The 57671-nt window shown below is 63.2% G+C and carries 50 protein-coding genes (1 of these 50 running past the window's edge); 3 read left to right on the top strand and 47 right to left on the bottom strand.

Annotated features, from left to right (window positions below):
- The 6 genes from Q7S20_09240 to Q7S20_09215 form a co-directional block, all read right to left on the bottom strand.
- A protein-coding gene (locus Q7S20_09240; protein MDO8502018.1) for a copper-translocating P-type ATPase crosses the window boundary here: on the bottom strand, positions 1–1460 show its 5' portion. Its footprint begins 643 nt before the window's first position; only the first 1460 of its 2103 coding nucleotides appear in the window; it begins with the start codon at positions 1458–1460; the stop codon falls past the left edge of the window.
- A 389-nt stretch (positions 1461–1849) separates the two neighbouring features.
- Entirely contained in the window at positions 1850–2278 is a 429-nt protein-coding gene (locus Q7S20_09235; protein ID MDO8502017.1) for a CBS domain-containing protein, read from the bottom strand.
- A gap of 64 nt (positions 2279–2342) precedes the next feature.
- Positions 2343–3584 (bottom strand): MFS transporter, encoded by a 1242-nt coding sequence (locus Q7S20_09230; protein MDO8502016.1) that lies wholly within the window; start codon positions 3582–3584, stop codon positions 2343–2345.
- Positions 3585–3691: 107 nt separating this feature from the next.
- Positions 3692–4081 carry a hypothetical protein gene (locus Q7S20_09225; GenBank protein ID MDO8502015.1) on the bottom strand — a complete coding sequence of 130 codons (390 nt, stop codon included), beginning with the start codon at positions 4079–4081 and terminating at the stop codon, positions 3692–3694.
- A 211-nt stretch (positions 4082–4292) separates the two neighbouring features.
- A complete protein-coding gene (locus Q7S20_09220) occupies positions 4293–4565 on the bottom strand; it encodes a DUF5676 family membrane protein (GenBank protein ID MDO8502014.1) in 273 nt (90 codons plus the stop codon).
- 94 nt (positions 4566–4659) lie between these two features.
- Complete coding sequence (locus tag Q7S20_09215) at positions 4660–4857, bottom strand: DUF2933 domain-containing protein (GenBank protein ID MDO8502013.1); 198 nt, start codon at positions 4855–4857, stop codon at positions 4660–4662.
- A gap of 340 nt (positions 4858–5197) precedes the next feature.
- On the opposite strand from Q7S20_09215, the gene Q7S20_09210 reads away from it, so the two are divergent.
- Positions 5198–5899, top strand: a complete 702-nt coding sequence (locus tag Q7S20_09210; protein MDO8502012.1) for a lycopene cyclase domain-containing protein — start codon at positions 5198–5200, stop codon at positions 5897–5899.
- 268 nt (positions 5900–6167) lie between these two features.
- Here Q7S20_09210 and Q7S20_09205 read toward each other — a convergent pair whose 3' ends face one another.
- From Q7S20_09205 to Q7S20_09115, 19 genes are all read right to left on the bottom strand, one after another.
- Entirely contained in the window at positions 6168–7466 is a 1299-nt protein-coding gene (locus Q7S20_09205; protein ID MDO8502011.1) for a glucoamylase family protein, read from the bottom strand.
- Positions 7463–8512, bottom strand: a complete 1050-nt coding sequence (locus tag Q7S20_09200) for a class I fructose-bisphosphate aldolase (GenBank protein ID MDO8502010.1) — start codon at positions 8510–8512, stop codon at positions 7463–7465. The genes Q7S20_09205 and Q7S20_09200 overlap by 4 nt, the downstream gene beginning before the upstream one ends.
- Before the next feature lie 138 nt (positions 8513–8650).
- Complete coding sequence (locus Q7S20_09195) at positions 8651–11269, bottom strand: heavy metal translocating P-type ATPase (protein ID MDO8502009.1); 2619 nt, start codon at positions 11267–11269, stop codon at positions 8651–8653.
- Positions 11270–11321: 52 nt separating this feature from the next.
- On the bottom strand, positions 11322–11570 hold the full coding sequence (locus tag Q7S20_09190) for a hypothetical protein (protein ID MDO8502008.1): 249 nt from the start codon (positions 11568–11570) through the stop codon (positions 11322–11324).
- A 70-nt stretch (positions 11571–11640) separates the two neighbouring features.
- Positions 11641–12021 carry a heavy-metal-associated domain-containing protein gene (locus Q7S20_09185; GenBank protein ID MDO8502007.1) on the bottom strand — a complete coding sequence of 127 codons (381 nt, stop codon included), beginning with the start codon at positions 12019–12021 and terminating at the stop codon, positions 11641–11643.
- Between the two features lie 51 nt (positions 12022–12072).
- Positions 12073–14457 carry a phosphoketolase family protein gene (locus Q7S20_09180; protein MDO8502006.1) on the bottom strand — a complete coding sequence of 795 codons (2385 nt, stop codon included), beginning with the start codon at positions 14455–14457 and terminating at the stop codon, positions 12073–12075.
- A complete protein-coding gene (locus tag Q7S20_09175) occupies positions 14454–14888 on the bottom strand; it encodes a hypothetical protein (protein MDO8502005.1) in 435 nt (144 codons plus the stop codon). The genes Q7S20_09180 and Q7S20_09175 overlap by 4 nt, the downstream gene beginning before the upstream one ends.
- 249 nt (positions 14889–15137) lie before the next feature.
- The gene (locus Q7S20_09170; GenBank protein ID MDO8502004.1) at positions 15138–16340 is read right to left on the bottom strand and encodes an acetate/propionate family kinase; all 1203 of its coding nucleotides are present in this window, start codon (positions 16338–16340) and stop codon (positions 15138–15140) included.
- 229 nt (positions 16341–16569) lie between these two features.
- Positions 16570–18144, bottom strand: coding sequence for a glucose-6-phosphate dehydrogenase (gene zwf, locus Q7S20_09165; GenBank protein MDO8502003.1), 1575 nt, complete (start codon positions 18142–18144; stop codon positions 16570–16572).
- Positions 18141–19613: an NADP-dependent phosphogluconate dehydrogenase gene (gndA, locus tag Q7S20_09160; protein ID MDO8502002.1), complete on the bottom strand. Its 1473-nt coding sequence runs from the start codon at positions 19611–19613 to the stop codon at positions 18141–18143. Before gndA ends, zwf begins: the two co-directional genes overlap by 4 nt.
- A 627-nt stretch (positions 19614–20240) precedes the next feature.
- Positions 20241–22685 carry a vitamin K epoxide reductase family protein gene (locus Q7S20_09155; GenBank protein MDO8502001.1) on the bottom strand — a complete coding sequence of 815 codons (2445 nt, stop codon included), beginning with the start codon at positions 22683–22685 and terminating at the stop codon, positions 20241–20243.
- Positions 22686–22889: 204 nt separating this feature from the next.
- On the bottom strand, positions 22890–23159 hold the full coding sequence (locus Q7S20_09150; GenBank protein MDO8502000.1) for a hypothetical protein: 270 nt from the start codon (positions 23157–23159) through the stop codon (positions 22890–22892).
- Positions 23160–24032: 873 nt separating this feature from the next.
- A complete protein-coding gene (locus tag Q7S20_09145; GenBank protein ID MDO8501999.1) occupies positions 24033–25010 on the bottom strand; it encodes a c-type cytochrome in 978 nt (325 codons plus the stop codon).
- Positions 25007–26491: a 4Fe-4S binding protein gene (locus Q7S20_09140; protein MDO8501998.1), complete on the bottom strand. Its 1485-nt coding sequence runs from the start codon at positions 26489–26491 to the stop codon at positions 25007–25009. Before Q7S20_09140 ends, Q7S20_09145 begins: the two co-directional genes overlap by 4 nt.
- Positions 26488–26919, bottom strand: a complete 432-nt coding sequence (locus tag Q7S20_09135) for a cupredoxin domain-containing protein (GenBank protein ID MDO8501997.1) — start codon at positions 26917–26919, stop codon at positions 26488–26490. Before Q7S20_09135 ends, Q7S20_09140 begins: the two co-directional genes overlap by 4 nt.
- 106 nt (positions 26920–27025) lie before the next feature.
- Complete coding sequence (locus Q7S20_09130) at positions 27026–27463, bottom strand: PCYCGC motif-containing (lipo)protein (GenBank protein ID MDO8501996.1); 438 nt, start codon at positions 27461–27463, stop codon at positions 27026–27028.
- Positions 27464–27712: 249 nt separating this feature from the next.
- A complete protein-coding gene (locus Q7S20_09125; protein MDO8501995.1) occupies positions 27713–28375 on the bottom strand; it encodes a hypothetical protein in 663 nt (220 codons plus the stop codon).
- Between the two features lie 86 nt (positions 28376–28461).
- A complete protein-coding gene (locus Q7S20_09120; protein MDO8501994.1) occupies positions 28462–29340 on the bottom strand; it encodes a hypothetical protein in 879 nt (292 codons plus the stop codon).
- Positions 29341–29354: 14 nt separating this feature from the next.
- A complete protein-coding gene (locus tag Q7S20_09115; protein ID MDO8501993.1) occupies positions 29355–29834 on the bottom strand; it encodes a hypothetical protein in 480 nt (159 codons plus the stop codon).
- A 699-nt stretch (positions 29835–30533) separates the two neighbouring features.
- Here Q7S20_09115 and Q7S20_09110 point away from each other — a divergent pair.
- Positions 30534–30878 (top strand): methyltransferase, encoded by a 345-nt coding sequence (locus Q7S20_09110; GenBank protein MDO8501992.1) that lies wholly within the window; start codon positions 30534–30536, stop codon positions 30876–30878.
- 19 nt (positions 30879–30897) lie between these two features.
- Here Q7S20_09110 and Q7S20_09105 read toward each other — a convergent pair whose 3' ends face one another.
- The 19 genes from Q7S20_09105 to Q7S20_09015 all read right to left on the bottom strand — a co-directional run bounded on the left by Q7S20_09105 (position 30898) and on the right by Q7S20_09015 (position 51813).
- Complete coding sequence (locus tag Q7S20_09105; protein ID MDO8501991.1) at positions 30898–32169, bottom strand: acetate kinase; 1272 nt, start codon at positions 32167–32169, stop codon at positions 30898–30900.
- Entirely contained in the window at positions 32144–35434 is a 3291-nt protein-coding gene (locus Q7S20_09100) for a CusA/CzcA family heavy metal efflux RND transporter (GenBank protein MDO8501990.1), read from the bottom strand. Before Q7S20_09100 ends, Q7S20_09105 begins: the two co-directional genes overlap by 26 nt.
- 4 nt (positions 35435–35438) lie before the next feature.
- A complete protein-coding gene (locus Q7S20_09095; GenBank protein ID MDO8501989.1) occupies positions 35439–36704 on the bottom strand; it encodes an efflux RND transporter periplasmic adaptor subunit in 1266 nt (421 codons plus the stop codon).
- Entirely contained in the window at positions 36701–38131 is a 1431-nt protein-coding gene (locus tag Q7S20_09090) for a TolC family protein (GenBank protein MDO8501988.1), read from the bottom strand. Before Q7S20_09090 ends, Q7S20_09095 begins: the two co-directional genes overlap by 4 nt.
- Positions 38132–38763: 632 nt before the next feature.
- Entirely contained in the window at positions 38764–39852 is a 1089-nt protein-coding gene (locus tag Q7S20_09085; protein MDO8501987.1) for a M56 family metallopeptidase, read from the bottom strand.
- Positions 39849–40322 (bottom strand): BlaI/MecI/CopY family transcriptional regulator, encoded by a 474-nt coding sequence (locus Q7S20_09080; GenBank protein MDO8501986.1) that lies wholly within the window; start codon positions 40320–40322, stop codon positions 39849–39851. Before Q7S20_09080 ends, Q7S20_09085 begins: the two co-directional genes overlap by 4 nt.
- Positions 40323–40413: 91 nt before the next feature.
- Positions 40414–41247 (bottom strand): metal ABC transporter permease, encoded by an 834-nt coding sequence (locus Q7S20_09075; protein ID MDO8501985.1) that lies wholly within the window; start codon positions 41245–41247, stop codon positions 40414–40416.
- Complete coding sequence (locus tag Q7S20_09070) at positions 41244–42161, bottom strand: metal ABC transporter substrate-binding protein (GenBank protein MDO8501984.1); 918 nt, start codon at positions 42159–42161, stop codon at positions 41244–41246. The genes Q7S20_09075 and Q7S20_09070 overlap by 4 nt, the downstream gene beginning before the upstream one ends.
- Before the next feature lie 27 nt (positions 42162–42188).
- On the bottom strand, positions 42189–43505 hold the full coding sequence (locus Q7S20_09065; protein ID MDO8501983.1) for a hypothetical protein: 1317 nt from the start codon (positions 43503–43505) through the stop codon (positions 42189–42191).
- Between the two features lie 107 nt (positions 43506–43612).
- Positions 43613–43969, bottom strand: a complete 357-nt coding sequence (locus tag Q7S20_09060; GenBank protein MDO8501982.1) for a hypothetical protein — start codon at positions 43967–43969, stop codon at positions 43613–43615.
- 47 nt (positions 43970–44016) lie between these two features.
- Positions 44017–44883 carry a deoxyribonuclease IV gene (locus Q7S20_09055; protein ID MDO8501981.1) on the bottom strand — a complete coding sequence of 289 codons (867 nt, stop codon included), beginning with the start codon at positions 44881–44883 and terminating at the stop codon, positions 44017–44019.
- Positions 44870–46054 (bottom strand): peptidoglycan DD-metalloendopeptidase family protein, encoded by a 1185-nt coding sequence (locus Q7S20_09050; protein MDO8501980.1) that lies wholly within the window; start codon positions 46052–46054, stop codon positions 44870–44872. Before Q7S20_09050 ends, Q7S20_09055 begins: the two co-directional genes overlap by 14 nt.
- 95 nt (positions 46055–46149) lie before the next feature.
- On the bottom strand, positions 46150–46995 hold the full coding sequence (locus Q7S20_09045) for a permease-like cell division protein FtsX (GenBank protein ID MDO8501979.1): 846 nt from the start codon (positions 46993–46995) through the stop codon (positions 46150–46152).
- Position 46996: 1 nt separating this feature from the next.
- On the bottom strand, positions 46997–47764 hold the full coding sequence (gene ftsE / locus Q7S20_09040; GenBank protein MDO8501978.1) for a cell division ATP-binding protein FtsE: 768 nt from the start codon (positions 47762–47764) through the stop codon (positions 46997–46999).
- A 6-nt stretch (positions 47765–47770) separates the two neighbouring features.
- The gene (locus Q7S20_09035) at positions 47771–48940 is read right to left on the bottom strand and encodes an aminotransferase class I/II-fold pyridoxal phosphate-dependent enzyme (protein ID MDO8501977.1); all 1170 of its coding nucleotides are present in this window, start codon (positions 48938–48940) and stop codon (positions 47771–47773) included.
- The gene (locus Q7S20_09030; protein MDO8501976.1) at positions 48940–49281 is read right to left on the bottom strand and encodes a hypothetical protein; all 342 of its coding nucleotides are present in this window, start codon (positions 49279–49281) and stop codon (positions 48940–48942) included. The genes Q7S20_09035 and Q7S20_09030 overlap by 1 nt, the downstream gene beginning before the upstream one ends.
- On the bottom strand, positions 49278–49907 hold the full coding sequence (locus Q7S20_09025) for a hypothetical protein (GenBank protein MDO8501975.1): 630 nt from the start codon (positions 49905–49907) through the stop codon (positions 49278–49280). The genes Q7S20_09030 and Q7S20_09025 overlap by 4 nt, the downstream gene beginning before the upstream one ends.
- On the bottom strand, positions 49904–50794 hold the full coding sequence (locus Q7S20_09020) for an ATP-binding protein (GenBank protein MDO8501974.1): 891 nt from the start codon (positions 50792–50794) through the stop codon (positions 49904–49906). Before Q7S20_09020 ends, Q7S20_09025 begins: the two co-directional genes overlap by 4 nt.
- A complete protein-coding gene (locus Q7S20_09015; GenBank protein MDO8501973.1) occupies positions 50791–51813 on the bottom strand; it encodes a carbohydrate kinase family protein in 1023 nt (340 codons plus the stop codon). The genes Q7S20_09020 and Q7S20_09015 overlap by 4 nt, the downstream gene beginning before the upstream one ends.
- A 67-nt stretch (positions 51814–51880) precedes the next feature.
- On the opposite strand from Q7S20_09015, the gene Q7S20_09010 reads away from it, so the two are divergent.
- Positions 51881–53452, top strand: a complete 1572-nt coding sequence (locus Q7S20_09010; protein ID MDO8501972.1) for an alkaline phosphatase family protein — start codon at positions 51881–51883, stop codon at positions 53450–53452.
- Between the two features lie 121 nt (positions 53453–53573).
- On the opposite strand, the gene Q7S20_09005 is transcribed toward Q7S20_09010, so the two are convergent.
- From Q7S20_09005 to lepA, 3 genes are read right to left on the bottom strand one after another with little or no spacing between them, the layout of a single operon-like run.
- On the bottom strand, positions 53574–54569 hold the full coding sequence (locus Q7S20_09005) for an ROK family glucokinase (GenBank protein MDO8501971.1): 996 nt from the start codon (positions 54567–54569) through the stop codon (positions 53574–53576).
- A gap of 12 nt (positions 54570–54581) precedes the next feature.
- Positions 54582–55646 carry a glycosyltransferase family 9 protein gene (locus tag Q7S20_09000; GenBank protein ID MDO8501970.1) on the bottom strand — a complete coding sequence of 355 codons (1065 nt, stop codon included), beginning with the start codon at positions 55644–55646 and terminating at the stop codon, positions 54582–54584.
- 3 nt (positions 55647–55649) lie between these two features.
- A complete protein-coding gene (lepA, locus tag Q7S20_08995) occupies positions 55650–57446 on the bottom strand; it encodes a translation elongation factor 4 (GenBank protein MDO8501969.1) in 1797 nt (598 codons plus the stop codon).
- Between the last annotated feature and the right edge of the window lie 225 nt (positions 57447–57671).

Raw genomic sequence — 57671 nt, 5'->3', positions numbered from 1 at the left:
AGCGGACCGAGCGCGACCCCCAGCTGGTCAATGAGCGCACGATTCCCCAGGGCGACGGCGCGACCGTCCACAGTTCCGCGCACGCCCTTGCCAGTGATGCTCTCGAATTGCGATGCCTCGCCAAGCTTCACACCACGAGCCTCGCTCCCTGAAACGATGGCGTCCGCAAGCGGGTGCTCACTTCCTCGTTCGAGAGTCGCGGCGAGACGAAGAAGCGCCTCCTCGTCGATCGCCGGAACGGGCAGCACGGACATCAGCCTCGGCTTGCCCTCAGTGAGGGTTCCGGTCTTGTCCACGACCAGTGTATCCACCTTGCGCATCACCTCGATCGCCTCGGCGTTGCGAAAGAGGACGCCCATGGTCGCACCCTGGCCAGTCGCGACCATGATCGACATCGGAGTCGCGAGCCCGAGGGCACAGGGGCAGGCGATGATGACGACGGCGACCGCGTTGATGAGCGCGTGCGCCATTCGTGGCTCAGGACCAACGAGGCTCCACACCACGAACGTGACGACGGCGATGCCAACGACGACTGGGACGAAGTAACCTGCGACAGCGTCTGCAAGCTTCTGGATGGGTGCACGGCTTCGTTGGGCGTCCGCCACCAGGGCGACTATGCGTGAGAGGAGCGTGTCCGCGCCCACTTTCTCGGCTTGCATGACGAGGGCGCCCGTCCCATTGACGGTCGCTCCAACGACGCGATCGTTGGCATGCTTCTCAACTGGTATCGACTCGCCAGTGACCATCGACTCGTCGATCGAGCTCGCGCCATCGAGCACGATGCCATCAACCGGGACCTTCTCTCCGGGCCTGATCCGAAGCCGGTCGCCAACCTGCACGACCGCCAGCGGAACGTCTTCCTCGCTTCCATCTGCCCGAATGCGGCGCGCCGTGGTCGGAGCGAGGCCAAGGAGCTTGCGAATGGCCGCGCCGGTCGCAGTGCGAGCCCGAAGCTCGAGGACCTGCCCCAGCAGGATCAACGTCACGATGACGCCGGCCGCCTCGAAGTATACCGCGACCTCGCCTGACCGGTCACGGAATGATCCCGGAAAGATCCCCGGAATCAGGGTCGCCACCACGCTGTAGACGTATGCAACGGAGACGCCGAGCCCGATGAGAGTGAACATGTTCAGGCTGCGGTTCCTCACCGAATGCACGGCGCGCTCATAGAACGGCCATGCGGCCCAGATGCACACGGGCGTCGCCAGCAGGAGCTCCATGACCGTCCAGGCCCGGATCGACATGAGCGACGCGCGCAGACTCTGGAGCGGAGGAACGTACTCGCTCATCGCGAGCAGGAGCAGCGGTATGGTGAAGAGCGTCGCAAGCCAGAACCGTCGAGTCATGTCGTGAAGCTCGGGATTCTCTTCCTCCTCGGCGGTCAGCGCCGAGCGCGGCTCGAGCGCCATGCCGCAGATCGGGCAGGCACCCGGCGCATCGCGGACAATCTCCGGGTGCATCGGGCATACCCACTCGGTCTTCGACGCAGGTGGGCGCGGGGAGGACGCTTCAAGCGCCATTCCACACTTTTGACAGGAACCCGGCCGATCGGCGCGCACGTCTGGGTGCATTGGGCAGGTGTAGCGGCCGGCGCTCGGCGCTGTGGCGGGCGCCGAAGGTATTCGATCATGTGCGTGCGCGTACTTCATCGGGTCGCTCACAAACCGATCATGACAGCTCGCACCGCAGAAGATCACATTGACTCCCCCTGCCTCGTATCGGTAAGGGCTCGTGACGGGCACGCTCATGCCGCAGACCGGGTCGATTGCGGTGGCGCCGGGAGATTCGCGGTGTTCAGTGTGCTCGTCCATGGGTACGAAAAAAGTTGAGTTTGCGTCCGTAGCGTCTGTCAGAGGAAATGCGGCCCGCAACGCGCGTTCAGCACGGCCAGAATGTCGATGACTTCCTGGGTGATGGCCCCGCGTTTTCTACGACCTCTCCAAACTGTGCATGCTGACTGTGCCGCAGCAACCGCCCGCCTTGTCCACAACGAGCGTCGCATGATCTCTTCGACACGAACTTCGGAAGCATGACGGTCATCAGCCACCAGGCTGCAACACACGTCGCGCTCGGTGACGACGCCGACAAGCTTGAGGTTTTCTGTATCCTCAACCACGGGCGCGCAGCCGCAGCCTGAATCGCGTATCGCTCGCGCAGCATGTGCCGCTGTGTCTTGCAGCGTACAGCACGAAGACGCTTCGATTGGTTTCATCACATCACTACAACAACTCATTTTCTTTTCGTCCTCCAGTTTTTGAGATCGCAATTCAATCAACAAGGTACTGTGCGCAACAGAGCATCAACTCCCAAGTCGATTGCTGTTGTCGTCGTGGCCTCCTTCATCAAGCGAGTCTGGCCTCGGGCTGCCTATCCATCGCTTTCCACCCGATAACCAAGGCGAGCGCCAGCAATACTGCTCCGCTAAACAAATACGGTGCGTTTATCTGCCAGATGAAAAGCACTCCCGCCAACAGCGGTCCGCTCGCTTGACCGAGACTGTTGGCGGCATTCTGAATGCCGAGCGACGCGCCCGCCTGCCGCTCTCCGCCGCGCTTTGAAATAAGCGCCGCGAGATTGGGAGCGATTAAAGCCATCCCTAATGCAAGCAACGCGACAAAGGCAAAGACAAAGATCTTCGTGCGCGCCGTCGCCAGCAACGCAATACCCGTCCCCATCAAGCCGAAGCCCGCGCCGATCTGGTGAATCTCGCTAATTCTTCCCGCCAGGAAGCCGACCGCGCCTGCTTGAAAGACCGTCATCACCAGCCCGCACACGACGAAGACCGCTCCCACTTCAACGGGACCATAGTTGAACTTCGCCTGGGCGTACAGCGCGAACGTCGCCTCGAAGATCGTCAGCGCGAATTGTCCGGCGAGTGCGAGAACGAGCAACGGAGACAGACTTTTTATCAATGTTCGCCAATCCGTCCTCGTTTCCTTGTTCATATCTTGTACTGAAGTTTTGGGTAGCGATTCCCGCAGCCAGCGCAATGCCGCGAACAGCGTCAACAGTCCTAAAAACGCCGCCGTGAAGAACGGAATCGAGAAACTATCAACCATGAAGTGTCCAACACGCCAATTAAAATGCCAATCCTGGCGCGACAGCAATCCGCCGAGCGCGGGTCCGACAACGACGCCGAGACTCACCGCCGTGCCGAGCCACGCCATCCCGCGACTGCGCTCTTTTTCGGTCGTCAAGTCGGCAAGATAAGCTGCCGAGACCGGCAGTGTTGCCGAGGACAAAATGCCGCCGAGAATGCGTGCCGAATAGAGCAGCCACAGCGACGTTGCAAGACCGAAGAGCACTTGCGCTATGACGTAGCCAGCGATGCCGATTAAGATGAGCGGCCTTCTGCCGATGCGATCCGACCAGCATCCCCACAAGGGCGCGAAGATGAGCTGCATCAGCGCATAGACACCGGTCAGCAGTGTAACGTGCAGCACGATTGATTGGCGCGACGCCCCTCCCGCCAGCGCAAGTCGCTCGACGTAGAAGGGCAGCACCGGCAAGGTGATGCCGAAACCGATCATCACCACAAAGAAACAGGCGAGCAGCACGTACAAGTGTTTCTTCATTGCATCCATTCAGTGTCCCCGTTGCCCAGCGCACTTGCCGTTGCCTTCACGGGTTTGCCGGCTATTGTCGGGTTGAATCGACACCAGAATCGACAGCGAAAAGCACCACACGCTGCTTACTTGGCGAAGGAGTGCTGGGCGTCCCGCACCATTTGCCGCGTGCACCACTTCGCGTACGATCGCCCGAAGAGTCGACCGAGCAACTGCGAGATCCCCTTCGTCGGCAGCTCGTAGTCGATCGCGACACGAAGCTGCGAGGTGGTGTCGTCCGGGATCAGGTTGAAACCCATGCGGTAAGGACCAATGACGAGCAGCCGTGGCTCGCCTACGGTCTCCCATGTCTTTGTCAGCGGCGGCTCGCGCATGGTCACGACCTCATCAAGATACAGCCTAATCCCGAATACTCGGCCACGAAGGACGATGTGTGACCCGACCGAGCGTCCATGCTGCGCGTCGAGCACCGTTGCCATCCTTCCCCACCCCATTTTCCAAGAGCGTTTGCTCATGTGTTCTGTTAGGCGCGTCTGATCGTCGAGCTGATCGAAGACCCGCTCGGCTGAGGCATTGATAGGTGCGCTATGTTCCTCATGCCGACTGTACATAGCTATTCTCCTTCACCGTACCTGCCGGAAGCAGGCGTTCTTCAGAGCCTGTGTTTGAATCGGTCCGACGTAGCCGGTCATAGCTTGGCAATGGCTGAATTTTCGCTCTTCATCGCTATTGATGCGCTGCTGCAACCCCCCACCGGCGGGCGAGAAAGTTGTAGATGGGGACGAACACGAGTCCGGCGTAAGCGCCGTAGAGAAAGCTCTCAATCAACCCCAGGCAGAAGCCCCAAAAGGTCAGCCACTTGAAAGCCGGTAAAACCATCTCCAAGAATGGAGCCATGTGTAAGCTCGGCGGCACGATCAAGCCGTAGATGACGCACAGGACGAAGCTGATGGCGGTAAAGAGTCCCAGCGACCAGCTCACGACTTTGATATTCAGCATTGCTCTTACTCCTTTACGCTTCGCGGTTGTTCAGTCCTATGTCACGGGTGACAGTTCTTTCCTTCAACTCCCGAGTGTGACTGAGTTCAGCCTTTCAGTGCTGATGCCCGCCTGAACTCGTGTTCACGACGCGACCTTGTGCTTCGTCTTTGTCTCCTTCATCCTTGCTTAGTTGACGATCACCTCCAGCATGACGGCGATGACCACCGTGCCCGCCGTGACCGAACATGTGCATCGCGATAAAGGCGATGAAGATCAACACCCAGAACCAGTTTGCCGTAATCCATGCCATGACTTGTCTCCTTCCGGTTTGTCGTCGAGCTATTCTCGAAAGTGTGGAAATAGGCGGAAGGCGGTGACACCGTCTCGGGTGAGCCAATCACCCCCGGGAGAATCCCGGAAACGAAAAGGAGCCACCGGCCATGGAGAAGATGAGTGTGGAGCAGGCAACGTCAAGCGCAAACGCTGCACGTCGGCCTCGCCGGAACGGGCTAGGCCCTTCTTGTGCCGCGGCGGCATGACGACCACGAGTCGGGCGTCCCCGTCTCCTCGAAGATGGATGGACTCGATGTCATACCCGGCAATCCGTCTTCCTCGATCATGCCGGAGCTCACCTGCCATGAGAGATATCCATGAGGTATCACTACGTGTGGTTGATTTGGTCGAGCGCGTTTCTCCTCCCGTGGATCGCGCTGTACCTGTCCAACCCGCTCTTGCGCACAGTCATGTGGCGTGCGAGCCTCGCGACGGCTGTGCTCGGGCTGACCGAGCCGATCTTCGTTCCGGGGTACTGGAATCCGCCCAGTCTCTTCGACCTGGTGCAGCGCACGGGGTTTGATATTGAAAGCGTGATCTTCTCGTTCGCGATCGGCGGCGTTGGCGTCGTTCTGTACAATGCGCTGACCCGGACGCATCTGGTTCCTGTCCCGACCGAGCAGCGGACCACGCCGCTACATCGATTCCATACGATCGCCTTGCTCGTTCCCTTTGCCGCGTTCGTCCCGCTCGCTCTCCTGCCATGGAACTCGATCTATCCAGCGATCACAGCGCTGGTGCTCGGCAGCACGGCGTCAGTAATCTGTCGTCCGCGCCTCGCGAAGAAGACGCTCGTCTGTGGAGCGCTCTTTCTCGGGTTCTACGCCGTCTTCATGTTGGGGCTCAAATGGTTTGCGCCGGGATACATCGAGCAGGTTTGGAATCTGCAAGCGCTGAGCGGCGTTCTGTTTGGTGGTATTCCGCTCGAGGAGCTCCTGTTCGGCACGGCGTTCGGGCTCTACTGGAGCGGTGTCTATGAGCACTTCGCCTGGACTGAAAGCGTGGCGCAGACGCGTTGAACGTCGTAGCTACGTTGAGAGTCACGGACTTCTATCCTGGCGGCGGGGTCAATCCGGCCTCAGCGCGTGATTCTCACCCGCGATCTGGACTTGACCCTTCACTCGGTGGTTGACCACGGAGTGGGGCGGCCCGCCTTGCCGTCGCCCACCGCGCTGCCGACGCTACGGGGCACGAGCCAGTAAGGCAGCCCGAGGCTGGAGTGCCGTTGAACAACGTCTTCACCACCTACATTGAGAACGCCGAACGTATCGCATCGGAACCTGAGAGTCAGAGCCAGCCCCCGGCAAACCCCGCTCGCCGCAAGCCACTGGCGAGATACGGGCAGTGTCGCGTCAATCGCCACAATAAGCCCGTGCGATGGTTTTCGATCATCAGAACGATCGGACCCTGGTTGAGCCCGAAATGCCACGGCGATACCCAGGCGTGGGGATTGCCCGATTTCTCCGGAAAGGTATGATTAAAGGACGCCTTGAATCCGTACAGATTCGACTCTGTCAGTTTGGCCTCGTGGATACAATAGCCGAGCGTGGGCAACACAATTTCGGGCGCGAACGGTAACGACGCCACCACGGCCCACGGTGCGATGGTGCCGTCGTCCGGTCCGTATGGTACGCCTCGCCCCACGTAATCGAAGAACTGCCGCTCGATGCCGTTGACACGCATGGTCTTTGGACCCGGACCTTCGCTGGCGCTGATTCCCCAGCAATCGCGGCCGTATCCCTCGAACTTCAGCGGGTTGTCGATCGCGTATCCTTGCTGCACATACGTGGCACGGCGGCTGTTTTCGAAATAATCGATGCCCTGCTCATGCATAAAGGCGTCCTGAATCCCGCGAAAGTCGATCCAGATATGCGAGAGCTGATGGATGAACAATGACCCGGCGTAAAGATATTCCTGTCCGTAAATACCTTTCCACTCATACGTGGAACACCACGCTGAGTAGCTGGTCTCCGGCAGCGGATGAGTGGGCGAGCCGAGGCCCAGCACATACAGCAGCATCGCCTCATCGTAGCCTTCCCATCGGTATTTGAGAAAGCCGTTTTCGGGCGTCCAGCCGTGCGTGACGGTCGAGCCTCCATCTTGCGCCCATTGCCAATCGGCACGGCGATAAAGTGCGTCGGCCAGGGAGCGGATCTCTCGCTCGTCGGACGTATCCGCGGCAAAATAAAGCCCCGCCGTCAAGGCGCCCGCCAGCAGAAACGTGCTGTCCACCGTTGACAGCTCGCATTGCGAGGCGCGCCGGCCGGTCTGCATGTCGAGAAAATGATAGTAAAAGCCTTTGTAGCCGGTGGCGTCAGGCTCCGGGCCTTGCGGGCTGTTCCAGAAGAACCTGAGCGTCGTGAGCGTTCGTTCGACTGCGGCGGCACGCGACATATACCCGCGCTCGACCCCAACGGGATATGCCGCCAGCGCGAGGCCGATAGCGGCGATGCTCGCGGGCCAGTCCGGCGCTGTCTTGTCGATCACCAGCCCGTTGGCGGCGTTCGCCTCATACAGGAAATAGTTGAACGATTCGTGCTGGAGCTTTTCCAGGTCGACATTGGTGGTTGGCTTTCTGTGGCTCATATCGATTTCTCCGTGGCCGGCGCGTCCACCATCTGCTCCAACTCGGCGGTGTACCGTCCCTCGCGGGCCGCGCTGTTGCAGCGGGCGCGATGAAGGAAGGCCCGCTGCGCCGCCGGGACATTGCTCGGCTCTCCCCGCCAGGCATCCAGCGCGGGCGCCTGGAGCGCCCGCGCAAAGGAGAAACTGAGCGGCCACGGGTGGGCTGTCGGCATCGCATTCATGGCATTCAAGTGCGCCGTCGCAGCCTGCGCGTCCTGCCCGCCGGAGAGGAAGACGATTCCCGGCACCGCCGCCGGCACTGTCCGGCGCAGGCACCGCACGGTCGCCTCCGCGACCTCGCGCACGCTGGCCTGCCGCGGGGAGTCGGTCCCGGGCAGGACCATGTTGGGCTTGAGCAGGATGTGCTCGAGGACGACGCGCTGGGCCCGGAGCGCGATGAAGACGCGCTCGAGCGTCGCCTCCGTCGCCTCGAAGGCGCGATCGACCGAATGCGCCCCGTCCATGAGAACCTCGGGCTCCACGATCGGGACCAGCCCCGCCTCCTGACACAGCGCCGCGTACCGCGCGAGCGCGTGGGCGTTCGTGTCGAGGCAGTAGCCGCTGGGCCGGCCGTCACCAATGTCGATCACGGCGCGCCACTTGGCGAAGCGGGCGCCCAGCGTCCGGTATTCCTCCAGCCGCTCCCGCAGGCCATCGAGGCCCTCGGTGACGCGCTCGCCCGGCGCTCCCGCCAACGGCTTCGCGCCCCGGTCGACCTTGATCCCCGGAGTGATACCGCTTCCGACCAGGACCTCCACGAACCGCCGGCCGTCGTCGGCAGATTGACGCAGCGTCTCGTCGAACAGGATCACGCCACTGATGAACTCATTCAGACCTGGCGCAGTGAACAACAGCTGCCGGTAGCGCCGCCGGTTCTCCTCACTGGGCTCGATGGCCAACGCCTCGAAGCGTTTGGCGATCGTCGCCTGGCTCTCGTCGGCGGCGAGGATACCCCGGCCGGTCGCCATGAGCACCCCGATCGTGCTTTCCAGATCGTTCGTCTTCATCGCCGACCTTCCTTTTCATAGGCACCGCGAGCGCCCGTCCTTGCGATCCATCTAGCCGGAACGGCGGCGAGCAAGATGCCTGTGGTCCTCATTGAGAGATACTCCACATCACGCGATGAGTCGATGACGCCGCCGCATTCACTTTGCGGCAGCTCCTGGACCGAAGACGCTCGGCTCACTGGCTGCCGCGTCGGGCGCCCCGGGTGCCGCTGTCTTGCCAGGCTGACGAATACTTGCCAGCTCGGTGCGCTTCAGCATCAGCGCATTGCTCGCCACCAAGAGGGTACTGCCGGACATTGACAGCGCCGCGACCTCCGGACTCAGTACGAATGGGTACAAGACGCCCGCAGCGAGCGGGAACGCGATCACGTTGTAGCCCACCGCCCACCAAAGATTCTGGTGCATCTTTCGCAACGTTGCGCGCGACAGCTCGATCGCGGCGACGATGTCATATGGGTCGCTCTTCATCAGCACTACATCGGCGCTTTCCATCGCGACGTCGGTGCCGGCGCCAATGGCAAACCCCACGTTGGCCTGGGTTAGCGCTGGCGCGTCGTTGACACCATCGCCCACCACCCCGACCTTCTTCCCCGTGGCCTGCAGCTCCTTCACCTTCTCGGCCTTCTGGCCCGGTAGCACGTCGGCCAACACGCTGTCGATGCCGAGATCCGCGGCGATGCGCTTGGCCGTGGCCGCGTTGTCGCCGGTCAACATCACCACCTCGATGCTGCGTTCGCGCAGCTTTGCCACCGCTGCCTTGGAAGTTGGCCTGATCGCATCGGCGATGGCGATGAGGCCAATCACGCGAGCCGCCTGAGATACATGGACGACGGTGCGGCCGTCCCCCTGCAGGCGGGAGGCTTCGGCTTCCAGGCGACCGAGCGCGAGTTTTTGCGTATCCATCAGCAGCCGGTTGCCGAGGAACACCGTGCCCCCAGCGGTCTCGGCGCGCGCGCCCATGCCGTCGAGGCTTTCGAATCCTGTCGGTGCCGCGACGGTGAGGTTAGTCGCCCGACGCAGGATTGCCTGGGCCAGCGGATGGGCGGACCCCTGCTCGACGGCCGCGGCCGCAGTCAGCACCACGTCCTCGGTGACCCCGTCCGCCGTCACGATCTCCACGACCTCCGGCTGGCCGACGGTGAGCGTACCGGTCTTGTCGAAGACGATGACGTTGAGCTTCGTGGCGTCTTCGAGCGCAGAGGCGTTTTTGAACAGGATGCCGTTCACGGCGCCGAGGCCCGTTCCCACCATCACCGCCATAGGCGTCGCGAGTCCCAACGCATCCGGACACGCGATCACGAAGACCGTGATGGTCAGTGTCACCGCGAACAGCAGCGGCTGTCCGATCCACCAGAACCACACCGCAAAGGTCACAAGACCGATGACGATCGCGGCAATCACTAGCCATTGCGCGGCCTTGTCCGCCAGGAGTTGCGCCGGCGCCTTTGAGTTCTGCGCCTCCTGCACCAGTTTTACGATCTGCGCCAGCGCCGAGTCGGCCCCGACCTTCGTCGCCTTGTAGCGAAAGCTGCCGCTCTTGTTGATGGTCGCACCGATCACCGTGGCGCCCGGCCCCTTCTGGACCGGCATCGACTCGCCGGTGAGCATCGACTCGTCGACCAGTGATTCACCGGTCTCCACCGTGCCGTCGACCGGAATCTTGCTGCCCGGCCGGATCACGACGATCTCGCCGGCCAACACCTCCGCCGTCGGAACTTCAATCTCGGCGCCGTTGCGAATAACAGAGGCCTTCGCCGGAGTGAGATTCATCAGCGCCTTGATGGCGGACGACGCACCGGCACGGGCCCGCATTTCCAGCCCGTGGCCGAGCAGGATGAACACCAGCAAAACGGCTGCGGCTTCGAAGAACTGCCCGCCCTCCTTGAAGAAGAAAGTGGTGCCGATACTGAAGAGATACCCGGTACCGACGCTCAACACGACCAGCACCGCCATGCTCAGGGTGCCCGTCCTGAGCGCACGCCAGGCGGAGACGAAGAACGGCCAGCTTGGATAGAGAATCGCGGCACTTGCGAAGAAGAACAGCCACAGGTTGAGCTCCAGCCCGAACGGCGGCGCCGGCGGCTTGAAGAAGCCTCCCATTGGGGCGTAGACAAAGATTGGCACGGTGAAGATCAGGCAGATCCAGAAACGGTTGCGCGTGTCGCGGACCATGGCCGGCAGGTCCTCGCCGCCATGGCCCATCTCATGAGCCATGTCTGCCGGCATCGCGGCCAGCGCTCCAGGCGCCGCGTGGCCCTTGTGGCTGTCGGCTGCGGGGACGGTCGGCGTGGGTGCGGCGGCGGTCGCGTCCGGGGAAGCGTGTGGCCCAGCGGGTGCGGGGGTTGAAGGCGGCGCGCCGGACGCCGCTCTTTCGTGTTGTTCGTCGACTGCCGGAGCGGTCGGCGCGGGGATGGCACCCGGCGCGAGAGGGGCCGTTTGAGGCTCAGCGGCCGCGGGCGTCATAGCGGAGGCTCGCGCAGCATCCGGCGTTGGCACTACAGCGCGCTCGAGAGCGGGCTCGTCTTCGCTCGCATCCTTGGGTAGGGATTCGCCCGCGGTGTAATGCCCGCGTTGGTGCACGATCACCTTGATATCGGTGACGTTGAGTCGGGTTTCGTCGTAGCGCACTGTGGCGTTTCCCGCAGCGTAATTCACTGTAGCGCTTTCGACACCCGGCACATCGACAAGCCGCTTTTCCACTTCGTCCACGGTCAATACCGATAGCATGTCGTGCACTTCAATGACGCTCGTTTTCATCGTACCTCCTTAACTGTCTTCGCACCCTTCACAACCATATTGGCCGTCGCTTTCACCCTCCACGCCCAGTCGACTTCTTCGCCAGCGGTGTCTTCGCCGTGTCGGCGGGCATTTTCATCCCAGGCATCTTGCTGTGATCCATTCCCGCCATTGAATCCTTCTTGGCAGCAGGCTTGGACGGTGCTTTCGGCGTAGATTTGGTCATGGGTTTCTTCGCTGGTGTGAGGGTTGAGGGAACTCCGGTCTTGGCAGAAACTGGCGGCAACATCGCGCGCATAATTTCGCGATGCTCGGTCGGCATGAAGTCGATTATGTCGAGAACGAACTGGCGCAGTGACGTGTCGACGGCAAGCCGCGAACGAATGGTTGAATCATCCGCCGCCTGCGGAAGCGGCGGGCGCGGGTACGGCGGCGGGTGCGACCGTGGAAGCTTGGGGTACAGTGGCTGCTGGGATTGAAGCGGAGGCCGGCGCAGCGTCCGGCGTTGGCACTACAGCACGCTCGCGTGTGGGCTCGTGTTCGCTCACATGATTGGGTAGGGATTCGTCTGCGGACTGATGCCCGCGTTGGTGCACGATCACCTTGATATCGGCGACTCTGAGTCGGGTTTCGTCGTAGCGCACGGTGGCGTTTCCCGCAGCGAAATTCACGGTGGCGCTTTCGACACCCGGCACCTCGCCAAGCCGCTTTTCCACTTCGTCGACGCTCAATACAGATAGCATGTCGTGCACTTCAATAACGCTCGTTTTCATCGCGTCTCCTTAATTGTCTTCAGATGGCCCACGCACTGGCGCCTGCCCGGTTTACGCCGGGATGCCTGCGTTGGTCGCGCCCCACTTCCAATTGCGGATGTCCGGCATGTCCTGTCCGAATGTGTTGATGTATTGCTTGTGCTCGATCAGCTTGTCCTTGAGCTGCTGCTTCAAGTAGATGCCCGTGTCGCCGGTCTGCGGCAGGCGGTCGATGGTGTCCATCACGAGGTGGAAGCGGTCCAGATCGTTGAGCACCGTCATGTCGAAGGGCGTGGTGATGGTGCCCTCTTCCTTGTAACCGCGGACGTGAATGTTATCGTGGTTGGTGCGGCGGTATGTCAGCCGGTGGATCAACCATGGGTAGCCATGAAAGGCGAAGATGACCGGCGTGTCCCTGGTGAACAGTTCGTCGAAATCCATGTCGCTCAACCCGTGCGGATGCTCGATTTGCGGCTGTAGCTTCATGAGGTCGATGACATTGACCACACGGATTTTCAGGTTGGGCAGATGCTCGCGCAGAATGGACACGGCGGCAAGCGTCTCCAGCGTGGGCACGTCGCCACAGCAGGCCATGACCACGTCGGGCGCAACGCCCTGGTCGTTGCTGGCCCACTGCCAGATGCCGATGCCCGCAGTGCAGTGCTTGACGGCGGCGTCCATCGTCAGCCATTGCGGCGCGGGATGTTTGCCCGCGATCACGACATTCACGTAATGTCGACTGCGCAGGCAGTGGTCCATCACCGACAACAGGCAGTTTGCATCCGGCGGCAGGTACACACGCACGACCTCGGCCTTCTTGTTCATGACGAGGTCGATGAAACCGGGATCCTGATGCGTGAAGCCGTTGTGATCCTGGCGCCAGACGTGCGAGGCCAGCAGGTAGTTCAGCGAGGCGATCTTCCGCCGCCACGGCAGATGTGATGTGACCTTCAGCCACTTTGCGTGCTGGTTGAACATCGAATCGACGATGTGGATGAACGCTTCGTAGCAGTTGAAGAGTCCATGCCGCCCGGTGAGCAGGTAGCCCTCGAGCCAGCCCTCGCATTGGTGCTCGCTGAGCATTTCCATCACGCGACCACTGGGCGCGAGAAATTCGTCGTTCGGCGCGATCGCGGCGTCCCATTGGCGGTTGGTCTGCTCAAACACGGCTTCCAAGCCGTTAGAGAGCGTTTCGTCGGGACCAAAAATGCGGAAATTGCGCTGCTCCCCGTTCAGTCTTATCACGTCACGCAGAAAACGCCCGAGCACATGCGTGTCGCCGATGCCGAGCACCCCCGGCGAGGGTACGTCCACCGCGTAGTCGCGGAAATCCGGCATCCGCAGGTCGCGGAGCAGCAGGCCGCCGTTGGCGTGGGGATTCGCCCCCATGCGTCGGTCGCCCTTGGGTGCAAGGTCCGCCAGTTCCGGTCTTAGACGTCCCTGCTCATCGAAGAGCTGTTCCGGCTTGTAGCTCTTCAGCCAATCCTGCAACAGCTCGAGGTGTTCGGGATGCGTGGCCGGATCAGAGAGCGGCACCTGGTGCGAACGGAACGTGCCTTCGATCTGCTGGCCATCAACCATCTTCGGCCCCGTCCAGCCCTTGGGCGAATTGAGGACGATCATCGGCCAGCGCGGACGCACGGTATTGCCGTTCACGCGCGCGTCCTGCTGGATCTGCCTGATCTGCTCCACCGCCGTGTCGAGCGTCACGGCCATGGCCTCGTGCATCAACGCGGGCTCATGCCCCTCGACGAAATACGGCGTCCACCCGTAGCCGCGCAGCAGCTGTTCCAATTCCTCGTGGGTGATGCGCGCGAGGATCGTCGGGTTGGCAATCTTGTAGCCGTTGAGATGCAGGATCGGCAGCACCGCGCCATCGGTGGCCGGATCGAGAAACTTGTTGGCGTGCCACGCCGTGGCCAGCGGTCCGGTTTCCGCTTCGCCATCGCCGACGACGCAGGCGACGACGAGATCGGGATTGTCGAACACGGCCCCGAACGAATGGCTGAGCGAATAGCCCAACTCGCCGCCCTCGTGAATGGAGCCAGGCGTCTCCGGTGAAGCATGACTGGGAATGCCGCCGGGAAACGAAAACTGAAGAAAGAGCTTCCGCAGCCCGGCCTCATCCTGACTGATGTCGGGATAGACCTCGCTGTACGTGCCCTCGAGGTACGTGTTGCCCACCACGGCCGGGCCACCATGCCCGGGGCCCGACACGTAAATCATATCGAGGTCGTATTTCTTGATGACCCGGTTCAAGTGCACATAAATGAAGTTCTGCCCGGGGGTCGTGCCCCAATGTCCGAGCAGCATGTGCTTCACATCCGCAAGCGTCAGCGGCCGCTTCAGCAGCGGATTGTCGTACAGATAGATCTGGCCGACCGACAGATAGTTGGCGGCGCGCCAGTAGGCGTCCATCTGGTGGAGCAGTTCCGGCGTGAGTGTGTTGGGTTTCACGACGCAGGGCCACGCAGATTTTCGGGGTCGTTCTGCGCATTCCTGACTTCAGTGCGTTCTCTCGACTCCGCTGCTGCGATTTCCATCCGATCTTCCCGAATCTCCAGGCGCAAGCTGCCAAAGAAGCTCATGTAGACGTTGGCCAGCCCTACCAGCGAGAAACCTGCGACGAGATAGCCTCGCCAGTCATCGAACAGCAGCTTGTAACGGGTGATGAACAGGAAGAGGGCGGTGACGTAGTGACTGAAGCAATACTCGCACGTGAACAGGTAGAAGAACTTGCGCAAGTATAGGCGCCGGCACGTTTTGCTTTTCGCGGCGCACCACTCGCGAGGCTCGCGAAACATTTCTTCGTGCGTCACGGTCCACGCGATGGACGCAATCGGAATCGGGAGAACAAGCAGCAACACGAGCTGACGGTCCAACGTCATACATCCACCGCGTCGTTCCATTTCGACGTGCGCGCCGCGTCAAAGGGATGTGGGGTCTGGATCGAGGTACCGTCAGAAATCATGAATCACTCTTGGAGGAAAGGCGGCCCGCGGCGCGTGCAGAACAGCTGGAACGTCGATGACTTCCGGGGTGATGGCGCCGCTCAGCGAGTGGACGTTTCAGGGTGGTCTTCATAGGGGCGGTTCAGGCCGCTGGCCGTCGGGCCGCTTATCCTTGGTTCTCATGCTTCATGTTCCCCGAATTGAGCCGAGCTTGCGGACGCGGATGACCGACCGCGCGATCATGAGCTCCTCGTCCGTGCGGATGACCCGTACAATGACGCGACCGGCGTCCGGCGAAATCACCGGTGCGTTCTTCGCATTGCGCTTCTGGTGTAGTTCGATGCCGAGAAAGCCGAGTCCATCGCAGATCCGCTCCCGGATAAGCGGCGCGTTTTCGCCGATGCCGCCTGCGAAGACGAGCGTGTCCAATCCACCGAGCGCGGCAGCGAAGGAGCCGATCCACTTTTTGGCCTGATAACAAAACAGCGCCACGGCTTCCGCCGCCCGCCCGTCACCGGCTTCGTGCGCAAGCAAGTCGTGCAGGTCCGAGCTGGTCCCGGAAACTCCAAGCAACCCGGATTCGTGGTTCGCCATCTGCTGAAATCGCGCCGCGCTCATGCGCTCGGTGCGTGCCAGGTAGTATACCAGGCCGGGATCCAGGTCTCCCGTGCGCGTGCTCATCACCAATCCTGCCGTGGGCGTGAAGCCCATGCTGGTGTCGATGCTCTTGCCGTGGCGCACGGCGGCCAGGCTGGCGCCATTGCCGAGATGCGCGAGGATCACACGACCCTTCGTGGCCGCGGGATCGAGGCGGCCGAGTTCCTCCATCAAAGAGGCGTAGGACAGGCCGTGGAAGCCGTAGCGCTCGACGCCCTCGGCCGCATAGCGCCGCGGGATCGGCAGTAACTTGGCGACCCGCGGCATGGTGCGGTGAAACGCGGTGTCAAAGCACGCCACTTGGGGCAGTTTTGGATGCCGCCGCCTGAACGCCTCGATCAGTGTGATCTCGCGCGGCAGGTGATCGGGGGCATACGGCGTGATGCGGTGCAGTTCCGCGAGTAGCGTCGGCGTGACCCGCTCCGGTTCGGAATGCTTCATGCCATGCACCACGCGATGTCCCACCGCTTTCACCGACGCGAAGACCGGCTGCGCCTCCAGCCAGTCCAGCAGAAAACCTACCGCCGTTCGGTGGTCGGCTGCGGCAAGGCGGCGGGAGACCTGCGGTGTTCCAGCCGGATCGTTGACGATCAAATTCGTGCCGCTCAAACCGATGCGATCGATCTTCCCATCGAGCCGCCGCCGCGGCGTGTCGCCTGCCTCATACACCGCGAATCGGATGCTCGACGAGCCGCCGTTGATCGTCAGGACGCAGGGCAACGCAGATTTCATGGGTCGACTCCCGTGATAAGACCGCCCGTCCGTGGTTCCTGTTGGGAGTCGTTGGGTCGGGTGCATGCGTCCCTCCTGCGCGTCGCGGCCACGCCGGTGGCCGCGTCGAGCAACGTAGGCAGATCGTAGGCCAGCAGGTCGCCGATGCCGGCGATGGCCAGGTCGGCCGGCGGGGAGCCGGAGAGTACGTCGGGGTCGAGTGCGTAACGTCCCTGCCGCCGGGGCGCGCTCATGAGCCGGGCGATCCCGGACAAGCCGTCGGTTCGATTGCGCACCACGCGTGACAGGCGCGGCCGTGCATCAGCGCCTGGACCTCCGCAGGCCCGTCGCTCCCGGCGGCGTAATTCGGGAAGGGTGGAGGAGGGAGGCGCGCCCAGGCCTCTTCGATCGGAGTGATGATGCGCCACGCGGCCTCCACCTCGTCGCGGCGCGTGAAGAGCGTCCCATCGCCGCGCATCGCGTCGAGCAGGAGCGTCGCGTACGCGTCCGGCAGCTCCGACGGGAAGCTCTTCGCGTAGGCGAACTCCGCCTCGACGGGGAGCGGCCGCATCTCCGAGCCGGGCTGCTTGGCCGCGAAGGTGATGGTGATACCTTCGCCTGGCTGGATCCGGAGCGTGATCAGATTCGGCTCCCTGCCCGCCGCGAGCGTGCTCGCGAAAAGCGTCTGCGGTGTCCGCCGGAAGTGGACCATGATCTCCGTCATCTTGCGCCCAAGCCGCTTCCCGGCGCGCACGTAGAAGGGCACCCCCGCCCAGCGCCAGTTATCGACGTGAAACTCGATGGCGGCGAAGGTCTCCACGAGAGAGGTCCTGCTCACGCCGGGCTCGTCGCGGTAGCCCGGGACTGGTATCCCCCCGACCGTCCCCGCTCTGTACTGGCCGCGCACTGTCCGCCGCAGCACCTCCTCGACGGTCATCGGCGGCATCGCCCGCAGCACCTCCACCTTCTGGCCGCGCACCGCGTCGGCGTCGAAGGCTGCGGGCGGCTCCATCGCGGTAAGGGTCAGGAGCTGCAGCAGGTGGTTCGCGACCATGTCGCGCAGTGCACCCGTCTCCTCGTAGAACGCAGCCCGGTGCTCGACGCCGAGCTCCTCGGCGGCCGTGATCTCGACGTACTCGACGTAGTTGCGGTTCCACACCGGCTCGAAGATCGAGTTGCCGAAGCGGAACACGAGGAGGTTCTGAACGGTCTCCTTCCCGAGGTAGTGGTCGATGCGGAAGACCGCGTCCTCGGGGAACACATCGTTGACGACGAGGTTCAGCTCGCGCGCCGACTCGAGGTCGCGGCCAAACGGCTTCTCGAGAACGATGCGCGACCAGCCGTGAGCGTTGCGCGCCAGGCCGGCGGTGCCGAGCCCCTCGATGATCGGCCGCGCCAACGAGGCCGGGGTCGCGACGTAGAACAGGTAGTTCGGGCTCGCGCCGTCCTGCCGCCGGGCCTCGAGCTCGGCCGCGAGCTCCGGATAGAAGGCGGGGTCGTTTGGGTCGCCGGCGAGGTAACGCAGCCGTTGCTCGAACTCCCGCCAGCGGGGGTCGTCCGCGTCGCTCCCGTCCCGCGACGCCGCGGCGGCCTCGCGCATGCGGGCGCGGAATTCCTCCCCGGACAGCGGCGTCCGCCCCGTGCCGATCACCTCGCACCGGTTGCTCAATTCGCCGACGCACTGCAGACCGTAGAGCGCGAGCATGAGCTTCCGCTGCGTCAGGTCTCCCGTCGCGCCGAAGATGATCACCGTGCACGACTCGGCACGCGGAGACGGCGCATCCTCGGCGGTCTCGCGAGTGACAGCCCGCACGGTCACGCTCATCGCGGTTCCCCTTGTGCGGACTGCTCGATCACACTTCGCCAGTCGGTGTGCACGAACCCGGCGTCCGGCCGATCCACGCGCTCGTACGTGTGCGCGCCGAAGAAGTCACGCTGGGCCTGCGTGAGGTTCTGCGGCAGCCGCGCGCTGCGATAGCTGTCGAAGTACGCGAGGGCGGCCGACATCGCCGGCACGGGAACGCCCGCCGCGACCGCCGCCGCCACCGTGCACCGCCACCCGCTCTCCGCCTCCGACAGCAACGGACGGACGTCGATGTCGAGCAGCAGGTTCGGCAGATCGGGCGCGCGCTCGAATGCGTGCATGAGCGTGTCGAGCAACCGCGCGCGGATGATGCAGCCGCCCTTCCAGATGCGCGCGATCTCTTGCAGGTCGACGCCCCAGCCGTACCCGGTGGAGGCCACACGGAGCAGGCTCATCCCCTGCGCGTAGGCGCAGACCATCGCACCGCGGAGGGCGTCGTGGACGGCGGCGACCATTTCGCTCGCGTCGCCCGTAATGCGGCCCGTGGTCGCGCTCGCGAGCAAGGTGCTGGCGGTCACGCGCTCGCCCTTCATGCCTGACATCATCCGCGCATCGATCGCCGCCGCGATCGTCGGGATCGGAACGCCGAGGTCGAGCGCCGACTGCGCCGTCCACTTCCCGGTGCCCTTCTGTCCGGCTTGGTCGAGGATCATCTCGACCAACGGGTTCCCCGTCTCGGGATCCCGCGCGCCGAGCACCTGCGCCGCGACCTCGATCAAGTAGGACTCGAGGGGCCCGCGGTTCCACCCGGCGAAGATGCCGGCCACTTCCTCCGCCGGGAGGCCCATCCCCCGGCGGAGCAGGTCGTACGCCTCGGCGATTGCCTGCATGAGGCCGTACTCGATGCCGTTGTGCACCATCTTCACGAAGTGGCCGGCGCCGTCCGGCCCGACGTAGGTCACGCACGGACCGGACTCCGTCTTCGCGGCGATCGACTCGAGCACCGGGCGCAGCAGATCGTACGCCGCGCGCGCGCCGCCCGGCATCAGCGACGGACCGTAGCGCGCGCCCTCCTCGCCGCCGGAAACGCCCATCCCGACGAGGTAGATCCCGCGTGCGCGCATGGCGGCCTCGCGCCGCTGCGTGTCACGGAAGAATGAGTTGCCACCGTCAATCACCACATCGCCGCGAGAGAGGAGCGGCGCCAGCCGATCGAGCATCTCGTCCACGGGCTCGCCGGCCTTGACCATCAGCAGGATGCGGCGGGGCGGAACGAGCGCCGCCGTGAACTCCTCGAGCGTCCGCGTGCCGACCCACTGCCGGCTCGCGCCGCTGTTCTCGAGGAAGCGCTCGACCTTCCCCTCAGTGTGGGTCCAGAGCGCCACGCGGTAGCCATGGTCCTCCATGTTGAGCGCAAGGTTCTCGCCCATCACGCCGAGGCCGATCACTCCGAACTGCGCCGTCTGGGGTGTCACGCTCATGGCTGACATGCCTGGCCTCCTCCACATGGTCTTCTCAAACTTATTTCCACGCCCCAGGCGCAAGCTCGCCGCGTGCCCGACAAACGTGGCGACACATCGGCGTCATCCCGTGCTTTATGATCTCTCAAGACTGTGAATGCTGACTGTGCCGCAGCAACAGCCCGCTTTGTCCACAACGGGCAAGCTCGTCGTGCGATGCTCGTGGAGTTTCCGGCGCGTTTCTTCAACCGGCTCATCTGCGGCACAACAAGCAGACGAGGGTCGCATAATCTCTTCGACGCGAACTTCGGAAGCACGGCGGTCCTCAGCCGCCACGCCGCAACACACGTCGCGCTCGGTGACGACGCCGGCCAGCTTGAGGTTTTCTGTATCCTCAACCACGGGCGCGCAGCCGCAACCTGAATCGCGCATCGCTCGCGCAGCGTGTGCCGCCGTGTCTTGCGGGGTACAGCACGAAGACGCTTCGATTGGTTTCATCACATCGCTACAACAGCCCATTGTCTTTTCCTCCTTAAGTGTTTGAGATCGAATTCAATCAACGAGGCGCTGTGCGCAACAGAGACTCAACTCCGACCAGGAAGCCGATCATGGCCGGGGTGGGCTTTCCTCGGAGCGCGTCGTGATTCTCGCGTCGCGTCATCGGATGAAGCGCTCCCACGTGCCATAGCGCTCGCCCACGCGGCCTCGCGGGAAGCTGAGCAGGATCACGACCGCGCCCGCGATCGCGTCGCTCCACGTGGACGCAGAGCTGGCACCGGCCAGCAGCCATGGTGCAGCGATGATCCACGCACCGAGAAACAAGTTGACGAACCGTGCCGCGCGCCCCACGTCGGCCAGGGCGATAACGGCAATGGTCACGATCAGCGCACCGAAAAGATGGTCGCTGTGCGCGGCCGTGCCCGCGCTTCCGAGCACCGAGGGCGTGAACATCAGCCACACGCCGAGTCCCGCGCACAGAAGCAGATTCCATGGCAGCGCGACCCCCCAGACCATCGCCTTGGCGCTCACCACGTCCGCGCGCGTCGGTCCGACTTCCGGCAGGTCGCGCAACGTGCCGCCCAGCCAGAACACGCGCCAGAACGGCTGGCCCTCGCGCCGCGCCTGCACGAGGAACTGGCCCATGGCCACGACCTCGTCGAGGGTAAGCGCGATCATGATCAGCATCGCGACCGCGGCGATGAGGCACGGCGTGCACCATGCCCCCACCGCGAGCGGCTGCAGGATGATCAACGTGATGCTGACGATGCCGAGTGGAACGACGAGGATTCCGAAGAACGTGACCATCCACGGCATCGTCCGCCACCGTCGCTTGTCGCCCATGAAGCCCATCAGGAACTCAACCATGTAGGCGATGGCGCCGAGTCCCGCATCGGGAATAGGGAAGGCGCGCGAGACGTCGGAGGTCAGCACGCGCTCCGTGCCCATCCTGAAGAACGGGTCGGTGAGCGTGGTGACGTGGCCGAGCTCAAACGCGGCCATCTGCCGCGAGAGGAAAAAGCCGACGAGCGCGAGCGCGATGATCGGCGCCCGCTGCGGCCAGCTTGAAGGGTTGTAGGACCAGCCCGGCGGCACGTCCGGGCCGGGCTCCATGCTCATCCCCGGTGGCATCGGCATCCCCGGCGCCAGGATGGCGAACACCACGACCAGCGCACCGACGAGCGTGTCGTTGGAGTAGGCGGCGGCCGTGGGCGCCCAGAAGACCAGGGGGGCGAAGAGCAACCACAGGCCGACCAGCGAGTTCGCCCACGGAGCCCACAGCTTCCAGAAGGGACGGCGCGAGAGCGAGAGCGCTGCGAGCATAATGACGAGCGCCCCGCTCACGACGTCGCTCAGCTGGAGCGCCGTGCTGCGGTACCCGAGGGCGAATGCGCTGGTGATGAGCCACAGGCCCAACGTCATGTTGGCAAAATGCGCCCAGGGCGCACCCTGGCCGTGCGCCATCGCCATCGGCGCGTGGCCGGCGTGGTCGGCCTGGTGCGGCGCCTCGGACTTTCCGGCTGTCTTCTCGAGCTCGGACGGAGGCTCCAGCTTGTTCTCGCGGTACCAGCCGAGCGGATCGGCCTTCAGCGCTGCCACCATCTTCGGCAGCGTCTCGCGCAGCGAACGCTTCGGCTCCCATCCGAGCAGTGTACGGGCCCGCGTAATGTCGAGGTCGTAGTGGTCGTTCGCGCGATCGATCATCCACGGCTTGATGAACCCTTCCTGACCGGGGACGTGGTCGAGCACCCATGCACCCGCCTTGGCTACCGGCGCCAGCGCGCCGGGAATCTCGATGGTTTCCTTGCTCGTTTCGCGGATCAGGCGTTCGATTGTGTGCTGCAGCTCATCGTAACTGAGCGCCTCGGGTTCACCGAGCAAGATCGGGACTTCCGGCGGCAACGCGGTGCGGCGCTCCACAACCAGCTCGATAGCGTCGATCAGGTCGTCCATGTGCATGAACGACTGTCCATGCGCGGTTGAGCCGGAGTAGACCCGGCTGGTCAGGTCCCGCTGGTAGATCCGTTGGATCTGGTGCGCGAGCGGGATCGAATGAGTGAGGTCATCGTACACGCCGGAGATGCGCAGCAGCACGGTGCGGATGTCGCCGCGCCCATCATGGATGATCTGTTCGGTCCGGACTTTGGACTCGGGGTACGCCCACGTGGGCTCGAGTGGCCAATCCTCAGTGATGAATTCGCCCGGCTCGCCGGGACGGTGGACGAGCATCGTGCTCGAGAAGACGAACTGCTCGATCTGAAAGCCCTGCGCGCGGAGCTCCCGCAGCAGACGACCGGTCCCCTGCACGGTGATTTCCTCGTACTTGGGGCTCGGCTCGCCGAAGAAATCGTAATAGGCGGCGAGATGGATCACGGACGCGATGCGCTCCCCATGATGCGCGCGAATCATGCGGAGGCCCTCTCGCACGCTTTCGTCGGACGTGATCTCGACAGCGACGTGCACACAACCGGGTGGTGGCGGCGCAGGCGCCTTGCGGTCGAAGCCCACGACGTCCGTGAAGCGGCCGACGAATCGCCGCATTACGGCTTGGCCGATCAATCCGTTTGACCCCGTGACCAGGATGATTCCCTTCTCTGGTGTCATGGCTGTTGTTCCCGCTTCGGGCGTGTACAGTAGACGCGGCGGCTGTGACTCGTCGGCGACACGCAGCGAATGGCACAACGTATGCCGCCCATACTGAGAATCGCCTGAACGTGCGCTGAAGGTCCACGAATGCTTCAGCGCTTTCTCGTCTCTCAGTCCGGCACCTCGCTGCGCCTCAGCCGAGCGAACGTGACGTCTGGGCGCTCATCGCTCCTCTATGTCCCGCTCTCCCATGACGTGACGCGAATCCCGGCCTTCGCCCGGGTGGGTGACTGCGTCGTAAAAGCGTTCGCCCTTGAGGCGGAGCTCGACCATCAGCCCCTCGAAGTCACGTGGCGTCATCTCTCTCGCTATGCCAGGCACGAGCGCCTTGAGCAGCGTGATCCGGTCGGCAAGAGGCATGGCGTTCGCCGCGCCGACGAGTTCGCGCAGCATGGAATGATTCAGATTGTTGGTCTCCCGACTCGTTGTCATCTGGTGCTCCAATTCGCCACGGGTAGAAGAGGGTCGAGAGGTTACTATAGCACTTTCGCCAGCGCCTCGATCGGTCGCATTCCTTGCCTAAACCTCGCCATCGCGTCGCGGTGACGCTCCAGCTCGCCGTACGGAAGGAATCGCACGCGAAGGTCGGCGACATGGCTGAACGCCGGCCGCGGGAGCTGCGCTCCAGCCAGAGGATGTCAATCAGCCGCACCGCCTCTGCTCCCGGAGCGTTGTCGATCGTCGCCGGCAGCGCGCTCATACATCCGTCGCCAAGCCGCCCACCCGCATACGGGCGGCCGACGTCGTTACTCGCCACCCAGACCTCGAACCCCAACGCGTGGCCAAGGTCGCGAAGCCAGCCCTGTATCTCGGTGTGCGTTCGGTCGCCTTCGCGCGCGGCGGCGAGCGCCTTGTCAGACTTCGCCGCCTCTTCGCGCACTCGTGCGAGGTCCGCTTCCCACGAGCGCCGCGCTTCCGCGTCATCCGCTCGTGGTGGCGGTGCGTAACGCTTCGATCCGACGTCGAACAGCAACCCCGCTATCGCTCCGAGGTCGTTCGACAGGAGATCCCGGTGCTTCGCGTTCAGCGCCAGTATGCCCTCACGCATGGCCAGATACTCATTCCACTTCCCGGGCTTCACTCGCGCGTCCGGACGTCTCGGACTAGCTCCACCAGCTGTTCTTTGAACTCGTTTGGATACGATCTGCGTGTCGGCATTGGGACTCCTCCTCCCCCAAAGGGTGAAGTGTCCACCAACCCGGTCAACTCCATCCCTGTGCTGCAGGAGCCTGCGAATACCGATCGCCCTCGCATGCAGGCTGCTTGCTGCAGTTTGCGACGAATCGCCGACGGTGTGTTCCTGTATCATGGATCAGCAAACTGAAACGTCCACAGATAATTGACTATCGACCAGATCTGCGATTCGGTGAAGATCGGTCCCCAGTAGGGCATGCCAGTACCCATGCCGCCGCGAATGATCTTGCCTTGCAAAATCGTTGAACTCGCGCCCAGCATGTTCCGAGCATTGGTGAAATCGACGGGTGATATTGTACCATGCCCCAACATCCCGGGCATATCAGACGGCGCGGACTTCTGCAATGAGGTCGCCATGACCCCATCGCCCCGCCCGGTTTCACCGTGACAGGCGGCGCAGTTCTCTTCATACAACTTGCGGCCTTCCGCCAGTTGCTTGGCGGTTGTATTGGAGCGCCACACGGCGGCCACGAGATCCCATACTTGCTGATCGCTCAACGATTGGCTCGTCGCGCGCTCGCGCAATGTACGCCAGACGTGCGCGGGACTCTGCGTCCGATAGGTGTCGGCGGCGAGATCGGGTTTGATGTTCAACGCGGTGCCACGCGATGCCGACGGCTTCTCACTCGGCACCCTGTCAGTGGGATGCGGCGCATCCAGATCGAGTTTCAGCCTGATAAACAGCGGCGTTGTTTCAGCGCGCATGTGTGTTTCATCGCCCGTCACTTCGATCGTGCCGCGCATGCGCCAGTGATTGGGGCCGCACCAGCGCGTGCAATAGAACGTGTATTTGCCGGGCCGATCAAACACGACGGTCGTCGTCGTCCACTTGCCCGGCACTACCTCGACCGACGGCCAGGTACGTTTCCCGATGGCGAAGCCGTGCATCACGTCATCGGACGTCAAGCGCAGGTGGATCGGCACACCTGCTTTCGCGGTGAGTTCGCCCGGTGTCCAGCCGCCCTCGTCCGCCATGACACCATGTATGTCGATCGTGCTGCCAGGTGCCAATCGGGCGAGTGCGACCAGTGCGGGCAAACCGATCGCCAGCACGATCACCAATAGTCGCGCAATGCGTTCGGCCTTCATGCGATCAATAGCCCCATCAAGCCCGCGGTGATGACGAAACAGAAGCCTATCACCGGCAGGGCCTGCAACATCGTGCCGCGCCCCAATTGTTTCTCGGCGGCGATGCGACGCGCCGTGACACTTGCCCACACCAACCCGCCGATCAATACGGCCGTTTGCAGAAACGGCACAATCGCTGTGAGATACGGTTGCCAGCTCACGTTCGCCGTGCCAAACAGATTCCAGCCTTGCCCTAACGGATCGCTCAACGTCGGCCACAAATATGAGATGTTACTGAACACAAACGACAGGCTAAACGCGATCCAGGCCATCAAGCCCAACGGCACGAGCGCATACGCAAACGCGATGAATGATTTCTTCAACGTCTCTGTTGACTTGGACAGTTTACGGCCGATCGCGACGGCCAACAGATACAGTCCCGGCAACGCGCCGAAGATGAAGCCGAGGAACGTCAGCGCATATGCCAGCCACGCCGCTGAACCAATGTTGTAAGCGGCCGATTTCAGCGCGCCCCACGGTCCCAACATGACCGCGGAATAAACGATCGCCGCGCCCAGCATGATGAGGGCTTTGAACGCTTCGTCGAGTTTGCGGTTCGCCGGTTTGTGTAGATCTGCGCCAAACGATCGGATGTTGAAGGCGATGTTATCATACGGACACGTGCGGATACATTCCAGACACGTGCCGCAGTACGTGTTTTTGGTCAGCGCCCCGGGAAACAACAACCACGGGCAACCGTAGCCGCCGGCGCTGCCCACGTAGCATGATTTTGCGGTGTGCGCGGCGCAGACGGCCGTGTCCTTCACGCGAATCTCAACCGGCGCGAGTTGCGAATACAGGCCGATGAAGCCGCCCACCGGACACAGATAGCGGCAGAAAGCGCGCCGCTCAAAGATGAGACTGGTGCCAATAGCGACGAACAAGAAGGTGCTTAGCACGATCGCCGTGATGCTGGGTTGGGTGAGTACGACGGCGCTGAACAAGGCGACCAGCGTGAACGCGAGGTTCTGCAGCCAGATGTTTCTGAAGCGCTTGGGCCATTTGCGATTGAGCCCCAGGCCTCCTTTCTGCGGGCCAAGGATCGCGCCGTTTTGCAGCCATTCGCCTGGCATGGGAATGGGGCAGATGCTGCACCAACCGCGTCCGAAGACCGGCACAGCGATCAGCATCAACAGCGCCCACCACGCAATCCACACGCCCACGATGCCGAAGTTGTGGCTGCCCACCGGCGTGCCGATCAACCCGGCTATGATTGCGATGAGGAAGCCAGCCAGCGCAACGCCACGGACGATCAACTGCGGCCAGCGATTGCGCAGCAGGGTGTTGATCAACGGCCAGCGCAGCACATCCAGGCCCCGGTGAGCGCGCAGCGGTTCACGCCTGAGCCGCAGGCGTTCTCGCGCCTGCGGCTCAGGGCGTATCAGTAGCGGGATGATCGTCTCGTCGCGGTTACCCGATTCATTGACGTCGTGCCGGGTCATTGACGTTTGTCCCCGGGGCGTGCCAACCACACGGAGGCCACGGCGGCCAGCATCGCAAGACCGAGACCCCGCCACAGCAGATCGTTATTACCAACATTCAGCTTGCCGATCATGAAAGGATGCAGCGCGCCACACGTCACCGAACAGCGAAAGCGAAACGTGCCCACCTGATCGGCCACAAACGACAACGACGCCGTTTGCCCCGGATCGGCTACGACGCTGCGATCGTAACCGTCGATGTAGAGGCCATGCACCACATCAGTCGCGACCAGATCGATCGTGACGTGATCGCCGGGGTTCACAGTCATCGCTGCGGGCGTGTATTGAAATCTGCTGGCCTCGATGCGGAAGTGACGATCGGTGGGAGCCGCCATCGTCGTCGGCATTGGGACGAACGCAATAGCTATTGCGATCAATCCCACTACCATTGAGCGCCGTGGTAAACGAGCTCGTGTCATGATTCCCGGTAATCCATTTCACGTTCAAAGGAACGGCGAGACTTCTAACACGCTGTGTCTCCGTGGTGAGTTCTGATTACATGTTTGAAGGGCCGTAGCGGCTATAAGTCTTGTGAACGTAGGCCTTGATATCCTGCAGACTCTGGCCCTGTCTTGATAGGCGCATCGCGTCTTGCGTGATGTCTACGCAGATTGAGCAGCCGAGCGCGTGCGAGTCGAAGTTCACGTTGCCTTTGGCATCAACGCTCTCGACGTAGCAGGAGTAATTCGATGTATGCCCCATACTGCCGCAGCCGCAGTAACAAGGAATGTGCTGCATGACATCGGGGTTGGCGACGGCGAACTGATATGACTGCTGTGTCACTGCGGCAGCACTCTGCACTGCTTCAGGCATCATCGACATCGGAGCCATCTTGAGCTCGTGGTCGGTTGAAGCCGAAGACGTCCTGCCACAGCCGGCGACTAAACTGCCCGCCAACAGCGGGACGATGACCCAAATCACGCGTGGTAACATGTCGAGCCTCCTAATGAGAAAGACAACCCCGTTGCTGTGCCTATCGTGACGACGGAAGGCCGTCCCGGGGAATGAGTGGGAACTGCGGACCTTGTTGACATCCTCCAGCCCTCCGCCTGATGTGACTAGCGCACCCGCGCCGGGCTAACCGACCCGGTGTCCGGGGTGAGGTGATGTGGCGTGGAGCCGCTGGCGCCGGGATCGGCTGGTTCTAACATGCTTTCCTGGTTGGTTAGCATGCTGCTGGAATCATCTGACCATGAAGAGCATCATTATTGCCATGACGCCGGCGCCGATCAGGACGGCAGGAGCCCTGCCGGATCCTGTCATGTGATCGCGATTTCCTGAGTGTTGATCCCTCTGACCGTCGAGTCGAACGGTTTGCTCAACTTCGATTGGCGGTTCTATCGTGACATTGCCAACTCTTTCCAGGACAAAAACAAATTTGTAGGCGCCTCCATTTGTGATTGATGGACGGAACACATACGTACCGTTACCAGTTTCGTCCGGAGAAACTTTCATTTTCCCCACCTTGCCCTGACTCTGAGTCGTGGATGAATCGCCATGTCCGGAATGTGAGCCCGCTTCCCCGGACCGCGAGCCCTGGTTGCGATCGTCATCCGACGTCACGATCAATGCAATTGACGCATCGGAGATAGTTGATTTGTCGCGAACATTACGAAGAGTAACTTTATAGGCCAGTTCATCGCCGAACACATATTGTGGAAACTCAGCGGTGATTCGTATCCCGTTGACCACAGATTCCTTGACGAGTGTTTGACCGTTCATGGAGGAACCATGTGACGCTCCGTGCATGCCGCCGCCCCCGGCGAGCCCCATTCCTCCCATACCGAGCACCATGCAGCCGCTGAGAAAAAGCGGCGCTGGAAGCACTGCATACATTTTCTTCATGGCGTCTCCATTATTTCTTTGACGTCCGCAATCCAGAACCCATCAGTTTGGGGAATAGCCGCCCGGGGCTGCCGAAGCTCCAGGACCTACCGCGTCTTGCCGAGCGGCACCCGCCAACCGAGTCCTGTCGAAATCGCTGGCGCCGTGCGCGTAAGGCCGGCTGCGGCGGTCGCGAACACGCTGCTTCCCGATTCGAATAGATACCCAACGCCCATCCCCGCCTGCACCGGCGCCTCGAGCCCCGTCCAAAGGCTGCTCGCGCCAGACACTGTGCTGAGCACCGACCAGCGGCTACGGGGGAATGCTCGCCCGACCGACAGCGCATACGCCACGGCGTTGCGCAGCGAGGCGCCGGGAGGATTCCCGAGTCTCCAATACACGGCTTCAGCGAACACGGAGATGCTGCCAAATTTCACCGCGCTGGACAGTCCGGCGCCGACATCCCATTCGCCTGTGCCGAATCCACGGTTCACGTCCGCGAGCGGCGCTTTCGCCGCGCCCACGAGACTCACCACGGGATGTTCGGCGTCACCCCGCGATAGCGCCACGTCAATTCGGCCAATGGGATCGCCGATGCCGACTCTACTGAACGGCATGTCGCTCGAGGGCGTCATGGTCCCACCGTGCATCCCGTTCCCCATGCCTGAACTACTACTCGTTGGGCCTCCCGCGCTTCCCGCTATCCCACCCGTGGGCACCATCATGCCGGTCCCGCTGTACTGCAGCCATCCCGCCGGTTGCATCACCAGAGGCACGCTCGCCGACGCCCGGAATCGGCCCGCCGACCACGAGAGTCCGTTCGAGAGATAGGTACTCCACGTACGCTGCGTGAAGATGAAATCGCCGGTGGCGTATTGCAGCCCTCCGAGGTAGGAGAGCGACTGCGCGGGGGCCGCCACGGCCGCAACTGCCAACACCCCGACCGCGAGCGCAAGGCGCCGCGCACAGCACGCGACGTTCGACATCGGTGTCTCCTGGCTTACGGCTTCCTTGGTTGCGGTGGGCTCGTCCCCATCCGCTTCTGCATCTGCTCCATCGTCTGGAGCATCTTGCCCATGTCCTTGGACATCGCCGCCATGTGCTCGTGCATGTTGCCCATGTCGTGCTGCATCGCGCGGTCCTTCATCATCTGCTGATCCTTCATCATCGTCTGCATCTGCCCCATGAGCCCCTTCATCTGCGTCGTCATGGCTGTCATGTGATCGGCCATCTGCGGCATTGCCATGTGTCCGCCGCTCATCTGCCCGCCCTGCATCTGTCCCATCTGCTGTTTCATTTGCTGTGAGCGCTGGGACATGTCGGACATTTGACGCATCATGTCCTGCATCTGCCCCATGTGCTGCTGCATGTGCTGCTGTTGCGTCCCCTGCATCATCCCCGGCTGCTGTGCGACGACGGGCGCGGCGATCGCAAGCGCGGCGGTCACTGCGAGGTTGAGAACGGTTCGATAGTGCGACATGTGAAGCTCCGTGGATCGAGGTGAGTGTGCACAAGCGTGCCGTTCGGAGTGCGTCATGGAATTCTCGGCAATGTCTCTCGGCCACTTCAGGAATTGGCGTCGGTGCATGGGCAGGTCTTGAGCTGAAGCATCCGACATGTTGCCCGTCTCCTTCGGCTCATGGTTCGCGGTGAAGGCTCTGCTGAATCCTGAAGGCTACCTGAATGCCGGGTGAGGGTAGGGGCAGGCGGTCGGCGCCGTCACCTTCCGGGGCGACACCGGACAACGCGGTGCATCTGACCCTCCAAGGCAAGGCGCAAACTCTTTCCTGGACATCCTACGTGCTCGGCTTCTGCTTCTGGGCGATTACGGCGTTCGTCGTTTTTGCGATCGCCGGGTGGACGTACAATCGACTTTGCGACGGCAATGTGGCCGCGCGTTCGGTCCCGTCGGCGTAAGTCAGAGCTCACTCTCGAAGCTTGCGCTTCAGTCCACACGGCGGGCGGAGGTGAAGGGCGAACCCATGGTCAGCACACAGTAATAGTCGAGGACCAGACGATGCATGAAAACGCCGCCCGATCGAGGACACGGCGGGCATGGAGGTCACCAGACCACTGACGCGACAGCCGGCATTGGGAGCCATGGCGAAGCTCAGAACCTCGGCGCGGGCCAGACCGGGAACGGTTCCGTTCGCCCGAGCCGCGTGGGCTGGTAATCTCCATGTCAGACAGCATGCCTGCCTACGGGCTCTGGACGCTCGTCGCGATCAATTCCGCGATCTTCGTCATTTTCTCGGGGTTCTGGCTTCTCGCCGCCGCGTGGAATGTCCTCTACGCGGCGCAGCGAAGTGAAAATCTCGCGGTCACAGGCCCCTACGCGCGGATTCGGCACCCGCAGTATGCCGCGTTCATCCTCATAATGACCGGCTTTGTGCTTCAGTGGCCGACGCTTCCGACACTTCTGATGTTCCCGGTGCTCGTAGTGATGTATTTCCGTCTGGCAAGAGTCCTCACGACATCTCGTCATCTCGGTCGGGCACGCGGGGCGATGAGGGGAGCCGAATGATTCGTTCCGAAAGCGGCTGTCAGAAGGGAGCCGGAACTCCGGAAACGACTCTCCACGTGTCGCGCGCTATGAGCAGCTCCTCGTCGGTCGGAATCACCCACAGCTCGACGCGCGAGCCGGTCCGATCAATGCGACCCTCGGTGCCGTCGGCGATTCCGGCGTTGAGCCCGTCGTCTACCTCGATGCCGAGCCACCCCAGATCCTTGCAGATGCGCGCTCGTATCGCGGGAGAATTTTCACCGATGCCGCCGGTGAACACGATGGCATCGGCGCCATTCAGTGCGGCGACGTAGGCGCCGATGTATTTCTTCGCACGATAGCAGAACAGATCAATTGCGAGCCTGGCCCGCCTGTCATTGTGCTCGGCCTCCTCGGCGAGCAGCTCCCGCATGTCACCCGTGAGGCCGGAAACTCCGAGAAGACCCGACTGCTTGTTGAGGAGCGAGTCCACGTCGCGCAACGAGAGGCCTTCCTTCGAGGCGATGAAGTCGACGATAGCCGGATCGAGATCGCCCGAGCGCGTTCCCATGACGAGTCCCTCGAGGGGAGTGAAACCCATCGAGGTGTCGACGGATTGTCCTTTCGCGATGGCGCAGGCGGAGGCGCCGTTGCCAAGGTGGAGGGTAATGATTCGCGTCCCCTCCCGCGTGCGGTTGGTGAGCTGCCGGTAACGGTAGGATACATACCTGTGCGAAGTACCGTGAAAGCCGTACCGGCGGACGCGGTACCGCCGGTAGAGCTGGTAGGGTATCGCGTAGATATAAGCCGTCTCGGGCAGCGTGTGGTGGAACGCCGTGTCAAAAACCGCGACGTTCGGAATGCTGCGTCCGAACACCGCGCGAGCGGCCGTTATCCCCGTGATGTTAGCTGGATTGTGGAGGGGGGCGAGATCGATGAGGTCCTGAAGCTCGACGAGCACCTGGTCGTCGATGCGCGTGGATTGCGCGAACCGCTCCCCACCGTGGACGACCCGATGTCCGACGGCGTCTACTACGGCCGGGCTCTTTGTGTCCGGAAAGCTGTCGCTACGGAGCCAGGAGACGACGTGCTCGACGGCTGCCGCATGGTCTCGAAGCGGTGCTGCGCTCTTGCTGCTGTGCCCGCCTGCTTCCAGCGTTATGACTGCTTCGCCTCCGATTCGCTCGATCTGACCGCGCGCGAGCTTGTGCTCCGCGTTGTTCGCGATGGTAGCTTCATCCGTCTCGATGAGCTGAAACTTTAGAGTCGAAGAGCCGGCGTTGAGAACAAGGATTTTCACGGGGAGGTCACCGCTCCTGGCCTTCCTTTTCATCAGGGGTTGCCGGGCCTTCAGGCGCAGGCGTTGGCGAAGCAGCCGCGAGCTCTCGCTCTTTCCAGAGCGTGTACACCGCCGGAATGACGAGCAGCGTCAGTACAGTGCTGGAGACCATCCCGCCGATCATCGGCGCGGCGATGCGCTTCATCACGCTCGCACCGGTCCCGCTACCCCAGAGAATGGGAAGCAACCCTCCCATGATCGCGGTCACGGTCATCAATTTCGGGCGCACGCGTCCCACGGCTCCCTCCATCACGGCGTCGTAGAGGTTGCGGAGCGAAGGCCGGCGGCCCTCGTCCCGGGCTGCGGCAACCGCCGCCTCCCACGCCTGGTCGAGATATATCAGCATCACGACCCCCGTCTCCGCCGCAACACCAGCCAGCGCGATGAACCCGATCGCCACAGCCACCGACCAGTCGTAACCGAGCGCCCAGATGAACCACATGCCGCCGACTATAGAGAACGGCAGTGACAGCATCACAATGGCAGTCTCGGGCACACTTCGAAAATTGAAGTAAAGCAGCAGTACGATGATCGCGAGCGTGGCGGGCACGACCAGCATCATCTTCTTCTTTGCGCGCTCCATGTATTCGTACTGGCCGCTCCAGGTCAGCGTATAGCCCGGTGGAAGCGTCACCCGGGATGCGACGACACGCTGTGCTTCCGCGACGTAACTGCCGATGTCCCGGCCTGCGACATCCACGTACACCCACGCAGTGGGCAGAGCGTCCTCAGTGCGCACGACCATCGGACCCGCAACGCGGCGTATCGTCGCGATCTGGCCGAGCGGGATCTGCGCGGCGCCGCCCGACGGTCCACCGCCGGGCGAACCCATTCCACCAGACGCCGACGATCCCTGCAGGCTGTGGCTGATCGGAACCAGTACGGAAGCGAGCCGTTCAGGCGTGTTGCGCAGCTCCTGCGGATAACGAAGGCGCACGCCGTAGCGCTCGCGCCCTTCCACGGTCTGCGTCACCGCCATTCCACCGATTGCGGTCGCTATCACTGCCTGCACATCGCCGACATTTACCGAATGCCGGGCAGCGGCCGCACGGTCTATTTCTATATCGAGATAGTAGCCGGACACGGCGCGCTCGGCGAAGGCGCTGCGCGTTCCCGGAACAGACTGAACCGCCTGTTCAACCTGCTTGCCGATTCGCTCGAGCTCGGCGAGATCAGAGCCGAATATCTTGATGCCCACGGGCGTGCGAATCCCGGTCGCGAGCATGTCGATGCGCCCCTTGATTGGCATCGTCCACGCATTCGTGACACCGGCCATCCGCGTTGCGGAATCCATCTCGGCGACGAGGCGATCGTAGGTCACGCCCTTCCGCCATTGGTCCTCGGGCTTGAGCGTGATGGTCGTTTCGAACATGTCGAGGCCCGCCGGGTCGGTAGCCGTTGTGGCGCGGCCGGCTTTGCCCCACACGTGCTCGACCTCGGGGAATCGCTTGATGATGGAGTCCTGGATCCGGAGGATCTCACGGGCACGTGCCACGCTCACTCCCGGCAGAGTGGTGGGCATGAAGAGCATCGTGCCTTCATCGAGACGCGGCATGAACTCGCTGCCGATCGCTTTCCATGGGATCCACGTGAGCACGAGAGTGGCTGCCGCACCGATGATTACGGGCCAGCGATGGCGAAGCACGACCCGGATGAGCGGCTGGTACATGCGAATCAGCCAGCGGTTGACCGGATTTGCGCGCTCGCGGTAGATACGTCCGCGAACGAACAATCCCATGGTCACGGGCACCAGCGTCACCGACAGTAGTGCGGCCGCGGCCATCGCGAACGTCTTCGTGAAGGCGAGAGGCGAGAACAGCCGGCCCTCCTGGCCTTCCAGTGAGAAGACAGGCAGGAATGAAACGGTGATGATGAGTAGCGAGAAAAAGAGGGCGGGGCCGACCTCTCTCGCGGATTCCATGACAGCGAGACGCCGCTGCTCCGCCGTCAGCGCGCCCGTGTCCAGGAAATTTCCTGCCTGGCCATGCGCGGTCGCCATTCGCTCGAGGTGCTTGTGCATGTTCTCGATCATCACTATCGCGGCGTCTATCATCGCCCCGATGGCGATCGCGATTCCGCCGAGCGACATGATGTCTGCGCCCACGTCGACGAAACGCATCGCGATGAAAGCGATGAGGATGCCTACGGGAAGCGTGAGAATCGCGACCAGCGCCGACCGCGCATGGAAAAGAAAGACGAAGCACACCAGTGCAACGATGATGGTTTCCTCCACCAGCTTGTCGCGCAGAGTGGCTATTGCCCGCTCGATCAGATCGCTGCGGTCGTAGACGGTTCGCAACACCACACCCGGCGGCAGGCCGCGCTCTATCTCCACCAGCTTTTTCTTGACGTTCGCGATTGTCGTCAACGCATTTTCACCGAAGCGCATCACGACGATACCGCCGACCGCATCGCCCCTTCCGTCGAGCTCGGCTATGCCGCGCCGGACGGCGGGGCCGACGGTCACCCGCCCCAGCTCCGCAACCCTTATCGGAGTGCCCGACGGAGTCGAGCCGACGACGACGTTCTCGATATCGCTGAGCGACTTGAGGTAGCCAAGACCGCGAACCATGTACTCTCGTTCCGACAGCTCCATCACCATGGCGCCGACATCGCTGTTGGCGTTCTGAATTGCGCTCATCACCTGGGTAATCGGAATTCGATAAGCCAGCAGGCGTGCGGGGTCGACGTCTATCTGGTACTGCTTCTCGAAACCACCGACGGAAGCGACCTCTGAAACTCCGGGAACCGAGGTGAGCGCGTATCGGAGATACCAGTCCTGCAGACTTCGCAGCCCGGCGAGACTCGTTTTTCCGGTGGTATCCTCGAGCGCATACTGGTAAATCCAGCCCAGGCCTGTAGCGTCGGGGCCCAGCGTGGGGGTCACAGTGGACGGAAGTCGCCCTTTGATTCCGCTCAGATACTCGAGCACGCGGCTCCTTGCCCAGTAAAGGTCGGTTCCATCCTCGAAGATCACATACACGAAGGAGACGCCGAAGAAGGAGTAACCTCGAACCGTCCGCGCACCAGGCACTTTCAGCATCTCCGCGGCGATTGGGTACGTCACCTGATCCTCGACGATGCGCGGAGCCTGCTCGCTGTAGTCAGCCTGAACGATCACCTGCACATCGGACAGGTCGGGCAGTGCTTCGAGTGGCGTGTTCTTCAGGGCCCACACGCCACCGGCGACAGCCGCAACGGTAAAGAGAATTACTATCAGCCTGTTGGCGACCGACCACTCGATGATTCGCTTGAGCATCGTCCTACTCCTTCCGTACGGCAGGGGGCGAAGAAGCAGCGGCTTCCTTCTTGTCCGGCAGTGGCCCGATATCCATCCCCGGCATGTTGCCCATCCCGCCGAGAAGCGATCCGAGATTCGATTCGGCATCCACGAGGAACGTCCCCGATGCGACCACTGTCTCGCCCGCCCTGAGCCCGGACAGGATCTCGATACGATCCTCGCTCGCCGCCCCCACTTTCACTTCGCGCGGCTGCAGCTGTCCATTGGGCGCCTTCACGAACACCAGGCTGCGCTCGCCAGTCTGCAGAACCGCTGAGCGCGGTACGCCAAGCGTTGCGACCGAGGCCGAAGCGTCCATGCGCAGCGTCGCATACATCCCCGGCTTGAGGCGCATCCCCGGGTTTGGAAGCACCACCCTGACCTTCGCGGTGCGCGTCTCCGGGTTGACTGTCGGATAGACGTAGGTGATCCGGCCGGCCATTCTCTGCCCGGCGAGCCCCTCGAATTCGGCGGTGACCTGCTGGCCGAGACGCACGGCCGGGAGGTCCTTCTCAAACACTTCTCCCTCGATCCACACTACGCTCAAGTCGGCGAGCTTGTATAGCGCGTCACCCATCATCACGCGCTGACCTTCCAGAACGTTCTTTTCCAGGACGTAGCCATTGTACGGCGAACGAAGTGTGAGCGTTTTTCGAACCTGTCCCGTGCGCTCGATCGCGGAGATCTCACTCTGCGTAATGTCCCAGTAGCTGAGGCGGCGCCTTGCCGATTCGATGAGCTCGTCTGCACTCTTTCGCGCGTCACCCGTTCCTTCGCGCACGTCGCCCCGAAGACGCTTTGCGAGAAGAAGCTCTTCCTGCGCAGTCACGAGCATTGGGGAATAAATGGTCAGCAGCGGCTGGCCCGCGGTGACGAGCTGCCCCGTGTAGTTGACGAGGAGGCGCTCGATCCAGCCCTCAATCTTGGGCGATATCGTCTTGACCCGGGTCTCGTCGAACGTCACTTGCCCGACGGTCCGAATCTCCCGCTTGACGGGTGCGAGAGTCGCCACCGCGTAAGTGACGCCAATGCGTTGCGACTGCTCAGCCGAAAGCGTGACAGGCATTGCCTCGCTCGCCGCGGACTGCGCCGAGTGGTCGTGAGCGGCCGGAGCAGCCGCCTCCGGCTTTCTCGTGGCGAGCCACGCAATGGCTACCGCGACCAACAGGGTGCCAGCGCCTGCTACGGCGATCATGCGATTCGACTTCGAGCGTGACGGCCCGAACGGATTCGATTGTGTGTCGCTCATTTTCCATATCCGGAGAGGGGTGCGGCAGAGGTCGCGCTGGTCTCGATCAGTTCGGTGCCGGTCAGCATTTCCAGCTCCGCCCAGGCGCGGCCCTCTTCGGCTTCCAGTGCCGACAGGTCCTGGCGGTATCTGTTCACAGTCATCTGATTGTCCAGCAGCGTCATGAAGTCCACCTTGCCTACGCGATAGGCGGCAAGTGCAGACGACACGGCGGCCTTGGCCTGAGGAATGATTGTGTTGCGGTAGAGGTCTGCCAGCCGGCGGGCGCGAACGACGTCAGCGTACCGCTCTCCCAGGGCGCCACGAGTGTCAGCTCGCATCGTTGCAAGGTCCGCGGCGGCCATCTGGCGCATTGCCGCGGCCTCATCGCGCAGCCTGAGTTGCCGGCTGCGCGCGAAGACGGGAACGCTGGCGCCGATCATCAGGCTGCCCATGCGCTCCGTTCCACCGGCGGTACCACCGGCCATGTCGCCAGCGCTTCCGGCCTTGCCCCTCTGCGCGTACTGCACTCCCAGTTGAAGGTCGGGCAGCAGCTCCTTTCGAGCCAGCCGTTCCATTGACTCGGCGGCTGAGAGTTCTGCGGCCCCTGCCTTCAGCATCGGCCTCGCGGCGTAGGCAAGCTGCTCGAGCGAGTCCAGGCTCGGAATGTCTTTCGGGAATACCGGCAGCGCAGGCGAGGCGATCGACGTAGGCTGCGGGCGATCGAGGATGGCATTGAGTCGCGCGGCCATTCCGCTTCGCATCGCCTGCATGCGCAGGGTGTCTTCCGTCATTCGCGCGATCTGCACCTGCGCCCGGAGCACGTCGGCCTGGTTGCCAGTGCCGACGCGGTACATCACGCTGACCACTTCGCGCGTGTCGCCGAGGAGACGGATCGTCTCCCGCATCACCGCGAGTGACTGATCAGCACGGTATAGCTCGTAGAAAGGCATCGCTGCTTGAGCCCGCACCTCCCGCCATACCTCCTGCGCGCGCTCCGACTGCGCGGTCGCGCGCGATCTCGCGATGTTTTTCGACAACCCGAGCTTTCCACCGATTGGCAGCATCTGCATCACCTGCAGCTGCGTCATGCCAAGGACTTCCATGGGCTTGAGCGCCGGCAGCTCGTAGTTCATCCATCCGAGCTGGACCTGCGGGTCCGGAGGAAGGCCTGCTGCGGGGATGCGGGCACGAGCAGCCCGGGCGAGAGCTTCAGCTGCCTGAATGCGCGGGTTCGCTTTCCGCAGCTCATCATAGACGGCTCCGAGCCGTAGACGAGTCGCCGAATCTGTGCTCTCAGTCTTCACGGAGTCACGCGTCGCGGGACCGCTCACCCCCGACTGGCCGGAGAGGATTCCCGGAGCGACGAGAGCGAATAGCGTTGCAGTGATCAACCGCATGGGCATTGCACGCCCGGCAATCGTGCCAGCGTGGTTGAGACGTTCCATTGTTTTTCTCCCTGGTCCCGCTGCGTTGACTACATCGCGGGAGGTTTAGCGGCGGCCCGGCAAATGCTGACCGCGGTGGTTAGACCGGGGCGGTGATTCTCCGTCCCGGGTCAGCGTGCAGGGTTACGCTCGAGGGGGAGGCACGTCGGGGGTGGGGCTTGGACTTTGCGGGATCGCGCTCGGCTGCAGTGCCACGGTTGCACCGGGGGGCGGCCGCGGCGAGTCCATCGATCGCGCCGATGGAAGACTGCCAGTCGAAGTGCAAGACCCCATGGCGATGCAGCTTGCGCCGTGTGCATCTGCGCAGAGCTGATCCGCAAGTACCGACACAATGAATTCTGACACCGGTCTGGGCGTCCCCGGCATCGCCGTGGAGCCGTGGTTCATCAAGGACGCGGAACCCATCCGTTCGGAAGCTGACGCGCAGGCCACACCACCCACCGCAGTCACGCTTGACTGCAGCAGAAGGAGAGAAACCATTACGCCTGCTATCCTGCGAAGAAGGGACATTTCAGAGCACTTGATCCGTTAAATATGGAAACACCTTATGGTACACGGCTGCCCTGATTCTAGCCCGACGCCGGCCTTGAAAACAAGTCCGGAGTTACACCCAACAATCATGAGGGTTGCCCCTACGACGACGAGGCGCGACCCGACATAACGAAATGCTGCCCTTTGTCCCAGCCGTGAATGTTGGATTCGGCGGGTGGACGAGGCTCATCCTGAGTGCGGGCATCTGCTTTCCATGTGCTGCCGGTTTGTTCCGTTGCAAACAGGTGCGCGAATGGAAGCGTGTGAGTGTGCCGGCAGTGTGCAGGGCCGCCTGGTCCCGCAGCCGCGGCGAGGCCGGAGGAGAACACTAGCGCGACGGAAAGGCAGGCGCCGATGATCGAGAGCCGGGTAAGCCGGGTGGGGAGGGAAGTCTCCTCGCCGGCCAGTCTCCGGACCCTTCGCTCCAGCAGGTCGGGGTTCTGGAATCCGACGGTGGACAAAATCCGGGAAGATCCGCCGCAATCCGCCAGCCGGAGAATTGCCGACGCAAGAATGAGTGGTGCGCGCGCCCCCGCGGAATCGTCCGCCTCGATCTCAGCCTCGTCCGCTATGTCGTCCGACAAGGCGCGGAGTGCCGGAATCCAGAAGAACATGCAGCTCAGGAAGCGGTAGATGGAAAGGCGTAGCGGGTCCCGGCGGCGAACGTGAGCAGCCTCGTGCGCGAAAACCAGAGCCAGCTCGTCGGCTGACAGGCGAGCTCCCAGGTTCGACGCTACATATATACGAGGCGCCAGCGCGCCGGCGGTGAAAGCGGGGTTGGGAAGGCCGGCGACGATGCGCACGATGGACGGATCGACGCCCGCCGCAATCGCAGCGTTCCATATCGCGTCCCCTTCCTGCGGGCACTGCGCATCGAGGTTGGCGAGAACCGATCGCAATGATCGTGTTGCTTTGATCCTGTCCCGGAAAGCATAAGCGAGTCCGATCGCCAAAGCGATATGGAACGCACGGTGGACCGGCGTCAGAACGTCGTTGAGAGCCGCAAGGCAGAATCGCCAGAGGTGCTGGACTCCAGGAAGCTCGCCGAGGGCGATGGGGAGGTGATGCGCAATGGTGGGGAGCGTTGCGAGGAGCAGCAGTGTCGCCGCGCTCAGGAGCAGCATGCGCCGGTGCAGATTCTCGCGCAGGCGGAGTCTCCCGGAAATCTGCCCCCGAGAGCGCGTCGTCACCGGTCGTCGGTCTCGGCCAGCTTCCGCCGCACCAGACGGCCTAGCTCGGCGAGTTGCTCAGGGTCTCGCTCTGCCAAAGCATCGACGAGCGAAGCCGCCACCGCCTGCGGACCAAGCGCCAGAATTCCTTCTACCACTCTTCGTGACGCTGATGCCATGAACTCCTTCTCGCTCGAGCGCGCCCTATAATGAAAGAGATCGTCCTTCTTGGCTCTGACCAGCACTCCCTTGGTGACAAGCTTGTTGAGCACGGTGATCACGGTCAGAAGCTCCACCTTGTGCTGCCGGACGACGCGGGTGTGGATCTCCCGCGCCGTTGAAGGCTTTCCGGCTTTCCAGACTGCGCGCAGGACGCGTGCTTCGAGGTCGCCGAGCACCTTGGCAAGCCCTCTCGCCGATAGTCGTACCGTGTCATGAATGCCCGCCGCGCGGCGCTTCGGTGAGCTTTCCCTGTTTCCTGATTCAGCCAATTCCACTCCTTCAGTTCGGGGCTGTCGCTACCAGCAGAGTACTGACGCGGCAGCGTTTCGCAAACCCAGGCAGCGGCTGAACTTCTTCAGGCTAGGCCCGCCGTGCCGCAGCCAGAACGCTCACGATGGCCAATAGCAGACCAGAGGCGCATACAATCGCAGCACCGGTAGGCAAGTCCATCTGATACGACGCCCACAGTCCCAACAAGCTCGCTGCAGCGGCGATCCCCCACCCTATGGCCAGGCGCCTCATCCATTGCTGGGCGAGCATCGTTCCGCAAACCGCCGGCACGATCAGATAAGCAAAGGTCAGCAGCACCCCTGCCACGCGCACAAAACTCACGACTACCAGCGCGAATGCTGCATAGAACAGAAAGTCCCAGAGCCGCACGCGCATTCCGCTTGCAAAGGCCTTTTCAGGATCGGACGAGATGAGGACGAAGCGCTTATGAAACGCCGCGTAGAAAACGCCGAGCGCCACGAAGAGCAGTGCACGCTGGCCAATCTCCGCTTTCGTCACGTTCAGAATGTCGCCGGTCAGCAGGTGCTCGAGCTCTTCCTTTCCACCCGCTACCCTGCTCAGCAGCAATATGACTCCTGCTGCGGCCACGACGAACGTGATGCCGATGATGGCTTCCTGCGGAACTTCGCCTTTCTTCGTGCTGCGCGACCAGCTGAAGAACGCCGCTCCCACGAACGTCACAGCGAGGGAAATCCAGAATGTCATGCGGTCATCGAAATGGTAGCCCATCAGCAGCGCCACACACGTACCCAGAGTCGCCACCTGCGCGAGTGCGAGGTCAACGAAGATCACCTCCCGCTTCACGACGTGCAGACCCAGATAGACCAGCAGCGGTGGAAACAGGAGGCACGCCGCGAGGGGCCATTTCATGACCTCCCAGACGACCTGAAGGTCCGCGCTCATTTCTGCCCCCGTAATCCGGCGGCGAGCGTAGTCACCAGGTAGTCCATCATGTCGAAATACGTGCCGGTGTTGGGACGTGCCCCGGGCTGCTGAGGCATGTCGAGCACCACCGCGCCAGCCTGACGCGCGACCGTCTCTGCCGTTCTGCGATTCTGGTAGGGCTGTACGAGTATCACGCGCGCATTCTCCGCCTTCATTGTGCCGATGACCTTGGCGAGATGCGCGGGCGAAGGCGCGATGCCCGGCTTGGGCTCGAGGGTTTCGACGATCTCGAGGTTGAACCGGTTGGCGAAGTAGACGAAGTCCTTGTGATACGTCACGATCTTTGCGTTGCGAAACGGCGCAAGCTGCCGCTGCCACTCAGCCATCTTCGCGTCGATCCTGGCGTTGAATCTTACCAGATTGGCCTTGTAGCTCGCCGCCAACCTGGGATCCACCTGCGCGAGGTGGTCGGAAATCCTCCGGGCAACGATCTTGACGCTTACGGGATCGGCCAGAAAGTGCGGATTGCCGAGTGAGTGCACATCACCCTTCGAGCGATCGAAGCTCGTGGGAATCTCGAGCATCCTGACGCCTGTCGAAGCCACGATGCGGCCCCGGGCGCCGGCGGCGATCCTGGCGTTGCGCGAGCTCTCCAGCAGCGGCGGCAGCCATCCGAGCTCCAGCTCGGCGCCGCCCTCGATGAGTACGTCCGCGCGGTTGAGCGTCACGATGTGGCTCGGCTTGGCATCGACGTAATGCGGATCCTCAGTCGGTTTGGCGAGCGCGGTGACGTTGACGACATTTCCGCCGATCTCCCTGGCCAGCGATGCAAGATCGGGAGTCGTGGCGACGACGCGAAGTTGTGCAGCGGCCGACGATCCAGTAGCCGCAATCGCGATCAGCGCGAGAGTGGCGATTCTATGGAGATTCATGCTTTTCATTTTTGTGTCTTGCACTGTTTAGAATTTGTGTGATGCATGTGCGCCGAGCAGAAACTCGAACTGGAACCAGAGCGAGTGATCGGAGCCGATTTCTTTGCGATCGTCGTAATTGTATTGCACGCGGAATTTCGAGAACTCGGTAGGGTACCACGTGAAGTTCGGTGACACGCGAAACCGATCGGCGCGCAGCTCCGAATCGAATGACGCATCGTCGCCCCTGGCCCAGTCACCGCGCAGCCCGGCCACGATGCGAGGCTTGATCCCCCACAACACCTGGGCGTAAGCGCCCCGATCCTTGAGCGTCTCGTTTGGCAACGTGACGGTGGGCACGTCCGCAGAAACGCGCTCCGCCGCGTCATACCGACGGAGCAGTGCCTCGCCCTGCATGGAGATGAACGGGAATCCCTGCTGCGCAGCGGCAGGCTTCCATTTCCAGTAGCCATCGACGCCATAGATCCGCGTCCTTGCCGAAGACCCCGAGTTGTTGGGGCCGAATGCCGCTGATGCCCCGAGCAGGAGCGTTTGCGTTTCGGTCAGGTCGAACGATGTGGCGAGGCGCGGCACGATCAGCATGTCCTGAAGACCTCTCACTGCGCGCTCGGTGGCTCTCCCACCATGGATTTCCGGCGACTCCTCCGAGCGAAAACTGGATGTCGCTCCGCCGGCGCTGTTGACGATGCTGAGCAGGGCCTCAGTGTAGAACGGCGTCGGCGCGAGCCATGAGACCCGCAGGCCCTGGCTACGAAGGCCGTCTGGTCCGAACATGCGATTCAGCACGAGAGGCTGGTCAACGAAAGCCCAGGAATGCGGGTGCTGCGGATTCTGACGTCCGAACTCAGTGAAAAACTGACCGGCCTTGAGCTGGAGATTGGCGGGGAGCGAGGTGGTCAGCACGAAAGCCTCTTCCAGCTCGACACCGGTTTCACCGTTCTTGTCGAGCTTGAAGACGATGTTGCTGAACCCCTTGAAGTAGGGATCCACCGCTCCGTCAAGCGCGAGCTCCGTGTTGGGAATGGTGAAGCCGCGCACTTGCGGATCGTGATCGCCGCGCTCGAGCGAGCCGATATCAGGCTCTGTGGACCAGCCGGCGTCCGTCAGAGAAACGAAGCCGATGTTCATATAGCCACCGCTCGCGTGTGGGGGCGTCTGTGCCGCCGCCCCACTGTCACCGGCCGGTTTACCAAGCTCTTTTTCCAGTTCATGCACGAGCGCTATGGAATCAGCGCGCGCGGCGCTGTCCGCCTTTGCCAACGAGTCTTTCTTCTGCGGCGCCTGTGCCTGTGCCAGCAAAGGCGTGATCAGGCCGAATGCGCAGAGGATGGAGCGTCCTCGCATCGTTCAATTTCCTTTTGTCTTGTTTGAGACACACCGCGGAAGGCCGGTCGGCCGACGCGCATGTTACGTTCCCGCACCCATCCAAAGCCCGCCGATGGCTGGCTTCGCTACGCAGCGATTACAGGAGGCGCGCGTGAGCGGGAGTGTGTCGTCCAGACTGGCTCGATAGACGGAGCGTCCGCCGGAGTGATGCGCGTCGGTGTGAGGTGCAGCGCCGGATCGTAGCTGGAGCCGGGCCCGGCGGAACCCATGAGCACGCGCGCCGTGCATGCGGCGCAGCGGGCTTCGCTGTGGGCGTGGTGAAGCGTCGTGCCGGCCTCTTCCACGTGTGCGCGCGCATTGGAGCCCTGGCGCCCCTCCAGGAGGGGCGCGAAGGCGAGCAGCAGCTGCGCGACCGCGAAGAAGAAAATCGCCGGCCGCCACAGTGCGCGCGGCAGCATACGCGAGTGAGGCACGAAGTTCATACCCGCTGAAGTGTAGTGGCGTTCCGGCGCGAAGGCCAGCGTTCCGCCTACTCGATGTAACCGCGCAGCCGCTCGAGCATCGTGCGGTCGGTTACGTCGGGCTCGAGCTTCGGCGTCTCGATTACCTTCGCGATTTCGGCAAGCCGATCGTCGTTCATGATGCGGCGGAATGCACTCTCGCCGATCGCCCCTTCGGCAATGAGCTCGTGCCGGTCACGGCGCGATCCGAGCGGCGCCTTGGAATCGTTGAGGTGCATCATGCGGAGCCGGCGGAGGCCGATTACGTCGTCGAAACGTTCCAGCACTCCGTCGTAATCGGTCACGATGTCGTAACCCGCCGCGAAGATATGGGCCGTGTCCACGCATACGCCTGCGCGTCCGCGCACTGTCGCTGGAATCAGCTCGACCAGCTCCGCCATCTCCTCAAAGCTCGCGCCGATCGCGGTCCCGCTGCCCGCCGTCGTCTCCATCAGCACCATCGTCCGGCCGGGCACCGTTTCGAGCGCGATGCCCACCGCCTCGGCATTCCGTGCAAGTCCACTGGCGCGGTCGTCCATGTAGTTGCCGGGGTGCGACACGAGATACTGCAGTCCAAGCGCTTCGCAGCGACGAAGCTCCGACAGAAACGAGTCAAGCGAGCGCGCCCGAAGCACCGGATTGGGTGATGCGAGATTGATCAGATAGCTGTCGTGCGCCGACATCTCGCGTACGCCGGTATCGGCGAGCGCTGTGCGGAATGCGTTGCACTCGTCGTCCTCGCAGGCGCGCTCAGCCCAGCGGTTCGCCATCTTGGTGAATATCTGCATTGCTGTCGCGCCGATCGTGCTCGCGCGCGGGGGGGCTTCGTGCGTCCCGCCTGCGATCGAGATGTGCGCGCCGAGCGGCGCCTGCGGCTTCTTGCTAGCGCGAGCCACGGAGCCAGTCGAGCGGATCCACCGCAGGTCCGCCGTGTCTGATCTCGAAGTGCAGGTGCGGGGGGAGCGAAGGATCGGTCGCTCCGACGGAGCCGAGTGTCTGTCCCTTCGTGACGCGCGTGCCCTTTGACACGCTCAAGCGGCTCAGCGAGCCGTAAACCGAATAATCGCCACCGCCGTGCTCGACGATAACTGTGTTGCCATACGTGCCCATCACGTCGGCGAGCACGACCTCCCCCGCCGAAACCGACCTCACTTCGGTGCCCGATGAAGCCGCGATGCCGATGCCGTTCCAGCGCGTGGTCGTGTTGTTCGGATTCACGACGCGGCCAAACCCGTAGATGATCGAGCCATCCACCGGCCAGTCGAGCCTGCCGTAGTCGCTCGTACGGATCGAGCTCGGCGCCGACGGCGCGGCGTTCGGACGCGCCGCCGCGCGCCGGCGGGCGCTCTCGAATCCTTCGATCACGCTGTTCAGTCTCGCTTCGCTGCGCGCGAGCTGGGCGAGACGCGCCTTCGTCTTCTTTGTGTCCTGTTGCGCCCTCACAAGACTTTTCTGCCGTTGCTGCTCGAGCGCCGACAGCCGCTCCGCCTCGCGCGCCTTCTCCACCCGGTTCTGCTCCACGCCGCTCTGCAGCGACACGAGCTGCCGCCGCTGGCCAATGATGGATGCGCGCAGCTGGTCCACGCGGCGCACCACCGTGCGGTCGCGCTGGGCGAGGATGTGGAGATACTTGTACCTCGCGACGAGATCGCCGAACGACCTCGCCGACAGCATCACCTCGAACGAATAGAGCGGGCCGCGCTTGTAGATCTCGACGAGCCGCTTGCGCAGGATGGCTCGCTTGACCTGCACTTCATCCTGCGCGCGAACGAGATTGGCCGTCGTGTGCTCGACTTCGCCGTTGAGCGTGGTGAGCTGCTGATCGAGCGAGCGTACGACGCGCACCGTCGCATCGTGCTGCCGGTCAATGTTCGTGACTTCCTCGCTGATGTCGTGCACCCGGCTCTGAAGTCCGCGCATTCGGCGCTGCAGCTCCTCGCGCTCGCGCCGGATGCGGGCGAGCTCCTCCTGCTGTGCGTGGATGCGGGCGTCGCTCTGATCCTGCGCGTGGAGCGGTCCGCCTGAAAGAATCGCGATCACGGCGACGAGCACGGCGCGCAGGCTCAAGCCAACGGGTAGCGGGTACCGGGCAGCGGGTAGCGGGTAGCGGGTAGCGGGTACCGGGTACCGGGTAGCGGGTAGCTGGTAGCGGGTAGCGGGTCCTAGATGTGGCGCAGGTGGCTCCATACCGACGTCGCGCTCCCCGCGACGCCGATCAGCGCCCCGCAGAGAATCCCAATCATGATGAGACGCTGGTCGAAGAACACGAGCTCGAGGAACCGGGTGTCGATCGTGCGATATGCCAGCCACGTCAGAAGCAGCGCCAGCAGCCCGCCTACGATTCCCTTGACGAAGCCGTCAATGAGAAACGGCGCGCGGATGAAGCCGTCGGTCGCGCCCACCAGGCGCATGATCGCGATCTCCCTCGCGCGGGCGAGCACCGATACGCGAGTCGTCGCGCCGATGATGATGATGGACACGGCGGCGAACGCCAGCCCAAGCCCGAGACCCGTCCCCGCGGCGACCCCGCGGAGCTGGTACAGCTTCTCGACCCATTCCTCGCCGTAGCGAACGTCGTCCACGAACTCGTACGACCTTACCCGCTCGGCCACTGCACGCACGTTGCCCGGATCGCGGAGACCCGCCTTCAGATGGATGTCGAGCGACGCCGGAAGCATCGCCTCCTCGAAGACGTCGCTGAACTCTCCCATGTCCTTGCGCGCGCGCTCCAGCGCGCCTTCCTGCGAGACGTAATCCACCCTCGCGACTTCGGGGAACGAGCTGATGTCCGCCATCGCGGCGGAGATGGCTTCGGCCGGCGTGCCGTCCGAAACGAACGCACGCACCTCCACTCGCTCTTCCACCGTGCGGAGGGCATGCCTGATGTTGACGGCGACGAGCGCGAAAAGGCCGAACGCAAAAATCGAGAAAGCGATCGTGATGACACCCAGTGCGCTGAGCAGCGGCGCGCGCCGGCTCGCGTTCCACGCTTCGCGAACAGACAGCACGCTAGGACTGCTCCTTCGGGGGAGCCGGCCAGTTACCTTCGTTCGGCCCGCCGATCGCCGGCTGTCCGATCAGTGGCGTGTAGCGCGTCTCGGGCGGAGGCGTCTCGGAGGAATCGAACACGAGGCGGCCGTGATTGAGCTCGATCGTGCGCGCTTCGTCGGCCTTGCGCACGATCTCCAGATCGTGCGTCGCCATGATCACTGACGTGCCCGACGAGTTGATGTCGCGCAGAAGCTGAAAGATGCCCCGCGTCGCACGCTCGTCGAGATTACCGGTCGGCTCGTCGGCGAGAAGAAAGTAGGGATCGTTCACGAGAGAGCGCGCGATCGCCACACGCTGCTGCTCGCCTCCGGACAGCTGCCGTGGAAGCTGCGTCGCCTTGGAAGCGAGACCGACCTGCGTCATCACGCGGGATACGCGCGCCGGAATCGTCGCCGCCGGCGCGCCGGTAACCTCCAGCGCGAACGCCACGTTCTGCTCCGCCGTTCTGTCCTCGAGAAGACGGAAATCCTGAAAGATGATTCCTAGCTTGCGGCGAAGCTGCGAGATCTCCTTCCGCTTTGCCGATGTGGCGTGGACGCCATTCACCCACACGTCGCCATGCGTCGGCTTCTCCTCCATGTACAGAAGCTTGAGGATCGTCGTCTTGCCGGAGCCGCTTGGCCCGATCAGGAAGACGAACTCGCCTCTCTTCACCTGGAAGGTCACATGACTGAGGGCTACACGGGTTCGCGTGTACTCCTTGGCGACATCGTGGAGTCGGATCATGCTCCGCTACTGAAGCGCCTGGGCGATGTCGGCGATGATGTCTTCGACGTTCTCGATGCCGATGCTCAGGCGGAGGAATCCGTCAGGGATCCCGACGGCCGCCCGCTCCTGGCTCGTCATGTGCGCGTGCGAGCTGAACCGCGGCTCGATGACGAGGGTGTCCACTCCGCCGAGGCTCGAGGCGTGCATGATCATGCGCAGCTTCCGGATGAACTTGTCCGCGGCCGCCGCGCCGCCCTCGAGCTCGATGGACATCAGGCCGCCGAATCCGTCGAGGAGCTTCCTGGCCAGCGCGTGATCGGGGTGGTCGGGAAGGCCGGCATAATGAACCTTCCTGATCTCGGACCGCGCCGCGCACCATTCAGCGACGCGCATCGCGTTCTCGTTGGCGCGCGTCACCCTGACATCGAGAGTCTTGAGCCCGCGCTCGAGAAGCCAGCAGGCGAATGGATCCGGAGCCTGACCCCACACGATCATCTTTCGGCGCACTTCCTCGATGTACGACGATGTCCCCGCCACGACGCCGCAGAGAATGTCGTGGTGTCCGTTCAGGTACTTCGTCGCGGAATGAATCACCACATCCGCGCCGTGCTCGATCGGCCGGCTGTTGATCGGGCTCGCGAGGGTCGAATCTACCACCAGGGCGACGCCCTGAGTTTTCGCGAGAATCGCGAGCTGCGGAAGGTCGAGCACCCGGGTCGTAGGGTTCACCGGCGACTCGACGAAAACGGCGCGCGTATTCTGGCGAATCGTGTTCCGCCAGACGCGGCGCTCGTCGGGGTTCGCAAAGCTGACCTCGATTCCCATCGAGACGAACTCTTCCGTGAACAGGCGCCTCGTGCCACCGTAGATCCACGAGCTCGAGAGGAGGTGATCTCCCGGGCGCAGCAGAGCGAGAAGCGCGCACGCCGTGGCGCCCATGCCGCTCGACAGTACCAGAGCCGCCTCGGCGCCCTCGAGCATCGCGAGCCGCTTCTGAACCGCCTGCTGGTTGGGCGTGTTGCCATATCGCGTGTAGATCAGCGCTTCCGCACCGGCCGGTCCGAACTCCTGCACGTAATTGACCGACTGGGTGAGCGGGGCCGCGACCGGTGACCCCGGCTCGCGGTGCTCCTCACCGCCGTGGATGGCGATGGTCGAGCGTCCGGGCGTGCGCGCCTTCTTCGATGCCGCCATCAGCCGAAGTGCCGCCGGCCGACGGGCGTATCGGTATCGGGCTTTGATACCGTCACCGCTTCCGAGATCGTCACGCCGGCGATGTCGCGCAAAGCCGCGTGGCCTGCGGGAATGCTGTCGTCCACGACGAGGAGAGCCAGCTCCTGACGGCGGGGACCGGCGACCCACACCAGCTCGCCATCGTGGATGAGACGCTTTCGCGCTTCGGTGCCGCGCAGGCGAACAACAGGCCCGCGGTCGGCGTCGCCGCGCCTCGTCGAGACGTGCTCGATGACGTTCAGCCGCGGCTGGAATCTCGATCCGAGACTGAGCTTCGCTTCCGGCAGCCTGATTCGCTTCATGACGCCTCTACCCCCGTCCCGCCGGAGGTGTCCCGATCGTCGGCCAGCAATCCGCCGGGATTCAATCCGCTCGTTGCACCGCGTACGGGGAAATACCCGCTTTCCTGCCTTATCACCAGACGCCGGCGCCAAAGTGTCTCGAGAGTCCGCGCGGCTTTGTCGGCGGGCATTCCCGTGGCGTTGGCAAGATCCGCTGGACACGCGCTGCCAAGCTCGCAGATCATTTCCCACGCCGCGCGCTGGTCTCCGTCTACCGTGCCGATAAGCTGCGCATCGCAGCCGGCGAGCTGGGTCACGAGAGCCAGGCTGTGGCGCTCGAGCACCGCCTCGATTGCATCCAGGTGCGACTCGCTCATTCCGTAAAACACGAAATAGACTTCGCGTCGCGGAATGTCCACGCTCACGTACTGCATCAGCAGCTTCGCCACAATCTCGTCGGCGCACGAAAAATCGAGCAGACCGACGTGCGAGAAGTCGAGCACCGCAAGAGCGTTGTCGCCGATCTCGTCGAGATGGTGCTCGATGCCGATCCGAACGGCCGCGCCGGTGGGGCGCGTGACGAGATTGGAATAGAGGTCGCAGACGCTGCGTCTGAGCACCGAGCTCACGTCAATGTGGCTGATCATGCGTCGGGCATCCTTTCGGGGATCGTGATCTGCACCTGAGCGCCGGGGAAGGGAGCGAGCCCCTCCCTCATCACCTCATCCTGGTCCCACTCGGGCACGATGGCGATGCGGGCCGTTCCGCTGCGAACACTGAACTTGCCCTGCCAGTTGCCGATGAAGCGCTTCACGCCGGCGAGCCCCTGGCCGCGGCCCGGATCGCGGAACCTCGAGACGCCGCGCATCATGGTCTCCTCGAGCGCCATCCGGTCGCCCCACCGGTCGTCGCGCTCTGACCCGTGCGCCGACTCGAGTGACTTCCGAAATCCCATTCCCGCGTCACAGACAGCTATCACCACCACCGACCTGCCTCCCAGACGCTGCTGCCACTTGTATGCCTGAACCGCGACCCATCCGCCAGTACCCGCGTGCTCGATGACGTTCTGGCATATCTCCGACAGCGCCATGGTGAACCGCATCGTGACTTTCGACTGGAGATGCAGCTTCTCCTGGAGGATGGCGCGGGCGCGCTGCTGGATGTTCTCCACGACCGTGTGCACGTCCTGTGTATGGACGACCGGCGTGACTTCGAGCAATACGCTCGACTCCGACGCCTGTCGGGAGCGGGGGACGCGGCCGGAGATGTCGTAAAGACTTTCGGCGTGCCTGAAGAAGCTCGCGCGCCCCCAGTACGAGGCGGTGTCCTCGTTCTCGGGGATGGCCAGCGCGGGCCGCTCCAGTCGCGTCTGTGCGACCGTGAGCAGCGCGGTCAGCCCGAACGGCGATGCCCACCGGGTTCGCCGCGCGTCGACAAGGACTTTTTCGTCCGGGGGGATCAGCGCAAGCTGATCGAAGATCTGCTCGAAGGACTGGTCGTCGAGTGATGGCGGCACAATGATGATTGTCGTCACTTGACGCTCAATTCCCCTCTCAGGTATTGCGCGAGCCCGGTGGCTCCGCGGTGGTCTACGTTTCGTGCCGCAGCGGCGGACGCCGCGCGCATTGCGGACCGGATGTCGTCTCCAGCAAGCAGGCGTGAGAAATATGTTGCCCCCCACACGTCTCCGCATCCCGTAGGATCGCCTCCGGAGAGATCCCGGGCGGGCATGGCGGGCATGAGCTCGGTGCGGATCGCTCCCGTTGCGGGGGTGAGATCGTTGCGAACAAGATCCGATAACCGGTCGAAGCCTGGTGCCGCCACGTACACCACTCCTCTTGGTCCCAGCGTGACGTTGAGCGCCTTGACTCCGGCAGCGGTCGCCATGGCCGCGAGAGCGAGCGGATCAGGGGCCATCATGCCCATCTCGTCCTCGTTGACCTGCACGATGTCGAAGCACCTGAACCATGCCGGTGCGTCTGGCAGCGGCTGGAGCGCGCGGATGCCATCGGGCTGGCGCGCAAGGAGCAGCGAGTGCATGTCGCAGTAGATCGGCCCGGCGAAATGGGCCCTGATGAGCTGCGCCGTCTCCAGGTCCAGCTCGAATCCACTGATGAGATTGATGTAGAGCGCATCCAGGCCGGCGAGCAGCGGTTTCAGCCCCCGCCAGCTCCACCCCGGCACACCGCCGCTCAGTCGCTCGCACCGGCGCTCCGCGCTCTGGTAATGAAGAGTGACGCGATTGTTGGGATAGGGCACCTCGATTGGAGCCGCGTCATCCGCCACGCGCTCGAGCCGGTGCAGGAAATCACGAGCGCGGGGAGCGAGGTCGTAGCCGACCTTGACGATTGGCACGATCTCCCACGAAGCCGGGAGTGCAGCTTCGAATCCGCCCAGAGCATACGTGATGCCCCCCCATTCCTCGACGGCGTCGTCGCGGGGATCGCGGCCGTGAATGACGTCCCACACGAAGCTGCCGATGACTCCGACCCTGCGCCGGCGTCCATCTCGCGCGGTGGGAACGAAGGGCTCGCGGTTGTCTCGAAGGTCCAAGAATTTTCCTCTGGGTGACGGCGTCGGTGACGGAGTATAAGCTTATCGCATGAGAGTATTTCGAACCATGTTGATCCCGGCCGCGCTTTTCGCTGTTTCCGCGTGCGCCTCGAACCCCGCGCCGTCCACACTGCCCGCCGGACCGGCTCCGCCGCCGCTCATCGTGCTTGTCGTCGTGGACCAGCTGCGCGCTGACCTGCTCGACCGCTACGGTGATCTCTTCACCGGCGGATTCAAGCGGCTCCGGGACGGGGGCCATTCATACGTCAACGCGGCTCACGATCACGCCGCGACGGAGACGGCTGTCGGCCATGCAACGCTTTCGACCGGCGTGCATCCCAATCGCCATGGGGTGATCGCGAATCAGTGGTACCAGATGTCGGATGGCAAATGGGTGCTCGTGTCGAGTGTAGGAGATACGGGTGTGACCATCACCGGCAGCCCCGGGCGTCCCGGTGTCTCGCCGCACTATCTCATGCGCACCGGTCTCGCGGACTGGTTGATATCCTCCGATCGCCGCTCGAGAGTGGCCTCGGTGTCCGGCAAGGACCGCGGTGCGATTCACTCCGCTGCCCACACGCACGGATTCGTGTACTGGTTCGACAGCCAGATCGGCCGGTTCGTGACCTCCACATACTATCGGCGGAACGATCCTCTGTGGATCAGCAGCTTCAACGGTGTCGAGCTTCAGCGTCATAGAGCCGACACCGTATGGGACCTGCGTGTTCCGGCGACCGCATTGTCGCGCGCCGATCGTGATACCGTTCCGTCGGAGGGCGATGGCACACACACTTTTTTTCCGCATCGCTTCGCCGCGGAGCATGGGCCCATCCCGTTCTGGTCGTGGTGGGAGGCAACGCCCAACCTGGACGCCGCGACATTCGAGCTCGCCGAGAGGATCGTGACGTCACTCGAGCTGGGCCGTGACGGAGTTCCCGATTTTCTCAACGTCTCGGTGTCCGCCACCGATCGTGTCGGCCACGGCTACAGTCCGCTCAGCCGCGAACAGCTCGACAACCTGCTGAGACTCGACCGGGAACTGGGTGACTTCTTCGATTTCCTCGACCGGAAGGTCGGGAAGGATCGGTGGACGGTGATGCTCAGCGCGGATCACGGCGTGCTGGACAGTCCGGAGGATCTCCAGGCCCGCGGCGAGTACGGACACCGCCTTACGCCGAGCGAGTTTGCGACGCTCGATTCACTGAGGGCCGAGGCCGATCGCACACCCGACAAGCGCGCGGCGGCGATCAAGCTCGTCGAGTCGCTCAGGAAGCTCCCGCTCGTCGCCGATGCGTGGACGCAGGAAGAACTCCTCAACGGTCAGGCTGCCGACAGCTTCGCAGTGCTGCAGAAGCGCTCGCTCTATCCCGGCCGGGAGGATGGAACGTTCAGCCGCCAGGGCGTCGAATTCCGCTTCATCCCGGGAATTCTCGGGGGCCCTCGCGGGAGCAGTCACGGGCAGACCTATTGGTACGATCGCCACGTTCCGATGATCTTCATGGGTCCCGGCATTCCCGCCGGCCGCGATTCGTCGCGCGCCGCGACAGTGGATTTCGCGCCGACCGCCGCGACGATGCTGGGGATTCCCTTTCCGAAGGATCTGGATGGGAAGGTTCTCAGCGCCGTGGTGGCGCGGTAAGACCTGACGGCGGAAAAGCATTTACCACAGATGGCACAGATGACGCACAAGTTGCAGTTCCGCTTTTCATCTGTGCCATCTGTGCCATCTGTGGTCATCGGTACCATCTGTGTTAACGCTCTTATAGATCTCCGAGCGTCTGAGCCCTGAACGTCGCCACCGCGCCGACGACGCCGGCTGACAATGGAAGTGAGCCCGGAACGATGCGGCACGCGTCTACCGACGGCTTGAACGCGCGCCTCCGCACCTCGGCGCGCAGTGGATCGAACAACAGATCGCCCGCCTGAGTCACTCCGCCCGCGATCACGAACGTATCGGGGTTGAAGATGTTGATCAGGTTCGAGATACCCACGCCGAGGAAGTGGGCGGTGTCGCGCACGACGTCCAGCGCGACACGGTCACCGTGCTTCGACGCTTCGAAGACTGTCTGCGCCGTGATGCGGCTCAAGTCGCCATCCACCATTGATGGCATCATCGAATCGCCGTCGCCCTCGAGCACTTCCCGCGCGCGCTCGGCGATCGCGGGGCCGGAGGTGTAGGCCTCGAGGCAACCGTAGTTGCCGCACTTGCATCGGCGGCCGGTGCTGTCAATGGTCGTGTGCCCGATCTCGCCGGCGGCGTCGGACGCGCCGTGATACAGCTTGCCATCGAGAATCAGCCCGCCTCCGATTCCCGTTCCGATCGTGAGACCGACGACATTGCGTCCTCCCTTCGCCGCTCCGCACCACCATTCGCCGAGGGTCGCGCAGTTGGCGTCGTTGTCGAGCGTGGCAGGGAGGTTGACGCGGCTGGCGACTTCGTCACGCAGCGGGAAATCACGCCAGCCAAGGTTTGGTGTGACGATGACGACTCCCCGGGCCCGGTCGAGCGGGCCCGGGGAGCCAATGCCCACCCCGAGAATATCGCTGCGGTCGGCGCCGGTCTCGGCGCGCGTCTGGGCGATCACGTCCTCGATCAGCGAGGCGATCCGGTCCACCACCGCGGTGGCGCCTTCTTCCGCGCGCGTCGGGACCATCCTCATCGCGATCTCGCGCGTTCCGTCCGTGGGCATCGCGCCGGCGGCGATGTTGGTCCCGCCAAGATCTATGCCGACTATGAACTGCTCTCTGACTGTCACCCGGATGCTCGCTTAAGAGTGTGTTTGCGTGAGGAGATCGAAGACGTAGTCCGACGAAAGTTCGCGCATGCAGCGCCAATGTCCAAGCGGGCACCGCTGCGGGCCATGCCTGTCGCATGGCCTGCACGCGAGACTGTCCCTGCCGGCAACTGTCGAGCCGCGCGCGAGCGGGCCGAATCCGAACTGGGGCACGGTCGGTCCGAACACGCTCACCGTCGGCGTATTCGTCGCCGACGCGAGATGCTGCGGCGCGGAATCGTTGGAGACGAGCGCGGCCGCGCGGCCGATCAGCGCGGCGGATGCGAGGATGCCGAGCCGGCCGGCCGCATTCGCTCCGCATCCCTGTGGCAGCCGGGATATGATCATGTCGCCGGTCGCGACGTCGCCTTTGCCGCCGACGACCACCACGTTGAACTCCGAGGCGATCCTGACGGCGAGCTCCGGATAGAACGGCCACCGCTTCGTCCCCCACGCGCTGCCTGGCGCAAGGGCGATGAACGGACGCGCGCGATCGACCAGATTCGCACGCAGCAGCGCGTCGGCGGCGCGGTCATCGTCGGCGGAAGGGAAGAGGCGGGGCGCGATCTGCTCCGGCAGCGGCGGATCGGCGCACGCGCTCATGGACAGCCACCACAGACGCTCGGCGTGATGCCGGTCCGGGCGATACTCCACCCTGTCCGTGTACAGCCAGCGTGCCTCTGAAGTGTTGAATCCGATCCGCGTCCGGATCCCCGTCGCCAGAACGAGAAGCGCGCCGCGAAACGAACCCTGAGCCAGGTACGCGGCGTCGTAGAATCCGTTCGTCGTGTTTTGAATCGGCTCCGACGCCTCCGGCGATCCGTAGAGCCCCGCGTGCCGGATGCGGCCAACAGTGCGCGCAAAACCGAAGATGCCGCGATCGGCCTCACGGCGGTCGAACACCATGACGTTGCGGATCGAAGGATTGTTGGACAGAATCGCCGATCCTTCGGGAGTGGTGAGGACGTCTACCGGCCCCCGTGTCGCCAGCTCGGCGATCAACGGTGTGGTGAGGACTACGTCCCCGAGAAAGCTCGTCTGCACAACGAGCGAGCTCACCGTCTAATCCACCTGGAGCACTGCGAGGAACGCCTCCTGCGGAATCTCGACGGAGCCGACCTGCTTCATCCGCTTCTTTCCTTCCTTCTGCTTCTCGAGAAGCTTGCGCTTTCGGGTGATGTCGCCGCCGTAGCACTTGGCGAGCACGTCCTTGCGCAGCGGCTTCACCGTCGTGCGCGCGATCACCTTCTGCCCGATCGCCGCCTGGATCGCCACCTCGAAAAGCTGGCGCGGGATCAGCTCCTTCAGCTTGTCCGCGATCTTTCGCCCCCATTCGTACGCCTTGTCGCGGTGGATGATCACCGAGAAGGCATCCACCGGATCGCCGTTGATCAGCATGTCAAGCTTCACCAGATCGCTCCGCCTGTATTCGAGCATCTCGTAGTCGAGCGAAGCGTAGCCGCGGCTGATCGTCTTAAGCCGGTCGAAGAAATCGAGGATGATCTCTCCCAGCGGAAACTCCCAGTCGAACTCCACGCGCGACTGGTCGACGTACGTCATGTTCCTGTAGACGCCGCGGCGCTCGGTCCCGAGCGTCATGATCGGGCCGATGTATTCTGACGGAGCCATGATGCGCGCCTTGACGTACGGCTCTTCGATGTAATCAATGACCGTTGACGGCGGCATCAGCGACGGATTCTCGATGAGCTGCATCTCTCCGTCGGTTCGATAAACGCGATATTCGACGCTCGGCACGGTGGTTACGAGGTCCAGCTCGTACTCGCGCTCGAGCCGCTGCTGCACGATCTCCATGTGCAGCAACCCGAGGAATCCGCAGCGGAATCCGAAGCCGAGCGCGGTGGATGTCTCGGGCTCGTACTGGAGCGACGCATCGTTGAGCTGCAGCTTCTCCAGCGCGTCGCGCAGCGTCTCGTACTGCTGCGTGTCGGTGGGATAGATGCCGGCGAAAACGAACGAGCGCACGTCGCGGTAGCCTGGCAGCGCCTGGAGGGCGTGATTGGTGGCGTCGAAGATCGTGTCGCCCGCGCGCGTCTCCTTCACCGAGCGAACGTTGGCGACGACGTAGCCCACTTCGCCCGGCCCGAGCTGGTCGGTCTTCACCTGGCGCAGCTGGTTGTAGCCGACCTCGGCCACTTCATAGACCGACTCGCTCGCGCCGAAGGTGATCTTCGTGCCGGCGCGAATGGTTCCGTCCACGACGCGCACGCTGGGGATCGCGCCGCGATAGCGGTCGTAATACGAGTCGTAAATCAGCGCGCGAAAGGGGCCATCCGGATTTCCCTTCGGCGGTGGAACCTTGCGGACGATCTGCTCGAGCAGCTCCGGTATGCCGAGCCCTTCCTTGGCGCTGACGAGCAGAATGTCGTCGGGATCCACACCGAGAAGATCGCTAACCTCCTGCTTCCGCTTTTCCGGCTCGGCGCCCGGGAGGTCAATCTTGTTGAGCACCGGGATGATCTCGAGCCCCGCGTCGAGCGCAAGAAACAGATTCGACAGCGTCTGCGCCTGAATTCCCTGCGACGCGTCCACTACGAGGATCGCGCCTTCGCAGGCGGCGAGCGACCGCGACACCTCGTACGTGAAGTCCACGTGGCCCGGTGTGTCAATGAGGTTAAGCTCGTAGGCGCCGCCGTCGCGCGACTTGTAGGTCATCCGCACGGCATTCAGCTTGATGGTGATGCCGCGCTCGCGCTCGAGGTCGAGCGTATCCAGCACCTGCGCCTTCATCTCCCGCTTCTTCAGCATGCCGGTGGCCTCGATCAGGCGGTCCGCGAGGGTGGACTTGCCGTGATCAATGTGGGCGACGATGCAGAAGTTTCTTATGTGATCGAGGTTCAAGCGGAGAGTCCGGCGTTTCAGTCCCGGCAGAATCCCGGGACAACCCCGAAATATAACGGAGCGCTACGCTCGCCCCCGACGCCGTGTCAAACCAAAGTAGAAATGTCCCCCCTCTTAACAAAGTAGAAATGTCCCCTTGGGTTCATGTTGTTATTGGAAGGTCTGATTGCTCAGTTGGCGTGGTCTGAAAGGCCATCAGCCGTTGCCGTCGTATTGCTTCAGCAG

Source organism: Gemmatimonadaceae bacterium (assembly GCA_030647905.1).
Lineage (GTDB): Bacteria > Gemmatimonadota > Gemmatimonadetes > Gemmatimonadales > Gemmatimonadaceae > UBA4720.
The sequence above is the reverse complement of the archived record's forward strand: the minus strand, read 5'-3'. Positions and strand labels throughout refer to the sequence as shown.

Bases quoted from the DNA above. Each gene is read 5' to 3' on its own strand.
- ftsE (MDO8501978.1), bottom strand. From the start codon at position 47,764: ATGATCCGACTCCACGATGTCGCCAAGGAGTACACGCGAACCCGTGTA.
- Q7S20_09190 (MDO8502008.1), bottom strand. From the start codon at position 11,570: ATGCCGACCGAGCATCGCGAAATTATGCGCGCGATGTTGCCGCCAGTT.
- Q7S20_09105 (MDO8501991.1), bottom strand. From the start codon at position 32,169: ATGAAAAGGAAGGCCAGGAGCGGTGACCTCCCCGTGAAAATCCTTGTT.
- Q7S20_09140 (MDO8501998.1), bottom strand. From the start codon at position 26,491: ATGACCCGGCACGACGTCAATGAATCGGGTAACCGCGACGAGACGATC.
- Q7S20_09200 (MDO8502010.1), bottom strand. From the start codon at position 8,512: ATGAAGACGAACGATCTGGAAAGCACGATCGGGGTGCTCATGGCGACC.
- Q7S20_09170 (MDO8502004.1), bottom strand. From the start codon at position 16,340: ATGAAATCTGCGTTGCCCTGCGTCCTGACGATCAACGGCGGCTCGTCG.
- Q7S20_09125 (MDO8501995.1), bottom strand. From the start codon at position 28,375: ATGAAGAAAATGTATGCAGTGCTTCCAGCGCCGCTTTTTCTCAGCGGC.
- gndA (MDO8502002.1), bottom strand. From the start codon at position 19,613: ATGTCAGCCATGAGCGTGACACCCCAGACGGCGCAGTTCGGAGTGATC.
- Q7S20_09210 (MDO8502012.1), top strand. From the start codon at position 5,198: ATGAGGTATCACTACGTGTGGTTGATTTGGTCGAGCGCGTTTCTCCTC.
- Q7S20_09115 (MDO8501993.1), bottom strand. From the start codon at position 29,834: ATGTCGCACTATCGAACCGTTCTCAACCTCGCAGTGACCGCCGCGCTT.
- Q7S20_09225 (MDO8502015.1), bottom strand. From the start codon at position 4,081: ATGAGCAAACGCTCTTGGAAAATGGGGTGGGGAAGGATGGCAACGGTG.
- Q7S20_09110 (MDO8501992.1), top strand. From the start codon at position 30,534: ATGTCAGACAGCATGCCTGCCTACGGGCTCTGGACGCTCGTCGCGATC.
- Q7S20_09100 (MDO8501990.1), bottom strand. From the start codon at position 35,434: ATGCTCAAGCGAATCATCGAGTGGTCGGTCGCCAACAGGCTGATAGTA.
- Q7S20_09185 (MDO8502007.1), bottom strand. From the start codon at position 12,021: ATGAAAACGAGCGTTATTGAAGTGCACGACATGCTATCTGTATTGAGC.
- Q7S20_09070 (MDO8501984.1), bottom strand. From the start codon at position 42,161: ATGAATCTCCATAGAATCGCCACTCTCGCGCTGATCGCGATTGCGGCT.
- Q7S20_09205 (MDO8502011.1), bottom strand. From the start codon at position 7,466: ATGAGCCACAGAAAGCCAACCACCAATGTCGACCTGGAAAAGCTCCAG.
- Q7S20_09130 (MDO8501996.1), bottom strand. From the start codon at position 27,463: ATGTTACCACGCGTGATTTGGGTCATCGTCCCGCTGTTGGCGGGCAGT.
- Q7S20_09215 (MDO8502013.1), bottom strand. From the start codon at position 4,857: ATGGCATGGATTACGGCAAACTGGTTCTGGGTGTTGATCTTCATCGCC.
- Q7S20_09060 (MDO8501982.1), bottom strand. From the start codon at position 43,969: ATGAACTTCGTGCCTCACTCGCGTATGCTGCCGCGCGCACTGTGGCGG.
- Q7S20_09220 (MDO8502014.1), bottom strand. From the start codon at position 4,565: ATGCTGAATATCAAAGTCGTGAGCTGGTCGCTGGGACTCTTTACCGCC.
- Q7S20_09025 (MDO8501975.1), bottom strand. From the start codon at position 49,907: ATGATCAGCCACATTGACGTGAGCTCGGTGCTCAGACGCAGCGTCTGC.
- Q7S20_09195 (MDO8502009.1), bottom strand. From the start codon at position 11,269: ATGAAAACGAGCGTCATTGAAGTGCACGACATGCTATCGGTATTGACC.
- Q7S20_09145 (MDO8501999.1), bottom strand. From the start codon at position 25,010: ATGAAGGCCGAACGCATTGCGCGACTATTGGTGATCGTGCTGGCGATC.
- Q7S20_09010 (MDO8501972.1), top strand. From the start codon at position 51,881: ATGTTGATCCCGGCCGCGCTTTTCGCTGTTTCCGCGTGCGCCTCGAAC.
- Q7S20_09230 (MDO8502016.1), bottom strand. From the start codon at position 3,584: ATGGATGCAATGAAGAAACACTTGTACGTGCTGCTCGCCTGTTTCTTT.
- Q7S20_09155 (MDO8502001.1), bottom strand. From the start codon at position 22,685: ATGACACCAGAGAAGGGAATCATCCTGGTCACGGGGTCAAACGGATTG.
- Q7S20_09035 (MDO8501977.1), bottom strand. From the start codon at position 48,940: ATGGCGGCATCGAAGAAGGCGCGCACGCCCGGACGCTCGACCATCGCC.
- Q7S20_09065 (MDO8501983.1), bottom strand. From the start codon at position 43,505: ATGCGAGGACGCTCCATCCTCTGCGCATTCGGCCTGATCACGCCTTTG.
- Q7S20_09120 (MDO8501994.1), bottom strand. From the start codon at position 29,340: ATGTCGAACGTCGCGTGCTGTGCGCGGCGCCTTGCGCTCGCGGTCGGG.
- Q7S20_09135 (MDO8501997.1), bottom strand. From the start codon at position 26,919: ATGGTAGTGGGATTGATCGCAATAGCTATTGCGTTCGTCCCAATGCCG.
- Q7S20_09075 (MDO8501985.1), bottom strand. From the start codon at position 41,247: ATGAGCGCGGACCTTCAGGTCGTCTGGGAGGTCATGAAATGGCCCCTC.
- Q7S20_09090 (MDO8501988.1), bottom strand. From the start codon at position 38,131: ATGGAACGTCTCAACCACGCTGGCACGATTGCCGGGCGTGCAATGCCC.
- Q7S20_09030 (MDO8501976.1), bottom strand. From the start codon at position 49,281: ATGAAGCGAATCAGGCTGCCGGAAGCGAAGCTCAGTCTCGGATCGAGA.
- zwf (MDO8502003.1), bottom strand. From the start codon at position 18,144: ATGAGCGTGACCGTGCGGGCTGTCACTCGCGAGACCGCCGAGGATGCG.
- Q7S20_09175 (MDO8502005.1), bottom strand. From the start codon at position 14,888: ATGACGTTGGACCGTCAGCTCGTGTTGCTGCTTGTTCTCCCGATTCCG.
- Q7S20_09095 (MDO8501989.1), bottom strand. From the start codon at position 36,704: ATGAGCGACACACAATCGAATCCGTTCGGGCCGTCACGCTCGAAGTCG.
- Q7S20_09150 (MDO8502000.1), bottom strand. From the start codon at position 23,159: ATGACAACGAGTCGGGAGACCAACAATCTGAATCATTCCATGCTGCGC.